At 71.0% G+C, this 56,155-nt stretch carries 56 protein-coding genes, 1 tRNA gene and 1 riboswitch (2 of these 58 running past the window's edge); of the genes, 39 read left to right on the plus strand and 18 right to left on the minus strand.

The features are described from left to right. The 5 genes from pstC to mshD all read right to left on the minus strand — a co-directional run. A protein-coding gene (pstC, locus tag NR112_RS20545; protein WP_256796147.1) for a phosphate ABC transporter permease subunit PstC crosses the window boundary here: on the minus strand, positions 1-547 show its 5' portion. 461 nt of this gene lie to the left of the window's left edge; 547 of the gene's 1,008 nt are visible here — the first part of the coding sequence; its start codon is at positions 545-547; its stop codon lies off the left edge, out of view. 112 nt (positions 548-659) lie between these two features. After that, on the minus strand, positions 660-1,796 hold the full coding sequence (pstS, locus tag NR112_RS20550; RefSeq protein WP_256796148.1) for a phosphate ABC transporter substrate-binding protein PstS: 1,137 nt from the start codon (positions 1,794-1,796) through the stop codon (positions 660-662). 270 nt (positions 1,797-2,066) lie between these two features. Beyond that, positions 2,067-3,014, minus strand: a complete 948-nt coding sequence (locus NR112_RS20555; protein WP_256796149.1) for an NUDIX hydrolase — start codon at positions 3,012-3,014, stop codon at positions 2,067-2,069. 74 nt (positions 3,015-3,088) lie between these two features. Then, on the minus strand, positions 3,089-5,425 hold the full coding sequence (locus NR112_RS20560; RefSeq protein WP_256796150.1) for an RNA degradosome polyphosphate kinase: 2,337 nt from the start codon (positions 5,423-5,425) through the stop codon (positions 3,089-3,091). A gap of 44 nt (positions 5,426-5,469) precedes the next feature. Continuing rightward, the gene (gene mshD, locus NR112_RS20565; protein WP_256796151.1) at positions 5,470-6,441 is read right to left on the minus strand and encodes a mycothiol synthase; all 972 of its coding nucleotides are present in this window, start codon (positions 6,439-6,441) and stop codon (positions 5,470-5,472) included. Between the two features lie 252 nt (positions 6,442-6,693). Here mshD and NR112_RS20570 point away from each other — a divergent pair, with 252 nt between their 5' ends. Next, positions 6,694-8,490 carry a bifunctional UDP-sugar hydrolase/5'-nucleotidase gene (locus tag NR112_RS20570; RefSeq protein WP_256796152.1) on the plus strand — a complete coding sequence of 599 codons (1,797 nt, stop codon included), beginning with the start codon at positions 6,694-6,696 and terminating at the stop codon, positions 8,488-8,490. Between the two features lie 150 nt (positions 8,491-8,640). Here NR112_RS20570 and NR112_RS20575 read toward each other — a convergent pair whose 3' ends face one another. Next, positions 8,641-9,342 (minus strand): response regulator transcription factor, encoded by a 702-nt coding sequence (locus NR112_RS20575; RefSeq protein ID WP_256796153.1) that lies wholly within the window; start codon positions 9,340-9,342, stop codon positions 8,641-8,643. 66 nt (positions 9,343-9,408) lie between these two features. On the opposite strand from NR112_RS20575, the gene NR112_RS20580 reads away from it, so the two are divergent. Both NR112_RS20580 and NR112_RS20585 read left to right on the plus strand, forming a co-directional pair. Continuing rightward, positions 9,409-9,699, plus strand: coding sequence for a MoaD/ThiS family protein (locus NR112_RS20580; protein WP_256796154.1), 291 nt, complete (start codon positions 9,409-9,411; stop codon positions 9,697-9,699). Between the two features lie 6 nt (positions 9,700-9,705). After that, positions 9,706-10,542, plus strand: a complete 837-nt coding sequence (locus NR112_RS20585) for a hypothetical protein (protein ID WP_256796155.1) — start codon at positions 9,706-9,708, stop codon at positions 10,540-10,542. A gap of 136 nt (positions 10,543-10,678) precedes the next feature. Here NR112_RS20585 and NR112_RS20590 read toward each other — a convergent pair whose 3' ends face one another. Next, entirely contained in the window at positions 10,679-11,050 is a 372-nt protein-coding gene (locus NR112_RS20590) for a DsrE family protein (protein WP_256796156.1), read from the minus strand. A 23-nt stretch (positions 11,051-11,073) separates the two neighbouring features. Here NR112_RS20590 and NR112_RS20595 point away from each other — a divergent pair, with 23 nt between their 5' ends. The 9 genes from NR112_RS20595 (at position 11,074) to NR112_RS20635 (ending at position 17,712) form a co-directional block, all read left to right on the plus strand. Then, positions 11,074-11,571 (plus strand): FABP family protein, encoded by a 498-nt coding sequence (locus NR112_RS20595; RefSeq protein WP_030199640.1) that lies wholly within the window; start codon positions 11,074-11,076, stop codon positions 11,569-11,571. A 28-nt stretch (positions 11,572-11,599) separates the two neighbouring features. After that, positions 11,600-12,643, plus strand: a complete 1,044-nt coding sequence (locus NR112_RS20600; RefSeq protein ID WP_256796157.1) for a folate-binding protein YgfZ — start codon at positions 11,600-11,602, stop codon at positions 12,641-12,643. A gap of 35 nt (positions 12,644-12,678) precedes the next feature. Beyond that, on the plus strand, positions 12,679-13,533 hold the full coding sequence (locus NR112_RS20605; protein ID WP_256796158.1) for a 3-keto-5-aminohexanoate cleavage protein: 855 nt from the start codon (positions 12,679-12,681) through the stop codon (positions 13,531-13,533). Between the two features lie 192 nt (positions 13,534-13,725). After that, on the plus strand, positions 13,726-14,205 hold the full coding sequence (locus NR112_RS20610; RefSeq protein WP_256796159.1) for a helix-turn-helix domain-containing protein: 480 nt from the start codon (positions 13,726-13,728) through the stop codon (positions 14,203-14,205). 1 nt (position 14,206) lies between these two features. Then, on the plus strand, positions 14,207-15,220 hold the full coding sequence (locus NR112_RS20615; protein WP_256796160.1) for a hypothetical protein: 1,014 nt from the start codon (positions 14,207-14,209) through the stop codon (positions 15,218-15,220). A 107-nt stretch (positions 15,221-15,327) separates the two neighbouring features. Then, positions 15,328-16,320, plus strand: coding sequence for an asparaginase (locus NR112_RS20620; RefSeq protein WP_256796161.1), 993 nt, complete (start codon positions 15,328-15,330; stop codon positions 16,318-16,320). A gap of 30 nt (positions 16,321-16,350) precedes the next feature. Continuing rightward, the gene (gene dtd, locus NR112_RS20625) at positions 16,351-16,776 is read left to right on the plus strand and encodes a D-aminoacyl-tRNA deacylase (protein WP_256796162.1); all 426 of its coding nucleotides are present in this window, start codon (positions 16,351-16,353) and stop codon (positions 16,774-16,776) included. Between the two features lie 87 nt (positions 16,777-16,863). Then, on the plus strand, positions 16,864-17,178 hold the full coding sequence (locus NR112_RS20630; RefSeq protein ID WP_256796163.1) for a DUF2516 family protein: 315 nt from the start codon (positions 16,864-16,866) through the stop codon (positions 17,176-17,178). Between the two features lie 75 nt (positions 17,179-17,253). Then, a complete protein-coding gene (locus NR112_RS20635; protein WP_256796164.1) occupies positions 17,254-17,712 on the plus strand; it encodes a phosphomannose isomerase type II C-terminal cupin domain in 459 nt (152 codons plus the stop codon). Positions 17,713-17,821: 109 nt separating this feature from the next. Here the strand turns inward: NR112_RS20635 and NR112_RS20640 are convergent, their stop codons facing one another. Both NR112_RS20640 and NR112_RS20645 read right to left on the minus strand, forming a co-directional pair. Further along, a complete protein-coding gene (locus NR112_RS20640; RefSeq protein WP_256796165.1) occupies positions 17,822-18,754 on the minus strand; it encodes an MEDS domain-containing protein in 933 nt (310 codons plus the stop codon). 143 nt (positions 18,755-18,897) lie between these two features. Then, on the minus strand, positions 18,898-19,698 hold the full coding sequence (locus tag NR112_RS20645; RefSeq protein WP_256796166.1) for a class I SAM-dependent methyltransferase: 801 nt from the start codon (positions 19,696-19,698) through the stop codon (positions 18,898-18,900). Positions 19,699-19,851: 153 nt separating this feature from the next. Between NR112_RS20645 and mshA the strand changes: the two genes are divergently transcribed. From mshA to NR112_RS20660, 3 genes are read left to right on the plus strand one after another with little or no spacing between them, the layout of a single operon-like run. Beyond that, on the plus strand, positions 19,852-21,165 hold the full coding sequence (gene mshA / locus NR112_RS20650; RefSeq protein WP_374513433.1) for a D-inositol-3-phosphate glycosyltransferase: 1,314 nt from the start codon (positions 19,852-19,854) through the stop codon (positions 21,163-21,165). Continuing rightward, a complete protein-coding gene (locus NR112_RS20655; protein WP_256796167.1) occupies positions 21,162-21,704 on the plus strand; it encodes a YbjN domain-containing protein in 543 nt (180 codons plus the stop codon). The genes mshA and NR112_RS20655 overlap by 4 nt, the downstream gene beginning before the upstream one ends. A 23-nt stretch (positions 21,705-21,727) precedes the next feature. Next, the gene (locus NR112_RS20660) at positions 21,728-22,471 is read left to right on the plus strand and encodes a phosphoglyceromutase (protein WP_256796168.1); all 744 of its coding nucleotides are present in this window, start codon (positions 21,728-21,730) and stop codon (positions 22,469-22,471) included. Between the two features lie 134 nt (positions 22,472-22,605). Here NR112_RS20660 and phoU read toward each other — a convergent pair whose 3' ends face one another. Then, a complete protein-coding gene (phoU, locus tag NR112_RS20665; protein ID WP_256796169.1) occupies positions 22,606-23,316 on the minus strand; it encodes a phosphate signaling complex protein PhoU in 711 nt (236 codons plus the stop codon). A gap of 266 nt (positions 23,317-23,582) precedes the next feature. On the opposite strand from phoU, the gene NR112_RS20670 reads away from it, so the two are divergent. Both NR112_RS20670 and NR112_RS20675 read left to right on the plus strand, forming a co-directional pair. After that, positions 23,583-24,908 carry an ATP-binding protein gene (locus NR112_RS20670; RefSeq protein ID WP_256796170.1) on the plus strand — a complete coding sequence of 442 codons (1,326 nt, stop codon included), beginning with the start codon at positions 23,583-23,585 and terminating at the stop codon, positions 24,906-24,908. 62 nt (positions 24,909-24,970) lie between these two features. After that, on the plus strand, positions 24,971-25,654 hold the full coding sequence (locus tag NR112_RS20675) for a response regulator transcription factor (RefSeq protein ID WP_256796171.1): 684 nt from the start codon (positions 24,971-24,973) through the stop codon (positions 25,652-25,654). A 150-nt stretch (positions 25,655-25,804) separates the two neighbouring features. On the opposite strand, the gene NR112_RS20680 is transcribed toward NR112_RS20675, so the two are convergent. Further along, positions 25,805-26,326 carry a hypothetical protein gene (locus NR112_RS20680; RefSeq protein WP_256796172.1) on the minus strand — a complete coding sequence of 174 codons (522 nt, stop codon included), beginning with the start codon at positions 26,324-26,326 and terminating at the stop codon, positions 25,805-25,807. 352 nt (positions 26,327-26,678) lie between these two features. Between NR112_RS20680 and NR112_RS20685 the strand changes: the two genes are divergently transcribed. The 7 genes from NR112_RS20685 to NR112_RS20715 all read left to right on the plus strand — a co-directional run bounded on the left by NR112_RS20685 (position 26,679) and on the right by NR112_RS20715 (position 31,963). After that, the gene (locus NR112_RS20685; RefSeq protein ID WP_020145708.1) at positions 26,679-27,161 is read left to right on the plus strand and encodes a CarD family transcriptional regulator; all 483 of its coding nucleotides are present in this window, start codon (positions 26,679-26,681) and stop codon (positions 27,159-27,161) included. A 91-nt stretch (positions 27,162-27,252) separates the two neighbouring features. Continuing rightward, positions 27,253-27,882, plus strand: coding sequence for a 2-C-methyl-D-erythritol 4-phosphate cytidylyltransferase (ispD, locus tag NR112_RS20690; protein WP_256796200.1), 630 nt, complete (start codon positions 27,253-27,255; stop codon positions 27,880-27,882). A gap of 148 nt (positions 27,883-28,030) precedes the next feature. Then, positions 28,031-28,828, plus strand: a complete 798-nt coding sequence (locus tag NR112_RS20695; RefSeq protein ID WP_256796173.1) for an SDR family oxidoreductase — start codon at positions 28,031-28,033, stop codon at positions 28,826-28,828. Then, positions 28,828-29,334 carry a 2-C-methyl-D-erythritol 2,4-cyclodiphosphate synthase gene (gene ispF, locus NR112_RS20700; protein ID WP_256796174.1) on the plus strand — a complete coding sequence of 169 codons (507 nt, stop codon included), beginning with the start codon at positions 28,828-28,830 and terminating at the stop codon, positions 29,332-29,334. The genes NR112_RS20695 and ispF overlap by 1 nt, the downstream gene beginning before the upstream one ends. A gap of 99 nt (positions 29,335-29,433) precedes the next feature. After that, on the plus strand, positions 29,434-30,039 hold the full coding sequence (locus NR112_RS20705) for a hypothetical protein (protein WP_256796175.1): 606 nt from the start codon (positions 29,434-29,436) through the stop codon (positions 30,037-30,039). 170 nt (positions 30,040-30,209) lie between these two features. Then, on the plus strand, positions 30,210-31,292 hold the full coding sequence (locus tag NR112_RS20710; protein WP_256796176.1) for an S-(hydroxymethyl)mycothiol dehydrogenase: 1,083 nt from the start codon (positions 30,210-30,212) through the stop codon (positions 31,290-31,292). Beyond that, a complete protein-coding gene (locus NR112_RS20715; RefSeq protein WP_256796177.1) occupies positions 31,289-31,963 on the plus strand; it encodes an MBL fold metallo-hydrolase in 675 nt (224 codons plus the stop codon). The genes NR112_RS20710 and NR112_RS20715 overlap by 4 nt, the downstream gene beginning before the upstream one ends. A gap of 74 nt (positions 31,964-32,037) precedes the next feature. Here the strand turns inward: NR112_RS20715 and NR112_RS20720 are convergent, their stop codons facing one another. Beyond that, positions 32,038-32,787: a hypothetical protein gene (locus NR112_RS20720; RefSeq protein WP_256796178.1), complete on the minus strand. Its 750-nt coding sequence runs from the start codon at positions 32,785-32,787 to the stop codon at positions 32,038-32,040. A gap of 116 nt (positions 32,788-32,903) precedes the next feature. On the opposite strand from NR112_RS20720, the gene cysS reads away from it, so the two are divergent. The 4 genes from cysS (at position 32,904) to NR112_RS20740 (ending at position 37,065) form a co-directional block, all read left to right on the plus strand. Continuing rightward, the gene (cysS, locus tag NR112_RS20725; protein ID WP_256796179.1) at positions 32,904-34,412 is read left to right on the plus strand and encodes a cysteine--tRNA ligase; all 1,509 of its coding nucleotides are present in this window, start codon (positions 32,904-32,906) and stop codon (positions 34,410-34,412) included. 1 nt (position 34,413) lies between these two features. Beyond that, entirely contained in the window at positions 34,414-35,385 is a 972-nt protein-coding gene (gene rlmB / locus NR112_RS20730; protein ID WP_256796180.1) for a 23S rRNA (guanosine(2251)-2'-O)-methyltransferase RlmB, read from the plus strand. Positions 35,386-35,666: 281 nt separating this feature from the next. After that, on the plus strand, positions 35,667-36,518 hold the full coding sequence (locus NR112_RS20735; RefSeq protein ID WP_256796181.1) for a DUF929 family protein: 852 nt from the start codon (positions 35,667-35,669) through the stop codon (positions 36,516-36,518). Positions 36,519-36,546: 28 nt separating this feature from the next. Next, positions 36,547-37,065 carry a vitamin K epoxide reductase family protein gene (locus tag NR112_RS20740; protein ID WP_256796182.1) on the plus strand — a complete coding sequence of 173 codons (519 nt, stop codon included), beginning with the start codon at positions 36,547-36,549 and terminating at the stop codon, positions 37,063-37,065. Positions 37,066-37,121: 56 nt separating this feature from the next. Here NR112_RS20740 and NR112_RS20745 read toward each other — a convergent pair whose 3' ends face one another. The 3 genes from NR112_RS20745 to NR112_RS20755 form a co-directional block, all read right to left on the minus strand. After that, positions 37,122-38,366: a DUF4032 domain-containing protein gene (locus NR112_RS20745; RefSeq protein ID WP_256796183.1), complete on the minus strand. Its 1,245-nt coding sequence runs from the start codon at positions 38,364-38,366 to the stop codon at positions 37,122-37,124. After that, positions 38,363-39,022 (minus strand): Pr6Pr family membrane protein, encoded by a 660-nt coding sequence (locus NR112_RS20750; RefSeq protein WP_256796184.1) that lies wholly within the window; start codon positions 39,020-39,022, stop codon positions 38,363-38,365. Before NR112_RS20750 ends, NR112_RS20745 begins: the two co-directional genes overlap by 4 nt. A gap of 127 nt (positions 39,023-39,149) precedes the next feature. Beyond that, positions 39,150-40,253, minus strand: coding sequence for an ABC transporter ATP-binding protein (locus NR112_RS20755; protein WP_028785824.1), 1,104 nt, complete (start codon positions 40,251-40,253; stop codon positions 39,150-39,152). Between the two features lie 269 nt (positions 40,254-40,522). Between NR112_RS20755 and NR112_RS20760 the strand changes: the two genes are divergently transcribed. The 5 genes from NR112_RS20760 to NR112_RS20780 all read left to right on the plus strand — a co-directional run bounded on the left by NR112_RS20760 (position 40,523) and on the right by NR112_RS20780 (position 47,384). Continuing rightward, entirely contained in the window at positions 40,523-41,845 is a 1,323-nt protein-coding gene (locus NR112_RS20760) for a maltose ABC transporter substrate-binding protein (protein WP_256796185.1), read from the plus strand. A 149-nt stretch (positions 41,846-41,994) separates the two neighbouring features. Continuing rightward, the gene (locus tag NR112_RS20765; protein ID WP_256796186.1) at positions 41,995-43,539 is read left to right on the plus strand and encodes an ABC transporter permease subunit; all 1,545 of its coding nucleotides are present in this window, start codon (positions 41,995-41,997) and stop codon (positions 43,537-43,539) included. Further along, the gene (locus NR112_RS20770) at positions 43,539-44,486 is read left to right on the plus strand and encodes a sugar ABC transporter permease (RefSeq protein WP_256796187.1); all 948 of its coding nucleotides are present in this window, start codon (positions 43,539-43,541) and stop codon (positions 44,484-44,486) included. The genes NR112_RS20765 and NR112_RS20770 overlap by 1 nt, the downstream gene beginning before the upstream one ends. Continuing rightward, entirely contained in the window at positions 44,483-46,369 is a 1,887-nt protein-coding gene (locus NR112_RS20775; RefSeq protein ID WP_256796188.1) for a glycoside hydrolase family 13 protein, read from the plus strand. The genes NR112_RS20770 and NR112_RS20775 overlap by 4 nt, the downstream gene beginning before the upstream one ends. A 1-nt stretch (position 46,370) precedes the next feature. Then, positions 46,371-47,384, plus strand: a complete 1,014-nt coding sequence (locus NR112_RS20780) for a LacI family DNA-binding transcriptional regulator (RefSeq protein ID WP_020145689.1) — start codon at positions 46,371-46,373, stop codon at positions 47,382-47,384. A 105-nt stretch (positions 47,385-47,489) separates the two neighbouring features. On the opposite strand, the gene otsB is transcribed toward NR112_RS20780, so the two are convergent. Beyond that, positions 47,490-48,293: a trehalose-phosphatase gene (gene otsB, locus NR112_RS20785; RefSeq protein WP_256796189.1), complete on the minus strand. Its 804-nt coding sequence runs from the start codon at positions 48,291-48,293 to the stop codon at positions 47,490-47,492. Beyond that, on the minus strand, positions 48,290-49,864 hold the full coding sequence (locus NR112_RS20790) for a trehalose-6-phosphate synthase (protein WP_256796190.1): 1,575 nt from the start codon (positions 49,862-49,864) through the stop codon (positions 48,290-48,292). The genes otsB and NR112_RS20790 overlap by 4 nt, the downstream gene beginning before the upstream one ends. Positions 49,865-50,067: 203 nt before the next feature. Here NR112_RS20790 and NR112_RS20795 point away from each other — a divergent pair, with 203 nt between their 5' ends. The 4 genes from NR112_RS20795 (at position 50,068) to NR112_RS20810 (ending at position 53,859) form a co-directional block, all read left to right on the plus strand. Continuing rightward, on the plus strand, positions 50,068-50,499 hold the full coding sequence (locus NR112_RS20795; RefSeq protein WP_256796191.1) for a CBS domain-containing protein: 432 nt from the start codon (positions 50,068-50,070) through the stop codon (positions 50,497-50,499). A gap of 99 nt (positions 50,500-50,598) precedes the next feature. After that, on the plus strand, positions 50,599-52,464 hold the full coding sequence (locus tag NR112_RS20800) for a serine/threonine-protein kinase (protein WP_256796192.1): 1,866 nt from the start codon (positions 50,599-50,601) through the stop codon (positions 52,462-52,464). Between the two features lie 293 nt (positions 52,465-52,757). Beyond that, a riboswitch (cyclic di-AMP (ydaO/yuaA leader) is annotated at positions 52,758-52,971 on the plus strand. 3 nt (positions 52,972-52,974) lie between these two features. Next, positions 52,975-53,625, plus strand: coding sequence for a transglycosylase family protein (locus NR112_RS20805; protein ID WP_256796193.1), 651 nt, complete (start codon positions 52,975-52,977; stop codon positions 53,623-53,625). 161 nt (positions 53,626-53,786) lie between these two features. After that, positions 53,787-53,859 (plus strand) — tRNA-Thr (locus NR112_RS20810). A 268-nt stretch (positions 53,860-54,127) separates the two neighbouring features. On the opposite strand, the gene NR112_RS20815 is transcribed toward NR112_RS20810, so the two are convergent. Beyond that, the gene (locus tag NR112_RS20815; RefSeq protein WP_256796194.1) at positions 54,128-54,517 is read right to left on the minus strand and encodes a hypothetical protein; all 390 of its coding nucleotides are present in this window, start codon (positions 54,515-54,517) and stop codon (positions 54,128-54,130) included. A gap of 3 nt (positions 54,518-54,520) precedes the next feature. Between NR112_RS20815 and NR112_RS20820 the strand changes: the two genes are divergently transcribed. Then, positions 54,521-54,994, plus strand: a complete 474-nt coding sequence (locus NR112_RS20820; protein WP_256796195.1) for a pyridoxamine 5'-phosphate oxidase family protein — start codon at positions 54,521-54,523, stop codon at positions 54,992-54,994. 470 nt (positions 54,995-55,464) lie between these two features. Further along, on the plus strand, positions 55,465-56,155 hold the 5' portion of the coding sequence (locus NR112_RS20825; RefSeq protein ID WP_256796196.1) for a ParA family protein. Its footprint extends 53 nt past the window's final position; 691 of the gene's 744 nt are visible here — the first part of the coding sequence; its start codon is at positions 55,465-55,467; its stop codon lies beyond the right edge, outside the window.

A 56,155-nucleotide genomic window follows, 5' to 3' on the forward strand; every position in this document is an offset into this window, starting at 1 on the left:
CGCTGATGCCGGTCGGCGCGAAGAGCGGGAACCAGCCGAGCTTGTCCTGGATGAACGACTGCACCGGCTTGAACACGGGAGCGAAGGCGATGAGACCCCAGAGGCCGTAGACGATCGAGGGCACGGCGGCCAGCAGGTCGACGAGGCCCGCTGCGGGCCGACGCATCCACGACGGCGCGTACTGCGTCAGGAAGAGGGCGACCGCGACGCCGACCGGGACCGAGAGCACCATCGCGATCGTCGATGCGGTCACCGTCGTCCAGAGGAACTCGAGGATGCCGAAGGCGGGCTGCTCACCACCCGGCGCCCAGACGCGGCTCGTGAAGAAGTTCGCCGAGTTGTCCATCAGCGCCGGCACGGCCTGGACGATGAGGAAGATCGCGATGAGGGTCACGAGCACGATGACGAGGACGCCGGAGACGGTGGCGGCTCCGCCGAAGAGCCGGTCACCCATGCGACCCGTGGAGGCCGTGTCGGCCTGCAGGGGTCGGCGCCCGTCGGGCCCGGGAGTCTGGTCCGCGGCGGACACACCCGTCACTGTCGACACGTGGGGGCCTCTTCCTTCGGTTGCGTGGTACTGGCACAGGGGCGGGCGCCGAGTGTGGCGCCCACCCCTGCGTGGACGACCCTGCCGGATCGCTCCGGCAGGGTCAGGCGGTTCAGGAGATCGCGTCGACCGCGGCCTGGACCTTGGTCGCCACCTCGGTCGGCAGCGGCGCGTAGCCCTTGGCCTCGAGGCCCTTCTGGACCTCGTCCGAGGCGAAGGTCTTGAGGAAGCTCTTGACCTTCTTGCCCGTCTCGGCGTCGGCGTACTTCGAGCAGACGATCTCGTAGGTCACGAGGACGATCGGGTAGGCCCCGGCCTCCTTCGTGGCGTAGTCGATCTTGAGTGCGAGGTTGTTGCCCATGCCGGTCTGCTTGGCCGTGGCGATCGTCTTGCCGGCCGACTCGGCGGTCAGCTCGACCGGCCCGGAGCCCGTGTCGATCTGGGCCATGGGGAGCTGGTTCTGCTGGGCGTAGGAGAGCTCGACGTACGTGATGCCGCCGTCCTGGCCCTTCGTCGCCGTGGCGACACCGGCCGACTTCTCCTTGCCCTCGCCCTTGCCGGTCCACTTCTTGCCGGTCTCGTAGGACCAGGCGTCGGGAGCGGCGGCCTTGAGGTACTTCGTGAAGTTCTCGGTCGTGCCCGACTCGTCGGAGCGGAAGAAGACCTTGATCGGCGTCGCGGGAAGCGTGACGCCCTTGTTGAGCGCGGCGATGGCCGGGTCGTTCCAGGTCGTGATCTTGCCGTCGAAGATCTTCGCGGCCACCTCGGCGTTGAGCACGAGCTTGTCGACGCCCTTGACGTTGTAGGCGATCGCGATGGGGCCGGTGACCATGGGCAGGTTCCATGCCTCGGTGCCACAGGCGGCCTTGGCGTCGTCGGCCTCGATCTTGCCGTCCTTGGGCTCGGTCTTGAGCGCCGAGTCGGACCCGGCGAAGTCGACCTGCTTGGCGATGAACTGCTTGATGCCGGCACCGGAGCCGGTGGGCTGGTAGTCGATGTTGGCGTCGGCGCAGGCCGTCTGGTAGGCCTTGATGGCCTCGTCGATGGCGTTCTTCTGGGCCGAGGAGCCCTCGGCCTTGAGGTCGCCGCTGAAGCAGTCGCCGGCGGCGGTCGAGCCGGCTGCGGTCGAGCCGGCGGCGGTCGAGCCGGCACCGGGAGTGGCGCCGGTGTTCTCGGACGCGCAGGCCGAGAGCGCAAGAGCGCCGGACAGGGCGATGGCGCCGAGAGCGCTGATACGCGAAACAGACACGAGTGTGATCCCTCTCGATGGGGTGTACCTGGTGGTCGTTCGGTCAGATCCGAGCGACGGTGCTGGACATTGATCCACGGCGAACATAGGTGGCCTGGATGACGAGTCGTCCACGTGCGGTTAACGCAGGGTGAACGCGGGGCGACGTCTTGGGGTGGGGTGCCGGCTCGAGATGCGGGGCGGCCCGAGCCGACCGACGATGAAGGATTCGGCAGGCCCGAAAGGGCCGAAAGGGGGGCGGAGGGGGGCCCGGAGCGTCTGCCCCACGCGTCAGGTGTCGATGCGCTCGACGTCGACGACGCGAGCGTCCTCTCCTCGTCCGACGAGGTGGCAGACGAGCACCTCGCCCTTGTGCATGGCCTCGTCCGCCGCGCCGTGCAGCAGCTCCGCGACGCCCACGCGCTCCGGGGAGTGCGCGACCCGGGTGTGCAGCAGGCGAAGGAGGGTCGGCAGCACGGGCCCGTGGCTGCAGAGGGCGGCCGGGTCACCGCGCTCGAGCAGGCGCTGGACCTGGGCGACGGCCCCGACAGGACTCTCCTCGAAGCCCTCCTCCGACAGGACGTCCCGGGTGCGGAGGCGGAGTCCTCGCTCGGCGGCATACGGCTCGACGGTCGAGACGCAGCGCGCGGACGACGACGAGACGACACGGGTGACGCCATAGGCCCCGAGCACGGCGGCGACGGTGTCCGCCTGGGCGCGCCCCACGGCGTCGAGCGGTCGTCGCCGGTCGTCGCCCTGCCACTTGCTCCTCGGCGTGGCCTTGGCGTGCCGGACGAACACGAGGGGCCACGTGCGCAGCTCGTCGGCCCGCTCGGCGCGCACGAGGGCGAGCAGCTGCTCACGGTCGCGGGCGTAGTCGAGCCGGTCGTGTGCCGTGCGCACGTCGACCCAGGCGACCTCGTCGATCTCGTGCTCGAGCACGCCGGTCCCGCCGGTGACGCGGGCCGACCAGTAGTGCACCTGCTTCGTGGCCGGGCCACCGGTCGGGTCGAGGACGGGGTACTCGGCCGAGGGCAGCGGGACCCCGAGGCGCACGACGAGTCCGGTCTCCTCGAGGGTCTCGCGGGCCGCGGCGACGCAGGGATGCTCGCCGGGGTCGAGCTTGCCCTTGGCCCAGGACCAGTCGTCGTACTTCGGGCGATGCACGAGGGCGACCTCGAGGCGTCCGTCGCGACGCCGCCAGGGCAGCGTGCCGGCGGCGGGGATCACTGAGGCCACGCGCGACAGTCTGCCTGATGCCGGGGCGCTGGGCGCCCCGAGCGCCCAACCCGCCCGTGAACCGGTCGTGCGGGTCAGCGCCGGCGGGCCTTGCGCCGGCGCTTGTCGTGGCGCTCGATGAGCCTCTCCTGGAGGTCGTCGAGCGGCTCGCCGGCCTCAGACAGGTGGTGGCGCACCCAGCGGCCGTCGGAGCCGAGGTCCCAGCGCGAGGTGGTCTCGGCGAAGGCGAGGTCGATGAGGTCGGCGAGCTCGACGACGTGACTCGGCTCGATGATGCGCACGAGCGCCTCGACGCGGCGGTCGAGGTTGCGGTGCATCATGTCGGCGCTGCCGATGTAGACCTGAGGGTCGCCCCCGTGGTCGAACCAGAAGACCCGCGAGTGCTCGAGGAAGCGGCCGAGGATGGAGCGCACCCGGATGTTCTCGGACAGGCCCTCGACGCCGGGACGCAGCGCGCAGATGCCGCGCACCCAGATGTCGACGCGGACCCCGGCGATGCTCGCCCGGTAGAGCGCGTCGATGAGTGCCTCGTCGACGATCGAGTTGGCCTTGATGACGATCCGGCCGTCCGGCGCGCCGTCGCGGCGCGACTGGTGCAGCTCGATCTCCTCGTCGACGAGGTCGATGAGGCCCGAGCGCACCGACCTGGGCGCGACGAGGAGTCGCTTGAACTTGCTCCGGGGCGCGAAGCCCGAGAGGAGGTTGAAGAGGCGCGACATGTCCTCGCCGACCTGCGGGTCGGTGGTGAAGAGGCCGAAGTCCTCGTAGACGCGGGCCGTCTTCGGGTTGTAGTTGCCGGTGCCGATGTGGCAGTAGCGCACGAGCCCCTCGGACTCCTGGCGCACGACGAGGCACAGCTTCGCGTGGGTCTTGAGGCCGACGACGCCGTAGACGACGTGGACACCGGCCTGCTCGAGCTGACGGGCCCACGAGATGTTGTTGACCTCGTCGAAGCGGGCCTTGATCTCGACGACCGCGAGGACCTGCTTGCCGGCCTCGGCGGCGTCGATGAGGGCGTCGATGATCGGGGAGTCACCTGAGGTGCGGTAGAGCGTCTGCTTGATCGCGAGGACCTTCGGGTCGTTCGCGGCCTGCTCGATGAAGGCCTGGACCGACGTCGAGAACGAGTTGTAGGGGTGCTGGACGAGCACGTCCTTCTGGCGCACGGCGGTGAGCAGGTCGATCGCCTTGGCGCTCTCGGTCGGCGCGAAGTCCGGGTGGGTGCGCGGGAAGAACTTGGGGAACTCGAGGTCGCTGCGGTCGACGTCGGCGACGGTGAAGAGGCCGCGCAGGTCGAGCGGCGTCGGCAGGCGGTAGATCTCACGGTCGCTGATCTGCAGCTCGCGGGCGAGCATGTCGAGGACCTTGGGGTCGATGTCGTCCTCGACCTCGAGCCGGATGGGCGGACCGAAGCGACGCCGGGTCAGCTCCTTCTCGAGGGCGGTGAGGAGGTTCTCGGCGTCGTCCTCCTCGACCTCGAGGTCCTCGTTGCGCGTGACGCGGAAGCTGAAGTGCTCCTGCACGAGCATCCCGGGGAACAGCTGGTCGAGGTGGCTCGCGATGACGTCCTCGAGCGGCACGAAGCGCTTGCGCGCCACCTCGGCGTCGAGGTCCTCCTCGACGAGGATGAAGCGCGGCAGGCTCGGCGGCACCTTGACGCGGGCGAAGTGCTCGCTGCCCGTCTTGGGGTTCTGGAGCAGCACCGCGAGGTTGAGCGACAAGCCGGAGATGTAGGGGAACGGGTGCGCCGGGTCGACGGCGAGCGGCGTGAGGACGGGGAAGACGCGCTCGGCGAAGAAGTAGTGGAGGGGCTCACGGTCGTCCTCGTCGAGGTCGTCCCAGCGCACGACGAAAATGCCCTGCTCCTCGAGGGACGGACGCACGTCGTGCTGGAAGACGCCGGCGTGCTGCTGCATCAGCTCGTGCGCGAGCCGGGCGATGCGCTCGATGAGCTCGCGCGGTTCGAGCCCGGCGGCGGTGCGCACGGCCAGCCCGGTGGCGATGCGGCGCTTGAGGCCCGCGACGCGGACCATGAAGTACTCGTCGAGGTTGTTGGCGAAGATCGCGAGGAAGCGGGTGCGCTCGAGAAGGGGCACCGCGGGGTCCATGGCGAGCTGGAGCACCCGCTCGTTGAACTGCAGCCAGGACAGCTCGCGCTCGAGGTAGCGATCTGCCGGCAGGTCGTCCTCGTCGTCGCCCTGCGCTCCCGCGCCGACGAACCGGCCGTTGGGGGCGCGGGCCGGGATGCGGCGGTTGGGGACGGTGCTCGTGAACGAGCTGACCTCGGCCGACTCGCTCGCCGACTCGCTCGCGCTGTCGGTGGCGGCGTCGGCCGATCTCGCGACGCGGGCTTCCGCCGAGGCGACGTCCTGCTCGTCCAGGTCGGTGGAGGTGAGGCTGCCGGTGCTCATGCGACCATCGTGGCACCGAAAGGCGACGTGGGGGTGAACTCGTCTCAGCCGACGGCGGGCGAGGAGACCCCACCCACCCGGTCCGCCGCGTCGCCCGCCTCGGCCGCCCGGGCGAACTGGCGGTGCACCTCGACGTCCTCGAAGCCGAGGGCGGCGTAGGTGCGCACGGCCGCGACGTTGTCCTCGTCGACGTAGAGCACCACGCGCGCCAGGCCGAGCGAGCGCAGGTGGTCCAGGCCCAGCACCGTGACCGCGCGCCCCAGCCCCTGGCCCTGCCGGTCGGGTGAGACGGCCACGACGTAGACCTCGCCGACGTCACCGTCCGGGGGGTCGACCTTCGTCCAGTGCGAGGCGACGAGCACGTCCGGGTGGGCGGCCTCGACGACGAGGACGAGCCCGACCGGGTCCCACCACGGTTCGGCCATCCGCTGGTCGAGGTCGGCCCGGCGCAGCGAGCCCTGTTCCGGGTGGTGGGCGAACGCCGCCGCGTTGAGAGCCAGCCAGGCGTCCTCGTCACGTCCCGGCTCGAAGGAGCGGACGGCATACCTCGGGTCGAGCGACGCGGCCGGCCACGGGGGCCCGTCGCGAAGTGAGCGGCCCATGACGTGGAGCGATCGCACCGGCACGAGCCCGGTGGCCCGGGCGAACGCCGTGGCGGCGTCGGCCGCGGCTCCCGTCGCATGGCTCCACAGGCGTATGCCGTCCGGCAGGCTCGCGAGCAGCGCCGTGCCCACCCCGGACCGGCGCGACCCCGGCGCCACGACGAGCTCGCCCGACGGTGCCCCCTCGCCCGATCGCGACTGGGCGTAGCCGACGAGCGCCCCGTCGGGCCCGAGCGCGAGGAGGTGGCCGACCCCGTCGTGCTCGCGGGACCGTGCGGACAGGCGGAACTGCTCCGAGAGCGGCTCCGACCCGTCGGCGGCGGCCGCTTCCGCGGCCAGCGCGAGGACGGCGGCGGACTCGTCCGGGGTGAGCGGGTTCGTCGTGTCGCGCAGGGCGACGGTGAGGCGCGGCATACGGCGATTCCACCACAACGACCCGGCGGGGGACTCCCGCCGGTCGCCCGCTCCGGCTAGGGTCCGGTCAGGGCTCGGGGGCCCTGCACAACTCACGGCACCGGTCCGGCACTCGAGTCGGCTCCGGGGTCGGCGTGGTGCCAGCAGTTCACAACTCCGTCACGCGCCAAGCCCCTCCCGGCACCCTCCGGGCACTAGCGTCCCGTGGGTGCCGATGGGCACGCGATCCACACCGCTGATCAAGGGGAAGACATGTCCCGTACCACCCGCCGCATCACGGGCGTCGCCGTCGCAGGGATCTGCGCCGCCGCCCTCGCGGCACCGGCCCTCGCCGCACCCACCGCGGGGCCAGACACGAGCAAGGCCCCGGGAAAGACGCAGTTCCCGATCCAGATCCTGTCGTTCAACGACTTCCACGGGAACCTCGAGCCCCCGTCGGGTTCGAGCGGCAAGATCCAGACCGGTCCCGCGAGCACCAACACGACTGACGTCGGTGGCGTTGAGTACCTCGCGACCCACCTCAAGCAGGCCCGCGTAGGGCACGCCAACACCGTCACCGTCGCCGCCGGCGACATGGTCGGTGCCTCCCCCCTGCTGTCGGCAGCCTTCCACGACGAGCCCACGGTCGAGGCCCTCAACAGCCTCGGCCTCGAGGCCACGTCCGTCGGCAACCACGAGTTCGACGAGGGCTACAAGGAGCTGCAGCGCCTCCAGAGCGGCGGCTGCATCGACGACGGAGACGGCGCGAACAACCAGAACTCCTGCCCGGCCGGCACATTCACGGGTGCGAAGTTCCAGTACCTCGCCGCCAACGTCATCGAGAAGGCCACGGGCAAGACGATCCTGCCGCCCTACTGGGTCAAGAACTTCAACGGCGCCAAGATCGGCTTCATCGGCATGACGCTCAAGGACACCCCGTCCATCGTCACGGCCTCCGGCGTCGCCGGCCTCGAGTTCACCGACGAGGTGCAGACCGCCAACGCGCTCGTGCCCGTCCTCAAGAAGCAGGGCGTCAACGCCATCGTCGTCCTCGTGCACCAGGGCGGCACCCCGCCGGCCAACACGCCGTACGACTACACGTGCAAGGGCGGCGGCAGCCTGTCGGCCGACTCGCCGATCATCCCGATCGTCAAGAACCTCGACCCAGCCATCGACATGGTCATCTCGGGCCACACGCACCAGCCGTACGTCTGCGCCATCCCCGACGCCAACGGCGTCCCCCGCCTGGTCACGTCGGCGTCCTCGTTCGGTCGCCTCTACAACGACACCGAGGTGACCTACGACCGTCGCACCTCCGACATCGTCCGCCCGACCGAGGCCGACTCCGTGAACCACCTCGTGACCCGCACCGTCACGCCGGACTCCACCGAGACGAAGCTCATCGCGAAGTACAAGGACCTCGTCGCGGCGATCGCGAGCAAGATCATCGGCACGATCTCGGCCGACATCGTGCGGACCCAGAGCCCCGCGGGCGAGTCACCGCTCGGTGACCTCATCGCCGACGCCCAGCTGGCCGACCCCTCTGTCGTCACGGGCGGCCAGACGCCGGTCGCCGCCTTCATGAACCCCGGTGGCATCCGTGCCGACCTCACCTACACCAGCTCGAAGTACGGCGAGGCCCCGGGCGCCATCACGTACGAGGAGGCGTTCAACGTCCAGCCGTTCAACAACTACCTCGTGTCGATGAACCTCACGGGCCAGCAGATCTACGACGTCCTCAACCAGCAGCGCACCGGCAAGAACGCCGGGTCGCAGGCCAAGACGCTCCAGGTCAACAAGGGCTTCACGTACACGTGGAGCACCGCGACCCAGCAGGTCGTCGACGGCACCGTCGCGATCAACGGCACGCCGGTCAGCAAGACCGCCTCGTACCGCATCGTCACCAACAACTTCCTGTCCGACGGTGGCGACAACTTCCCCGCCTTCCAGGGAGGCACGGCCAAGTACTTCGGTGGGCTCGACATCGACGCCTTCGCGAACTACCTGTCCAAGCCGGAGAACGCGGGCTACTCACCCGCGCCGGCGACGCGCATCACCGTGGTGCCCTGACGCCAGGTCGCTGCACGACGCTGGCCCGGACTCCCCAGTGGGGTCCGGGCCACGCCCGTTGGGGCCGGAGACCGGGCGTGGCGGGACGTCGCGTGCCACCGCCGGACGCGTTGGGACGCGTCGGGACGCGTTGGGACGCGTCGGGATGCGTCAGGCCGGGGCCTCGGCGGCCTGGGCCTCGGCGCGGTCGGGGACGAGGCGGTAGCCGACGTTGCGGACCGTCCCGATGAGCGTCTCGTGGTCGGGCCCGAGCTTGGCGCGGAGGCGCCGCACGTGCACGTCGACGGTGCGGGTGCCGCCGTAGTAGTCGTAGCCCCAGACCTCCTGGAGCAGCTGGGCGCGGGTGAAGACGCGTCCCGGGTGCTGCGCGAGGTACTTGATGAGCTCGAACTCCTTGTACGTCAGGTCGAGCGGGCTGCCGCGGAACTTCGCGGAGTAGGAGGCCTCGTCGATGACGAGCTCGCCCGAGGTGATGGGCAGGTCGAGATCGGCGTCGTCGTCCTGGCCCTTCGTCATGGCGAGGCGCAACCGGGCGTCGACCTCGGCGGGTCCGGCGGTGTCGAGCAGCACGTCGTCGAGGCCCCACTCGGCCGTCAGACCAGCGAGGCCGCCCTCGGTGAGGACGGCCAGCAGGGGAGTGCCGATCCCCGTCGTGCGCAGCACCCGGCACAGGGAGCGTGCGCTCGCCAGCTCCCGTCGCGCATCGATGATGACGATGTCGCAGTCCGGCGAGTCGACGAGGGCGGTGGCCTCGGCGGGCAGGATCCGCACCGTGTGGCTCAGCAGGCCGAGGGCAGGCAGCACCTCGGCGCTGGGGGCCAGCGCGTTGGTGAGCAGCAGCAGTCGGGCCATCTCAGGCAGGATAGGCGAGACTGGTCACCAGCGGATGGGACCGCACCAACGATGAGACGGAGTGAGATGGCCCCGAGTGGACCCGAGTCGCGCACGGTCGGGACGACCGGGCCGGCCCTCGCGACCGTCACCGTGCGCTACTGGGCCGCGGCCCGTGCGGCGGCCGGCGTCGACAGCGAGGCGCGCACCGGTGCGACGGTGGGCGATGTCGTCGACGCGGCCGTGGCCGACCACCCCGACCTCGCGCGGGTGGCGCGTGTCGCGAGCTTCCTGCTCGACGGGCGCAAGGTCGGTCGCGAGGCGCGGGTGACCGACGGCGGCACCGTCGAGGTGCTGCCGCCCTTCGCCGGCGGGTGATGCACAATGGCCCCCGTGCCTGAGGACAACGCGGCCCTCCGCGAGCCCGGTCCCGACGCTTCCGACTCCTCGGTGGCCGCCGGGTCGCTCCGCCTCCCGCTGTCGCCCGCCGGCGCGGACCGCATCCGCTGGGCCAGCGTCGCGGCCACGCTCGTGGCCGCCGTCGCCCTCCTCGTCGCCCAGGGCACGGGGTATGCCGCCACGCTCGGTGTGACGCTCGCGCTCGCCCTCGCGGTTGCCTGGGGCTGGCCGCTCATCACGGGGTCGTGGACGCCGACGGCGACGACGGTCGTGCTCGCTGCGGCCTCCGTCGCGATCGTGCTCAGCGCGCTGCGCCAGGACCTGCTCTGGGTCCCGGCCGCGGTCGCGTTCGGGATCCTGCTCGCCTTCTCCGCCCAGCTCGTCCGTCGCACGGGCCGTGAGGGGCTCGTCCTGACGCTGCTCTCGTCGTTCGGCGGCCTCGTCGTCGTCGCGTCCGGCACCACGGCGGTCGTCGCCGCCAACAGCGACCGGGGCCAGACGGTCGCGGTCGTGGCCATGGCGGCCGTCGGTGCGGCGGTCGTCACCGACCTGCTCGTCGGGGTGCGCGGCGCGACGCCGTTCCTCGGGTTCGTGGCGCTCGCGGCAGCGGTGCTGGCGGCGGTCGTCGCCTCGCGCGGCTCCGAGGTCGGCACCCTCGAGGCGCTGGGGATCGGTGCCGCCGTCGGCACCGTGTCGTGGTCGCTCCGCCGGGTGCTCGCGCTGCAACCGGCGATGCTGACGGTCCGGGGTCAGGTCGGCGCCGGAGCCGGGTCGGTGCTCGCCGTGGGCGCCGTCGTCCACCTCTTCTCCGTCCTCACCTGACCCACGCCACCTCCACCGTCGAGGGGCCACGTTCGGCCGCCCCCATACCGTCGAGAGGCCACGTTCGGCCCTCTCAGCCGAGTCGAGTGGCCACGTTCGGCCCTCTCAGCCGAGTCGAGTGGCCACAGTCCTCGTGTCAGTACACGAGCGCCTGGGCGCCGGGGGCCATGACCTCCTCGACGAAGACCGCGGCTCCCTTGATGACCACGCCGTCGACGAGCTGGTCCTCCGTCAGCTCGCGCCGGGCAGCGCACTGCGTGCAGACGGTGAGCCGGCCACCTGCGAGCACGGCGTCGCGCAGGTCGACGAGCGGGGCGGCATACGGTAGCTCGAAGTCCTCGGCACGCCCCGGCACGGCCATCCACGTCGACTCCCCGGTCAGCCAGAGCGACACGTCGACGCCGCTCGCGACGGCCGTCGCGGCGACGGTGAAGGCCTGCGAGAGGCGCTCGGGAGCCTCGGTGCCGGCGGTGACCTTGACGACGAGCGAGCGCGCGGGAGTGTCCATGGGATCAGGCTACGATCGGGCGCATGTTCAACCTCGACCAGGACATCCCGGAGCCGCTGCGACCCCTCGCGTGGCTCATCGGACGCTGGGAGGGCGCGGGCGTCGTCGGCTACCCGACGATCGAGTCCGCGCACTTCGGCCAGGAGGTCGAGGTGACGCACGACGGGCGTGGCTTCCTCAAGTGGGAGAGCCGGGCCTGGATCCTCGACTCCGAGAACGGAGCCAAGGTGCGCCCGGCGGCGGTGGAGTCCGGCTTCTGGCGGCCGCTCGAGAACGGCGAGGTCGAGCTGCTCCTCGCGCACCCCACCGGCATCCTCGAGCTCTACTACGGCAAGATCGAACCGGCCAAGATCCAGCTCAAGACCGACGGCGTCCTGCGGGCGCCGGGAGCCAAGGAGTACAACGCCGCGACCCGGATGTACGGCCTCGTCGAGTCCAACCTCCTCTGGGTCATGGACATGGCCGCCGTCGGCCAGGAGCTCCAGAGCCACGTGTCGGCAACCCTCAAGCGCGTGGAATGAGGTGGACGCCGCGAGCGTTCCACCGGGCATGAGCGACGTTGAGCTGCCGACCCGACCGACGACGAGGAGCCCGCTCCTGTCGCGACCGGGTGCCGTGGCCGGCGAGGGCCTCGAAGCGGGCGTCGCCCTGCACCACGGTGATCCCATGCGTGAGCAGCGCCTCCTCGAGGAGGGCCTCGCGGTCGTCGACCTCTCGCACCGTGACGTCGTCACCGTCACCGGACCCGACCGGCTCAGCTGGCTCCACTCCCTGACGACCCAGCACCTCCTCGGCCTCGAGCCGCGCCAGTCGCGCGAGGCCCTCATCCTCAGCCCCAAGGGCCACGTCGAGCACTCGCTGCACCTCGTCGACGACGGCACGACGACGTGGATCACGACCGAGCCCGGCGCCGGTCCGGCCCTCGTCGAGTGGCTCGACAAGATGCGTTTCATGCTGCGGGTCGAGGTCGCCCTCGTCACCGACGACTGGGCCGTGCTAGGTGAGCCGCACTCCAGCGAGTCCGTCGACGGCGAGCCTCTCGCCTGGCGCGACCCGTGGCCCGACCTCGTCGGCGACACGACGGCATACGGTCCCGTCGACGGGCACCCGGGCACCGACCGCGCGTGGCGTGAGGTGCTCATCCCGCGCGCCGAACTCGTTGCGGCCGTGGGAGATCGGCCGCTGGCCGGCATCTGGGCTGCCGAAGCGCTCCGCATCGCTGCCTGGCGTCCCCGGCTCGGCCTCGAGACCGACCATCGCACCATCGTCCACGAGCTCGACTGGCTGCGCACCGCGGTGCACCTGCAGAAGGGCTGCTATCGCGGCCAGGAGACCGTGGCGCGCGTGCACAACCTCGGTCGACCGCCGCGCCGCATCGTCTTCCTCCACCTCGACGGCTCCGGCCACGTCCTTCCGGCGCAGGGGAGCGAGGTCCGGGCGGGCGACCGCGTCGTCGGACGGGTCACCTCCGTCGGGCGCCACCACGTCGACGGACCCATCGCCCTGGCCGTCATCAAGCGGAACACCGACCCCACCCTCGAGCTGCTCGTCGACGACCTCTCGGCCGCGCAGACGACGATCGTCGCCCCCTGACCGACGGCGCTCCGGGCGCTGGCAGGATGTGCGGCATGAGCACCGCACGCACCGCCGCGAGCACCCTGATCACCGTCGCGCCCACGGGCGCCGAGACCGCCAAGTCGGACGTCGCAGCGCTGCCGACGACACCGGAGGAGCTCGTCGAGACCGCCGTCGCTTGCGAGCGCGCGGGCGCGGCCCTCATCCACATCCACGTGCGCGACCGGGAGCACCAACCGACCCTCGAGCCGGCCTTCCTCAAGGAGGCCGTCGACGGCGTCCGTGAGGCCACCGACCTCATCGTCCAGCTCTCGACCGGCGGCTCCATCACCGACCCGCTCGACAAGCGCCTCACCGTCCTCGACGCCGACCCCGACTCGTGCTCACTCACCTGCGGCACGACGAACTTCGGCGACGGCGTCTTCCTCAACCCGTGGGGCTTCATGGTCGACCTCTACCGCCGGGCCCAGGAGCGTGAGGTCGTGCCGGAGTTCGAGCTCTTCGAGCTCGGCCACGTGCACGCGCTGCGCCGCCTCATCGACGAGTGCGGCCTGCCCTACGGCGGCAAGGTCCACGTCGACTTCGTCACCGGCGTGCCCGGGTCGATGCCGGGCACCCCGCAGGCGCTCCTCGCGGGCGTCGCGATGCTCCCGCCCGAGGTGACGAGCTGGTCGGCCACCGGCATCGGGCGCGCGCACCTGCCGATCGTCGCGGCCGCGTTGTCGGCCGGTGGTCACCTCCGCGTCGGCATGGAGGACAACCTCATGTATGCCAAGGGCCGGCCGGTCGCGCACAACAGCGAGCTCGTGGCCCGGGCCGCCGAGATCGCCACCGTCATGCAGCGCCCCGCGATGACGACCATCGAGGCCCGGGAGGCCCTGTCGATCAAGGATCGTCGCCCCCGCTGACGCCGCGACGCGCGGGCGGCCGCGTTCGGCGCGCCCCTGATCCGAGCGCGCGACATGTCCCTCCAGCGCGCACTCCTTCCCGAGCCCGGTCCTCTGGTCTCGCGCTTCTGGTCGGAGCGCGCGAACCGGTGTGGGACGTCTCACGCTGTCCAGAGTTTGCATTATGCTTGCTGTAGTTAGCACAATGGAGGCATGAGCAAGCTTCCGCTTCCCGACCTCGGGGCCTACTTGCGCGAGCAGCGCGAGAGCGCCCAGCTGTCGCTGCGGCAGCTCGCCGAGATGGCCGGCGTCTCCAACCCCTACCTGTCGCAGATCGAGCGAGGGCTCAAGCGCCCGAGCGCCGAGATCCTGCAGCAGATCGCCAAGGGGCTGCAGGTCTCGGCCGAGTCGCTCTACGTCCGGGCCGGCATCCTCGACGAGCGGGTCGCCGACGACCCTGCCGCCGTGCCCCACGTCCTCTCCGCCATCGCGGTCGACCCGGTTCTGACCGACCGGCAGCGCGCGGTGCTCGTCGACATCTACCTGTCGTTCGTCGGCGAGGACGAGACGACACCCGAGACCACCCCGCCTCCACCACGCCCAGCGCGTACGCCGGCTGCAGCACCTCGCCGGCGTCCGTCGCGCAGCACGACCGCTGCCGCGACCCCCGAGCTCAACGAGAAGGAGAACTGAGATGGCACTCAGCAAGAAGATCACCAAGGCCGTCAAGGACGCCCAGAAGCAGGCCGAGGCCGCCGTCGCCGACGTGCGCGGCCAGCTCGTCCAGGTCGAGGACCGGATGCCCGAGGTCCAGGTCGACCCGACGCCGTTCTACGCCGTCGTCGGTGCCGCGAACATCGCGATCGACACCGTCCGCACGGCGGGCGAGCAGCTCGAGGTCGCGCGCAAGCAGGCCAAGGGCGTCGACCTGCGCAAGGGTGCCAAGAAGGAGGCCGACCAGATGCAGAAGGACCTCCAGAAGCGCATCATCGACCTCCAGGGCCGCACCACCGAGCTGCAGAAGCTCGCGACGACGTATGCCGAGCGCTTCGTCACGCGGGCCCAGGACCTCCCGGCCCGCGTCCTCAACGAGGGCCTCGTCATCGCGAGCAACGCCAAGGACCAGTACGACGCCGCAGCGGCGCGTGGCGAGAAGGTCGTCACCGACCTGCGCGCCCAGGGTGAGCGCACGGCCTTCGGCATCGCCGAGCGCGGTACCGCCACGGTGACCCGTGGTCGCCGCGTCGCCGAGACCGCCGTGACCGAGGGTGAGAAGGTCGCCAGGACCCTCAAGGGCGCCGTCGTCAAGGACGCCTCGAAGGTCGGCTCGCAGGTCTCGGCCTCGGTCGACGCCGTCGAGTCGGCCGCCGCCCCGGTCCCGGCCAAGCGCACTGCCGCGCACCAGACGGCGATCCGCAAGTCGGCAGCCCAGAAGGCCGCGGCCACGCGCAAGGCCAACGCGGTCGAGGCCACGACGACCCGCAAGGTCGCCGCCCGCAGCTCGGCCACGACCGACGACCCGCAGGCCACGGTGGCCCGCAAGGCCGCCCCGGCCAAGAAGGCGGCGAGGAAGACGGCCACCAAGTCGGCCGCGGCGACCAAGAGCGCGGCGAAGACTGCCGCCAAGAAGGCCACGCCGGCCAAGAAGACGGCCCAGAAGGCTTCGGCCGCCACGAGCACGACGTCGACCACGGCTCCGAACGCCTGAGCGGTCGCGCACTCGGGCCGGGTCGCCCGGCGCCACAGGCACGACAGGGCCGCCACCCCGCACCCGGGGTGGCGGCCCTGTCGCGTCGCTCCGGCATACTGCGGGACGTGTCCCATCTCCTCGCCCCGTCCTCCACCCACGTCAGCGCCGCCCTCGCCGTCGCCCCGGTCGTCGCGCACGTCGTGCGGACCGGTGTCGTCGAGTCGGTGCACCACGGCACAGCCGTCGTCACGGCTCCCGACGGCACGGTCGAGCTCGAGGTCGGCGACTCGAGCGGTGCGGTCTTCCCGCGCAGCTCGAGCAAGCCCCTGCAGGCGCTCGCGATGGTCCGCAACGGGCTCGGCAACGACGGCCGCCTCCTTGCCCTCGCGTGCGCCAGCCACTCCGGCGAGGACTTCCACGTCGCGGCGGCCCGCGAGATCCTCGCCGGCGCCGGCCTGACCGAGGCCGACCTGCAGAACACCCCCGACTACCCCTACGACGAGTCCGCGCGCATTGCCTGGATCTCCAGCGGCCGTCCGCGCCAGTCGATCGCGCAGAACTGCTCGGGCAAGCACGCCTCGATGCTCGCGACGTGCGTCGTCAACGGGTGGGAGCTCGCGACCTACCGCGATCCCGAGCACCCCCTCCAGGTGGCCGTCGCCGAGACGGTGCGTGAGCTGACGGGCGCCGAGCCGAGCGCCGTCGCCGTCGACGGGTGCGGGGCGCCGATCCATGCCGTCCCGCTCCGCGCCCTCGCGCTGTCGTTCGGCCGCCTCGCCGCGGCGACCGAGGGGCCGGAGGCCAGGATCGGCGCGGCCATCCGGGACTTCCCGGAGTACCTCGGCGGCACGCACCGCGACGTCACCGCCCTGATCCGCGGCGTCGACGGCCTCATCGCCAAGGACGGCGCCGAGGCCGTCTACGCCGTGGGCCTGCCCGACGGCCGAGGCATCGCCGTCAAGGTCGCAGACGGTTCGTCGCGTGCCCGGAGCGTGCTGCTCGCTGCAGTGATGCGGCGCATCGGCGTCGGCAGCGACGACGTCCTCGCCGTGCTCGAGAACCAGCCGGTGCTCGGCCACGGACAGCCCGTGGGGTCCGTCGTCGCCGTCGGCGTCTGAGCCGGCTCGGGTCGTCCCCGTGAGGTCGAGATGAGGGCGGTGCTCCAGCGCGTCACGAGCGCGCGGGTCGAGGTCGACGGCGAGGTCGTCGGCGCCATCGACCGGCCCGGTCTGCTGGCCCTCGTCGGCGTCACCCACGACGACGGGCCCGCGCAGGTCGAGCGGATGGCCCGCAAGATCGCAGAGCTGCGCATCCTGCGCGACGAAGCCAGCCTCACCGACGCCGGGGCGCCCGTCCTCGTCGTCAGCCAGTTCACGCTGCACGCAGACACCCGCAAGGGTCGCCGTCCCTCGTGGAGCGCGGCCGCGCCGGGGACGGTGGCCGAGCCGCTCGTGGCCGACCTCGTGACGGCGCTCCGGGGGAGGGGGATCGAGGTCGAGACGGGTCGGTTCGGCGCGATGATGCAGGTGTCACTCGTCAACGACGGCCCGTTCACCCTCGTCGTCGACGCCTGATCAGCGCGCCGGAGCAGCCGACGACTCGAGAGTCTGGGAGTCGGCTGGGAGGGATCGCGCGAACGTTCGCCGGGTTACGCTTTCCCCATGCAGCTGTACTCGGGGTTCCAGAACGTCGTCCTCCTCGTGCTCGGAGTCGTCGCGCTCGGGTGCGAGGTCTTCGCATTCGTGGACGCGCTGCGCCACCCCGAGAAGGCCTACGTCGCGGCGGGCAAGCGCACGCGGACCTTCTGGCTCGTGCTGCTCGGGGTCGCCCTCGCGATCGGCTTCGTCACGCTCTTCAACCCGCTCAGCCTCTTCGGCCTGCTCGCGTTCGTGGGTGCCGCCGTCTACCTCGCCGACGTGCGCCCCGCGCTGCGGCAGGTCAGGGGCATCGGGGGGCGCTCGAACTCCGGGTGGTGACCCTCACGCGCCTGCTCGGGACACCGGGCCCTTCGCGTACGGCACACTGGTGCACTCACAACCGATAGGAGAACCATGTCCGACCAGCAGCCTGCTGCTGCCGTCGTCGACCACGAGCTGGATGCCCACCAGCATGTCTCGTCGCCGCGTCACACCGCGGACGAGTACGACCTGGGCAACCGCAACCCGACCGAGGACATCTTCGTCGCCGAGCGGCCGTGGGGCGAGTTCCAGCAGTTCGTCTCCAACGAGCAGGTCACCGTCAAGATCATCACGGTGCAGCCCGGTCACCGGCTCTCCCTCCAGCGGCACGACCACCGCGGTGAGATGTGGCAGATCCTCGACGTGCCGATCGATGTCACCGTCGGTGACCGGACGTGGAGCGCCAAGCCGGGCGAGACGGTCTGGGTCCCGCGCAACTCGATCCACCGCATGGGCAACTCCGGCGAGCACCCGGGCCGCCTCCTCGAGGTCGGCTTCGGCCACTTCGACGAGTCGGACATCGAGCGCCTCGAGGACGACTACGTCCGCTGAGGACGCGCGCAGCACGACACACGGACGAACGTATGCCGCCGGCCCGGGCCCGGCGGCATACCTCTGTCCGGGGACGGTCGGCAGGCCCGGACCACGCGTCGGGGCGGGCTCAGCCCGCGCGTGACCGGCTCGGGTCGAGCAGCTCGGCCCACACGACCTTGCCGCCGGGGACGGGGGTGTAGCCCCACCGCTCGGACAGCGCCGCGACGATGTCGACGCCGCGACCGCTGACGTCGTCGGCCTGGGCGGCGCGTCGTTCGAACGGGGAGCGGGCCGCGTCCTCGACACCGATGCGCAGGCTGCCGCGGCGCCGGTCGACGACCGCGCGGAACGGGGATCCGGCGTGGGTGATGGCGTTGGTCGCGAGCTCGGAGACGATGAGGGCGGCGTCGGCCGTGAGGTCGTCGTGGCCCCACGCCCTGAGGACGTCGACGACGAAGTGGCGGGCCGCGGGCACCGACTCGGCCGTCGGCAGGTACACGGGCGAGCACGCGTGGCCGTCCGCGAGGCGGGCTCCCTCGGTCGAGGAGAGCCCGGCGACGGGCATGACGTCGGTGTGCAGGTCGCAGACCCGGCGGACGTCGACGAGCTCGGCGTGGTCGAAGACGCCCGTGGGGTAGGCGCAGAGCAGGGAGAAGTCGTACTCGCGCAGGACCTGGTTCCAGAGCATCTCGAGCTCGATCGCCACCTCGATCTGCCCGCGCTGCCAGAGCAGGGCGACCATCTCGCCGAAGGCACGGACCGGCCGTCCCGCCGCGGAGGCCTCGGTGACCACGTCGCCGACCCGTCGCAGGAAGAGGTCCACGTCCAGCCCACCGTCGACGACCAGCTCCGCGAGGGTCTCCTCGGCGTCCAGCGTGAGGTAGCGACCGGCGCGCGACCGCGCCGCGGGGTCGTGCCCGAGCTCCACGAGAAGGGACTCCAGGGCTGCGCGGTGCGGGCCGGTGGCCACGACGACGACGCACTCGTCGTGGTCCCACCCGTCCGCGACGAATCGCGCGACGGCGCCGAAACCCTCACTGTCGAGCGTGTAGAAACTCACTGCATGACCTCGCCCCCACACGGCCATGCCGCCGTGCGACATGGTGCCGATGCTACGCCGACGTCGACCCCTCGAGCGGTTGCGCGACCTGTGAGTCACCCGGGCGAAAGACGCGCTGGCACCGCAAACCTCCCAGACACCCCTCAGCGGTCGAGCGGCGCCACCGCCCTCCACTCGACGGTGAGCTCGCCGAGCCGCCAGCGCGAGGGACCGTCGAGCAGCGGCCAGCGCTCGCGGACCTCCGTCGCGGCGGCGAGGAAGCGCTGACGCGCACCCCAGGACGACTGCGGGGCGCTGCGGGCCCAGGCCCGGTCGAGGTCGGCGAGGAAGTCGTGGACGGGCTCGCCCGGCACGTTGCGGTGGATGAGCGACTTGGGCAGCCGCTCGGCGACGTCGGACGGACGCTCGAGCCCGCCCATGCGCAGCGAGATCGTCAGGCTGACGGGACCGGCCCGCTCGACCGCGACCCAGGCCGCGCGGCGGCCGATCTCGTCGCACGTGCCGTCGACGAGGAGGCCGTCCGGCGCCAGACGCTCCTGGACGAGGGCCCAGGCAGCCGGCACCTCGTCCTCGGCGTACTGCCGCAGCACGTTGAAGGCGCGTACGACCGTGGGGCGCTCGCCGTCGTGGAGCGGCACCTCGAAGCCGCCGAGCCGGAAGGTCAGGCCGTCCCGCTCGAGCGGCGTGCCGGCGGCGACCCGGGCCGGATCGATCTCGATGCCGACGACCCGGACGTCAGGGCGCACCTGCCGCAGCCGGTCGTACAGCTCGACCGCCGTGATGGGCGAGGCGCCGTAGCCGAGGTCGACGACGACGGGGGGTGTCGGGCTGCGCCGGAGGCGCCACGCCTGTGGTCCGGCGATCCATCGGTCGCACCGCCTCAGCCGGTTCGGGTTGGTCGTCCCACGGGTCACGGTGCCGACGGGGCGCTGGCGTGGGGGCACCTCCGCAGCCTAGCCAGCGCCGTCGACCACGGTCGGATGCCGGTCGGAGGTGGTTCCGCGGTCACCGGCCACCGCGGAATACATCGAATCGCGTGTGTGGTTGAGTCGAGGAAGAGCGTGAAGAGCAGCAGCGCGCAGGACGAAGGGATGCCGATGGCGGCCGATCCGAGACGGGTGGCGATGATCAGCGTCCACACCTCGCCCCTCGAGCAGCCCGGCACCGGCGACGCCGGCGGGCTCAACGTCTACGTCGCCGAGACCGCGAAGGAGCTCGCCGCGCGCGGGATCGAGGTCGACATCTTCACCCGCCGCACCACCGGCGCGACGCCGATCGAGTCCGACCTCGTCCCTGGCGTGCGCGTGCGCCACGTGACCGCCGGCCCCTACGAGGGCCTCGCCAAGGAGGACCTGCCCGGCCAGCTCTGCGCCTTCTCCGCCGGCATCATGCAGGCGGGGCTCTCGGTCCCCGAGGACCACTACGACCTCGTCCACTCGCACTACTGGCTCTCGGGTCAGGTCGGCTGGCTCGCAGCCGACCGTTGGCGTGTCGCGCTCGTCCACACGATGCACACGATGGCGCGCGTCAAGAACCTCCACCTCGCCGAGGGGGACCCACCGGAGCCCCGCGGCCGCGAGACCGGTGAGGTCCAGGTCGTCGAAGCGGCCGACCGACTCATCGCCAACACCGAGGACGAGGCCCGCGAGCTCATCGAGCTGTATGCCGCCCCGCCGGCCAAGGTGTCCGTCGTCCCTCCCGGGGTCGACCTGTCGACCTTCACGCCGGGTGACCGGTCCGAGGCGCGTCGGTCCCTCGGTCTGCCCGTCGAGGGCGAGCTGCTCCTCTTCGTCGGTCGGATCCAGCCGCTCAAGGCACCGGACCTCCTGCTCCGGGTCGCCGGTGAGCTGCTGCAGCGTGACCCGGGACGACGCCGGCGCCTGACGGTCGCCGTCCTCGGCGGCCCGAGCGGCAGCGGGCTCAGCCGGCCCCACGAGCTCGAAGAGCTGGCGCGCTTCCTCGGCATCGACGACGTCGTCCGCTTCGTGCGACCCGTCCCGCGTCCGGTCCTCGCGCAGTGGTACCGCGCAGCCGACCTCGTGCTCGTGCCCAGCCACTCGGAATCCTTCGGTCTCGTCGCCATCGAGGCGCAGGCCTGCGGCACGCCCGTCGTGGCCGCCCACGTCGGTGGCCTGCCCACGGCGGTCGGTGACGCCGGCGTCCTCGTCGACGGGCACGCCACCCCCGACTGGACGGACGCCGTGGAGTCCCTGCTGCGCGACGACTCGCGCCGACTCGCGCTGGGCTCGGCCGCCGTCGCGCACGCGGCGCAGTTCGGCTGGGGCGCGACCACCGACCGGCTCCTCGAGGTCTACCGGCAGGCGATCCGTGAGCGGGCCGGTGGCGGCAACGAGACGCCCATCGACGAGGGCCAGAGCCTCGTCGGCGTCCCGACGGCGGTGATCCCGTGAGCGCCGAGCCGCAGGAGGCCGCCCCGGCCGGCGACTCACCGGGCGCGGCCGCCGAGGCCCGCCTCACGGCATACCTCGACTCGGTCGGGCTCGAGTGGGAGCTCGGCGGGCGCCCGGGGGAGCACGTCGTCACGCTGCCCGGCGAGAAGAAGCTCAAGACCGTCGTGTCGGTGCTCGTGCGAGACCGGACGACGAGCGTCAGCGCCTTCGTCATCCGCAACCCGGACGAGAACCACGAGGCGTTCTACCGCACGCTGCTGCGCAGGAACCTGCGGTTGCAGGGCGTCGCCTACGCCGTCGACACCGACGGCGACGTCTACCTGCGCGGCGAGGTGCCGACGGTCGCGGTGGAGCCCGAGCACCTCGACCAGCTCTTCGGGATCGTCCTGTCGGCGAGCGACGACGTCTTCAACGAGCTGCTCGCGCTCGGTTTCCTCGGATCGATGCGCAAGGAGTGGGCCTGGCGGGTCTCGCGCGGCGAGTCGACGCGCAACCTCGACGCCTTCCGTCACCTGCTGGACGACGGCTCGGACGCGTGATCGGCCGTCGCTAGGCTGGCGCCATGACCTACACGCTCGTCCTCGTCCGCCACGGCGAAAGCGACTGGAACGCCAAGAACCTCTTCACCGGCTGGGTCGACGTCGACCTCACCGACCAGGGCCGCGCCGAGGGCGTGCGCGCCGGTGAGCAGCTCAAGGAGGCCGGGATCCTGCCCGACATCGTGCACACGTCGCTGCTGCGCCGGGCCATCACGACCGCGAACCTCTCGCTCGACGCCGCGGACCGCCACTGGATCCCCGTCAAGCGCGACTGGCGCCTCAACGAGCGCCACTACGGCGCGCTCCAGGGCAAGGACAAGAAGCAGACCCTCGAGCAGTTCGGCGAGGAGCAGTTCATGCTGTGGCGCCGCTCCTACGACGTGCCGCCGCCGCCCATCGAGCAGAACGACGAGTTCTCGCAGCACGGTGACGTCCGCTACGCCGGCCTCGGTGCGGCGATGCCCGCGACGGAGTGCCTCAAGGACGTCGTGACTCGCCTGATGCCCTACTGGCAGACCGAGATCCAGACCGACCTCGCCGACGGCCTGACCGTCATGGTCGCCGCCCACGGCAACTCGTTGCGCGCCCTCGTCAAGACGCTCGACGAGATCTCCGACGACGACATCGCCGGCCTCAACATCCCGACCGGCATGCCGCTCGTCTACGAGCTCGACGAGTCGTTCCGCCCTGTCACGCGGGGTGGGCGCTACCTCGACCCCGAGGCGGCTCGCGCCGCGGCGGAGGCCGTCGCCAACCAGGGCCGCTGACCCCCTCACCCGTCGAAAGGCCGTGTCCGGCCCCCCGACGGCAGTCGAAAGGCCACCTCCCGCGACGAGAGGTGGCCTTTCGACACACGCGAGGCGGCCGAACGCGGCCTCTCGACGGTGGGGTGTGGGGTCGGTCAGGCGTCGTGCTCGATGGCCTCGAGCACGTCGGCGTCCTCGGCGTCCTCGTGGTCGTAGCTGACCTCGGAGTCGTACTCACCAGTGACGAGGTAGATGACGCGGCGAGCGACCGACACGGCGTGGTCGGCGAAGCGCTCGTAGTACCGGCCGACGAGCGTCAGGTCGAGGATCGAGCTGCGCGACCACGACGTGTTCTCGTCGAGCAGGGCGGCGAAGAGCTCGCGGTGGAGGTCGTCCATCACGTCGTCGTCCTTCTCGAGCGCGATGGCCGCGGCGACGTCCTTGCTCGCGATGATCGACCCGCACTTGGCGACGATCGACTCGGCGACCCGGCCCATCTGCAGGATGTGCGAGCGCAGCTCCGGCGGGACCGCCGAGTCGGGCGTGCGCAGGCGGGCGACCTTGGCCACGTGACGCGCGAGGTCGCCCATCCGCTCGAGGTCCGAGCTCATGTGCATCGCCGTGACGACGATGCGCAGGTCGGTGGCCACGGGCTGCTGGCGGGCCAGCAGGTCGATCGACAGCTCGTCGAGCTCGATGCGGATGTCGTCGAGCTTGCGGTCGGCCTCGATGACCGACTCCGCCAGGTGGACGTCGGCGTCGAGGAGCGCGGTCGTGGCGCGGGAGATGGCCGACCCCGCGAGCCGGGTCAGCTCGACGAGCTGGTCCGAGATCGTGTCGAGGTCCTCGTGGAACTGGTCGCGCATGGTCTTCCTGTCAGTTGCCGGTCGTGCGTGGTCGTGCGTTGCCGCCTGCACCGTGTGACGCGCGGCGGTGCCGTGTCGGGAGCCAGCCTGCCACTCGCGACGCGCGCGGGACGGCATACGTTCGTGGTGGCACGTCCCCCGCTGGTGCAGAGGTTGGCAGGGCTTCGTGAATGGGTGGGGACGCCAAGGTGAACAGTGGGTTCGCGCTCCGCACACCGTGTCCCGCGTGGTCCGAGTCTGTCGCGGTGATGCGTACGCTGAGTGTCGTGGACCCGACGACAGCGGCAACGCTCGGTGGAATCGCCGGCCTCGCCCTGGGCGGCGTGGCGATGGTCGCCGTGCGCCTGTCGGACCGCTCGACGGCGGCCGAGATGCCGCCGCCGCCCGACCCGCCGCTGCCGCCCGGCGTCGGTGAGGTCATCGCCGTGCTCCGCTCGAGCGGCATCCTCGTCGACTCCTCCGACCGGGTCGTCAACAACTCACCGGCCGCCGTCGCCCAGGGCCTGGTGCGCGGCCAGGAGCTCGTCCACCCGGAGCTGCTCCACCTCGCCCGCGCCGTGCGCCGCGACGGTGTCATCCGAGAGGCCGAGCTGACCCTGCAGAAGGGCATCGGCGACGGCCGCCTCGTGGTCGCGGCCCGGGTCGCCCCCCTCGGCGCCGACCACGTGCTCCTCCTCGTCGAGGACCGCTCCAAGGCAGCGCGGGTCGAGGAGATCCGCCGAGACTTCCTCGCCAACGTCAGCCACGAGCTCAAGACCCCGGTCGGCGGGATCTCGCTGCTCGCCGAGGCTGTGCTCGACGCGCACGACGACCCCGAGGCGGTCGCCCGTTTCGCGAAGCGGATCAGCGTCGAGTCCGAGCGGCTGACGCGCCTCGTCAAGGAGATCGTCGAGCTCTCGCGGCTCCAGGGCGCCGACGTCATCAAGGACCCGACGGTCATCGACGTCGGCGCGTGCGCGCGCGACGCCGCCGACCGGAGTCGCCTCATCGCCGACGAGCACCGCATCGAGCTCGTGACCGCCATCGACGAGGGCTGTGAGGTGTGGGGTGACGCCGAGCTCGTGACCACCGCGATCAGCAACCTCGTCGGCAACGCGATCGCCTACTCCGACCCTGGCACCCGTGTCGGCGTCATGGTGCGTCGAGGTCGCTCGGGTGTCATCGACGTCTCCGTCACCGACCAGGGCCTCGGCATCGCGCCCGACGAGCAGCAGCGCATCTTCGAGCGCTTCTACCGCGTCGACACGGCCCGGTCGAGGGCCACCGGCGGCACCGGGCTCGGTCTGGCCATCGTCAAGCACGTCGCAGACAACCACGGCGCCAACGTGTCGGTGTGGTCCGAGCCGGGCCGCGGGTCGACGTTCACCATCGAGCTGCCCGCCGCCAACGCCTCCGCTGCGATCGCGCCGTCCGATCCGACGACGTATGCCGCCCTCCCGCCGTCCGAGCCCGACGTCCCGTCCGAGACCACGTCCGAGACCAGGACCGACACCAACACCGAGACCCGGGTGACGGTCGAGTCCGAGCGGGGCGCCGTGCCCGAGGCCGAGCCGTCCCGCGGCGCCGGCCCGACCCCGACCGTCAACGCCTAGTCACGTCCCCACTGCCCGAGCAGCCCACCACCCCCACGCTGCCCGACCCCGAGAGGCCCGTAGTGAGTCGCATTCTCATCGTCGAGGACGAGGTGTCGTTCTCCGATCCGTTGTCCTACCTGTTGAAGAAGGAGGGCTACGACGTCGCCGTGGCCGAGACCGGGCCCGACGGCCTGGCCGAGTTCGACAAGAACGGCGCCGACCTCGTCCTGCTCGACCTCATGCTGCCGGGCCTCTCGGGTGTCGACGTGTGCCGCGCGCTGCGCCAGCGCTCCTCGGTACCGGTCATCATGCTGACGGCCAAGGACAGTGAGATCGACAAGGTCGTCGGCCTCGAGATCGGTGCCGACGACTACGTCACGAAGCCCTACTCGAGCCGTGAGCTGCTCGCGCGCGTCAAGGCCGTGCTGCGTCGTCTCGCCGAGCCTGAGGACCTGCTGCCCTCGACCCTGGAGTCAGGACCGGTCCGGATGGACGTCGAGCGCCACACCGTGAGCGTCCAGGGGCGGTCTGCGTCGCTGCCGCTCAAGGAGTTCGAGCTGCTCGAGATGCTGCTGCGGAACTCCGGTCGCGTCCTGACCCGCATGCAGCTCATCGACCGCGTCTGGGGCAGCGACTACGTCGGCGACACGAAGACGCTCGACGTCCACGTGAAGCGCTTGCGGGCGAAGGTCGAGCCCGACCCGGCCAACCCGGTGCACATCGTCACCGTGCGCGGGCTCGGCTACAAGTTCGAGGCGGGCTGAGCCGACAGGAGCGCGGGCGCTGAGCATCTCGCGCGGTCGAGAGGCCACCCGCGGCCGCCCCGTGCAGCCCCGAGGCCACGTCTCGCGATGAGACGTGGCCTCGGGGCTGTGCGGGTCGAGGACCGGGAGCGGATCTCCCGGCGGTGCGGCTCAGCTGCCGGTGGGCGCGGGCGTCACCGTGGCGTAGTAACCGCTCGCCGTGAGCACGGGCACCTTGACGACGGTGGTGCCGCCGATGCTCGACGTGATGGTCACGGGGACGAGACCGCCGGGCTTGGTCTTGACGTCGGTCAGCTGCAGGCCCTTGGTCGCGAGGTTGACGTGCTCGCGCGGACCGAGCCGCACCTCCGAGCCGCTCGGCGCACTCGTCGCGTTGGGATCGGCCTGCGGGGCGATCTGGACGGTCATGTCCTGCTCGCCGAGATTGATGGCGGCGCCGGAGATCACGACCGTCCCGGTGCCGTCACCGACGAGCGCGAGGTCGCGCACGGCGAGCTGGCCCACGTCGGCGGGGACGCCGTCGGCCGGGACGTAGGGGGTGTTGGTCTGGACGGGCGAGTTGACCTGGCAACCGGTCGTCACGACGGCGAGGGCGACACCGGCGAGCACCGCCGACACCCGGCGGGTGGACGGGCGACGCGCGGGGGCCAGGGCGGGGTATCGACGCTTCACGGGCGACAGCCTACCGGCGCGCGCCCCGTCGGACCCGTGCACCCGCCGTCATGGCTCGTCGGGGCCGCCGGGCCGACGCCGGCCGCGGCCCCGACGCGATGTCGACAGGTCGCCGGCAGGCTGCCGGCAGGCCCCCGACCGGCCCCCGACCGACTGCCGACGGACGTCTCGGGCGCGCTGAACGGTCCCCGAGAGACTCCCGCGAAGCATGCCGAACGGCGTTCTGTCAAGACGTCAGTTATCTCGTCCCGGGCCTCGACTGTGGCTCTGACCTGCACAGATGCCGGATCCTGAGATCGCGATGTCTACAGCTTCGTGATAATCTGGAGGTCGCGAAAGGGGAAAACAGCAGATGGTTTTCAAGGTCGGCGAGACGGTCGTGTACCCCCACCACGGGGCTGCACTCATCGAAGAGATCAACACACGCACGATCAAGGGAGAGGACAAGCTCTACCTCAAGCTCAAGGTCGCCCAGGGTGACCTGACGATCGAGGTCCCCGCCGAGAACTGCGACCTCGTGGGTGTCCGCGACGTCGTCGGCAAGGAAGGCCTCGACCGCGTTTTCGAGGTGCTCCGCACGCCGCACACCGAGGAGCCGACCAACTGGTCGCGTCGCTACAAGGCGAACCTCGAGAAGCTCGCGTCGGGTGACGTCATCAAGGTCGCCGAGGTCGTGCGTGACCTGTGGCGTCGTGACCAGGACCGTGGTCTGTCGGCCGGCGAGAAGCGCATGCTCGCCAAGGCCCGCCAGATCCTCGTCTCCGAGCTCGCGCTCGCGGAGAAGACGAACGAGGAGAAGGCCGAGACCATCCTCGACGAGGTCCTCGCTTCCTGATCAGGGCAGCACACTGAACAACGAGACCGGAGCCGGTCGCGTCGGCGTCATCGTCGTCGCGGCCGGCTCCGGCTCGCGTCTGGGGGCGGGTCTGCCCAAGGCGTTCGTGCCCCTCGCCGGGGTGCCCCTGCTCGGGCACGCCCTGCAGGGGGTCCTGTCGTGCGCCGCGGTGGCCGAGGTCGTCCTCGTCGTCCCCGACGCCCACCGAGCCCAGGCCGCAGAGCTCACCGCTGGCGTATGCCGTGAGCTCGGGTCCGGGGCGACGGTGACCGTCGTGCCGGGCGGGGCCGAGCGGGGCGACTCCGTCGCTGCCGGTCTGCGGGTGCTCCGCCGCGACGTCGACATCGTCCTCGTCCACGACGCCGCCCGGTGCCTGACGCCGGTCGAGGTCTTCGACCGCGTGGTCGCCGCCGTCGCGGCAGGCGCCGTGGCCGTCGTGCCCGGCACCGCGGTCGTCGACACGATCAAGCAGGTCGACAGCGACGGCTACGTCGTCGGCACCCCGGATCGCTCGGGCCTTCGGGCCGTGCAGACGCCTCAGGGCTTCCGTCGTGACGTCCTCGAGCGGGCCCACGCCGTGACGAGCGACGCCACCGACGACGCCGGGCTCGTCGAGCGGCTGGGCGAGCGGGTCCTCGTCGTCGAGGGCGACCCCCGGGCGCTCAAGGTCACGACGCCGGGCGACCTCGAGGCCGCGGCCCGCCTGCTCGGCGCCTCCTGATCCCCGCAATGCCACCCGGCGCCGGAGCGGGACCGGACGCCACTCGAGCGGACGGGGGCGATCACTCCAGGGGGGTGCCCCGAGGTGATCCGCGGCAGCCGGTGACCGCCGCACACATCGACCCGGCGAGTTGCCTATCCTCGGCAGCGTGACGACCGAACCCAGCACCGCTCTGTCCCGACCGACGGCTCTCATCACCGGTGGCGGCACCGGCATCGGCGCGGCCATCGCGCGGCGGCTGTCGCGCGACGGCTTCGACGTCGTCGTCGCCGGCCGTCGCCCCGAGAAGCTCGCCGACGTCGTGGCCGACATCGAGGGCGCCGGCGGCCGCGCGCAGGCGCTCGTCATGGACGTCACCGACCCGGCGTCGGTGGACGAGGGCGTCGCGTCGCTCAGCCGGTGCGACGTCCTCGTCAACAACGCCGGCGGCGCGCTCGGGGTGACCCGCGTCGAGGACGGTGACCCGACGGAGTGGGAGCGGATGTTCGCCACGAACGTCGTGGGAACCCTGCGCGTCACCCAGGCCGTGCTGCCGCTCCTGCGGCGCTCCCCGCGGGCCACGATCGTCGACATCAGCTCGATCGCCGGTGAGCGCGTCTACGAGGGCGGCGGGGGCTACGTCGCGGCCAAGCACGGCACGTCCGTCGTCTCCGAGACCCTGCGGCTCGAGCTCAACGGTGAGAACATCCGCGTCGTCGACATCCGGCCCGGCATGGTGCACACCGAGGAGTTCTCGCTCACCCGGCTCCACGGCGACCGGGCCGCGGCGGACAAGGTCTACGACGGGGTCGACCGTCCGCTCGTCGCCGACGACGTCGCGGAGTGCGTCGGTTTCGTCGTCGGGCTGCCGCAGCACGTCAACATCGACACGATGGTGATCAAGCCGGTGGCGCAGGCCGCCCCGCACAAGATCCACCGCGGCCCGATCGACTGGAAGGACGCCTGATGACGTCGCTCCCGCGCGTCGGGGTGGGCGTCGACGTCCACGCGTACGCCCCCGAGGGGTCCGACCGCGCGCTGTGGGTCGCCGGGCTGCACTGGCCGGCGGAGCGCGGTCTCGACGGCCACTCCGACGCGGACGTCGCGGCCCACGCAGCGTGCGACGCGATCTTCTCGGCGGCCGGGATCGGTGACCTCGGCGCGCACTTCGGCACCTCGCGCCCCGAGCTCGCCGGAGCGTCCGGCGTCACGCTGCTCACCGAGGCCGCACGACTCGTCCGCGAGGCCGGCTACGACATCGGCAACATCGCCGTCCAGGTGGTCGGCAACCGACCCAAGATCGGCACCCGCCGTGCGGAGGCCGAGTCGGCCCTGTCGGCAGCAGCCGGGGCGCCGGTGTCGGTGAGCGGCACCACCACCGACGGTCTGGGCCTGACCGGGCGGGACGAGGGGGTGGCTGCCATAGCCACGGCTCTGGTCGCCAGGACGGCCGGCGACACCCCGAGCTCGTAGGGGCCTGCCGGCTGCGACCGGCGCTTGCCCGGTCCGGGGGACGGGTATGCCTCCTGTGGGGCGACGTGCGCCGCCCCGACGCCTGACCAGGAGGACGGCATGTCAACGAGCACCATCGTCTGGATCATCGTGGCCGTGATCGTCATCGCCGTCATCGTCGTCGCGCTGACTCGAGGCAGGAGTCGACGCGAAGCGATGCAGCGGGACAAGGCAGCCGAGATCCGGCAGCAGGCAACCGAGCACGACCGCGACCTGCGCGCCCGGGAGGCCGAGGCGACCGAGGCCCAGGCACGGTCGGACCTGGCCCGTGCCGACGCACAGAAGCGCCAGCTCGAGGCGGAGCGCCTCGAGAGGGAGGCCAGGGAGCACTCGACCGGCGCCGAGAGCGTACGCCGCGAACGGGACGAGCAGCTGCGGCAGGCCGACCTGCACGACCCCGACGTGCGCACCGACAAGGAGGGCCACCGGATCGATGAGACCGGCGAGGGCCGACTCGACGACCGCGGTGACGACCGGTTCGACCAGCCCGGCGCTGTCCGTGGCGAGGAAGACCTGACCCACCGCGGCCCGGGCCGCAGTGGCACGGCGGACGACCTCGACCGCTTCGAGGACGGCGGCGAGGACGGGTCCCGCGACGACGGCGTGCCCGGTGAGCCGCGGGACGCCGCCAACGGTGCCGACCGGCCGCGGGAGCGCGACGTCTGAGACCCGCAGCAGACGCGGTCCGAGGCCCTCGCGCGTGGCGCAGAGGGCCTCGACCTGTTCGGGAGCAGGGCGCACCTCGTTCGGCCGGCGGCGACGCGTACGGTCGATACCGGACAGCCGAGCCGGGCGTCGCACCGGGACCGGCCACGACAGCACGACAGGAGTAGCACATGCCGCAGACCGTCAAGGGTGTCATCAGCCGCAGCAAGGGAGCGGACGTCGAGGTCGTCGACGTCGTCGTGCCCGACCCGGGCCCGGGCGAGGCGGTCGTCAAGATCGAGACGTGCGGGGTGTGCCACACCGACCTGCACTACCGCGAGGGCGGCATCAACGACGACTACCCCTTCCTGCTCGGCCACGAGGCCGCCGGCTACGTCGAGGCCGTCGGCGAGGGCGTCACCGAGGTCGAGCCCGGCGACTTCGTCATCCTCAACTGGCGCGCCGTGTGCGGCCAGTGCCGGGCCTGCGCCAAGGGCAAGCCCTGGTACTGCTTCAACACGCACAACGCGACGCAGAAGATGACGCTGACCGACGGGACCGAGCTGACGCCCGCCCTCGGCATCGGAGCCTTCATCGAGAAGACGCTCGTCGCCGCCGGCCAGTGCACCAAGGTGCCCGAGGCGGACGCCGCCGCCGTCGGCCTGCTCGGCTGCGGCGTCATGGCCGGTTTCGGAGCGGCCGTCAACACCGGCGGCGTGGGGCGTGGCGACTCGATCGCCGTCATCGGCTGCGGCGGCGTCGGCAACGCCGCGATCGCCGGTGCCAAGGTGGCCGGCGCGACGACGATCATCGCCGTCGACGTCAGCGACGCGAAGCTCGAGCAGGCCAAGCACTTCGGCGCGACGCACACCGTCAACAGCACGCACACCGACGCGGTCGAGGCGATCCGCAGCCTCACCGACGGCAACGGCGCCGACGTCGTCGTCGAGGCGGTCGGGAGACCCGAGACCTACGAGCAGGCCTTCTACGCCCGCGACCTCGCCGGCACCGTCGTCCTCGTCGGCGTCCCCACGCCCGACCAGCAGGTCACCCTGCCGATGATCGAGATCTTCGGCCGTGGTGGCAGCCTCAAGTCGAGCTGGTACGGCGACTGCCTCCCGAGCCGGGACTTCCCGATGCTCGTCGACCTCTACAAGCAGGGCCGGTTCGACCTCGACGCGTTCGTCTCCGAGCGGATCGGCCTCGGAGACGTCGAGGCGGCGTTCGACAAGATGCACGCCGGTGAGGTCCTGCGCTCGGTGGTCGAGCTGTGAGCGCCGACGCGGCGGGCGACCGGGTCACGCCTTCGCAGGGCGGCGTCCGCATCGACCACACGACGACCGAGGGCACCTTCAGCCTCGACGGCGGCACGTGGGAGGTCGAGAACAACGTCTGGGTGATCGGCGACGACACCCAGTGCGTCGTCATCGACGCCCCGCACGACGCCGGCCCGATCCTCGAGCTCGTCGGTGACCGCCGCCTGACCCACGTCCTGCTGACGCACGCGCACGACGACCACGTCACGGTCGTGCCCGAGCTGCTCGCCGCCCACCCGGGGGCGAAGGTCGCGCTCCACCCCGACGACCGCGTGCTGTGGGACCAGAGCCGCCCCGACCTCGCGCCGTCGCTGGACCTCGCCGACGGCGACGTCGTGCAGGTCGGCGACGTCGAGCTCTTCGTGCTGCACACCCCGGGCCACGCACCGGGAGCCTGCTGCTTCCACGCCCGCGACCTCGGCGTCGTCTTCACGGGTGACACGCTCTTCCAGGGCGGCCCCGGCGCGACGGGCCGGTCCTACTCGGACTTCCCGACCATCGTCGAGTCGATCAGGGACCAGCTGCTCCCGCTCCCACCCGAGACGGTCGTCCTCACCGGCCACGGCCGCGCGACGACCATCGGGGACGAGAAGCCGGACGTCGAGGAGTGGATCCGCAGGGGCCACTGACCCACCTGCCGAGCCACCCGGCATACGCACGCGGGGCGTATGCCGGGTGGCTCGGGGTCGGCGTCCCCGCTCGCTCAGGCGCGGGGAGCGTCGCGCAGCAGGCTGATCTTCTGCCAGATCTTGCGGCCCATGCCCGTCGTGAGGTTCTCGATCTCGCTCACGGTGTCGAGGACGAGGGCGTCGGTCGACTCCTCGGCGCACAGGGCGGCGGCCTTGGACGTCAGCGACAGCAGCTCGGAGCAGTACTCGAGGTAGAGGGCGTAGCCGCGCACCGACATCGTGCGTGGGCTGACGACCTCGTCGCCCGCCACGGTGCCGAGCGGGGTGTCGGGCAGCAGTGCCGCCGGGTCCTTGCTCATCTGGTGCATGTCGATGATGTGGGCGAGCGAGCGGAGGCGGTGCAGCCGGGCTATGAGGTCGTTGCGCACGACCCGGTCGGCGAGCGACAGGAGGAACCAGATCGCGATGCCGGCGAAGACGAGGTCGTTGATGAGGCTCTCGACGACGGGCAGCCACTCGAAGGCGGCCACGGACCCGGCCCGGGCGACGGCGTCACGCACCGCGATCCCGACCGCGACGAGCGACACGGCCAGGACCACGACGATGAGGGCCCGCGAGGTCCACACCAGGGCGGCTCGCTGAGCAGGGGCACGCCGGCGCCGGTCGAGGAGGGCGTCGACGACCTTGCCGAGCTCCTCGGTGGCCGCGCGGAGGCCCGGGTGGCGGGGCAGATACGTGTCGATGCGTTCGCTAAGATAGCCGATGACGGCGCGCACCTCGGAACCGTCGAGCCGCTCGTAGCTCGTGAGCCGCGGTTGCGCCATGGCCCGAGCGTAGCCGTGGGGCACCGGAGAGGTCGCGATCAAGGGGCGGGCGGACGGCATACGCGCTCGTGCGTGCATGGTCGGGCTCGCGGCGACGCGCCGATAGACTTCGGCGGGTGAGCCTACGACTGTTCGACACCGCGACCCGAGAGCTGCGCGACTTCACGCCGCGCGAGGCGGGCAAGGTCGGCATGTACATCTGTGGCCTCACGACGCAGGGTGCACCGCACATCGGGCACATCCGTTTCGCCGTCGCCTTCGACGTGCTGCGCCGCTGGCTCGAGGTCGGTCACGGCTACGACGTCACACTCGTGCGCAACGTCACCGACATCGACGACAAGGTGCTGCGCAAGGCGGCCGAGGCCGGTGAGGACTGGTTCGCCCTGACCTACCGCAACGAGCGCCTCACCTCGCAGGCGCTCGACGCGCTCGGCGTCGAGCCGGCCACCTACGAGCCACGGGCGACCGGTCACGTCCCCGACATGGTGACCCTGATGGAGACGCTCATCGAGAAGGGCCACGCGTATGCCGCCCCCGACGGCAGCGGCGACGTGTACTTCGACGTGCGCTCGTGGCCCGAGTACGGCTCGCTGACGGGCCAGTCGCTCGATGACATGGTGGGCGCCGACGACGCCGACCCCCGCGGCAAGCGCGACCCGCGCGACTTCGCGCTGTGGAAGGGCCACAAGTCCGACGAGCCGGAGAGCGCCTCGTGGCCGACCCCCTTCGGCCCCGGCCGCCCGGGCTGGCACCTCGAGTGCTCGGCCATGGCCCGACGCTGGCTCGGCGACGAGTTCGACATCCACGGCGGCGGCATCGACCTGCGCTTCCCGCACCACGAGAACGAGCAGGCGCAGTCCCGCGCGGCCGGGCTCGGTTTCGCCCGCTACTGGCTCCACAATGCGTGGGTCACGGTCAAGGGCCAGAAGATGGGCAAGTCCCTCGGCAACGCCCTCGAGGTGCGTCACCTGCTCGAGCAGACGCGGCCCATCGTGCTGCGCTACTACCTCACCGCCGCGCACTACCGCTCGATGATCGAGTACCACCCCGGCTCCCTCGAGGAGGCCGCGGCCGCCGTCGAGCGCATCGAGGGCTTCCTCGAACGCGCGGCGCGGCGCGGCGCGATCGTGCCCCTGGGGGCCGTCGCGCTCCCGGCCGCCTTCGTCGCCTCGATGGACGACGACCTCGGCGTCAGCGGGGCGCTCGCCGTCGTGCACGACACGGTGCGCGCCGGCAACAGTGCCCTCGACGAGGACGACGACGAGGCGGCCCTCGAGGCGGCGGCCGCCGTCGTCGCCATGACCGAGGTGCTCGGCATCAACCCGCTCGCCGCGCACTGGGGCTCCGGTGGCAGTGGCGAGGACGCCGCCGCCGAGCTGGCCCTCGAGGCACTCGTCCGGGCCCAGCTCGACGCCCGCCAGGTGGCCCGCCAGGAGCGCGACTTCGAGCGGGCCGACGAGATCCGCGACACGCTCACGGCGGTCGGCATCGAGATCACCGACACCCCGTCGGGCGCCCAGTGGTCGCTGGCCCGACCGGCGCGCGGCGAGGCCGACACGACCGCCACCGACACGACCACCGACCACCCCACCGCGGCCGTCCGGGCCGAGAAGGCACAGGGCTGACATGCCAGGCAACTCCCAGCGGCGCGGCGCCATCCGCAAGAACAGCAAGGGCGCGACCGTGGGCTCCGGTGGCCAGCGCCGCCGCGGACTCGAGGGCAAGGGCCCCACGCCCAAGGCCTCCGAGCGCGAGTACCACCCCGCCCACAAGCGCGCCAAGGCCGCCGCGAAGCGGTCCGGCTCCGGTGCCTCCGGACCGGGCGGACGCGGCCAGGCCCGCTCGAAGAGCCGCAGCAAGGCCTCGAGCGAGATGGTCTACGGCCGCAACTCCGTCGTCGAGGCGCTGCGAGCCGACGTGCCGGTGGCGACGATGTACCTCGCCACCCGCATCGACACCGACGACCGGGTGCGCGAGGCGCTCAAGATCGCGACCGAGCGTGGCCTCGCCATCCTCGAGACGCCCCGTGGCGAGCTCGACCGCCTCACCGACGGCGGCGTGCACCAGGGCATGGCGCTGCAGGTGCCGCCCTACGAGTACGCCCACCCGAACGACCTCATCGACCCCGAGATGCCCGGCATCCCGCTCGTCGTGGCGCTCGACGGCATCACCGACCCGCGCAACCTCGGCGCCATCGTGCGCTCCGTGGCGGCCTTCGGCGGCCACGGCGTCGTCGTGCCCGAGCGCCGCTCGGTCGGGATGACCGCGTCGGCGTGGAAGACGTCGGCCGGTGCTGCGGCCCGCATCCCGGTGGCGCGCGCGAGCAACCTGACCCGCGCCCTCGAGGAGTTCAAGAAGGCCGGCTTCTTCATCCTCGGTCTCGACATGGACGGCGACGTCGAGCTGCCCGAGCTCTCCCTTGCGACGGAGCCGCTCGTCATCGTCACCGGGTCGGAGGGCAAGGGGCTCTCGCGCCTCGTTCGCGAGACGTGCGACCAGATCGTGTCGATCCCGATGAGCTCTGCCGTCGAGTCGCTCAACGCCGGGCTGGCCACGGGCGTCACCCTCTACGAGATCGCCCGCCAGCGCCGCCGCTGATGGCGGCCGGCCGCGGGGTCGGTCGGTCGGTCGGCCGGTCGGTCGGTCGGCCGTTGGCCGCCCGGCCGTTGGGCGCCCGTCGGCCGAGGTCACGATCCGGCCACTGGTGACCGTCCGGCATACGCTCCGGGAACTCCGACGGGCCGCCCGACGCTGGTCAAGTGGTGCTCGATACAGTGCTGTCGACCTCCACTACGCCCTGTAGTACGCCGTGACTGCCGGTGAGGGCGCGCAACTGAGCGCTGCGGCTCCGCAGCGGGACCGACCGAAGGACAAGATTCGTGGCGAAGAGCAACCGTGCCGAGACGGCCGCCAGGGCAGCGCAGCTGCGCGCCGAGGCCGCCCGCAAGGACCGTCAGCGCACGCAGGTCATCGCCGCGTCGGTCGCCGTCGTCGTCGTCGTGATCGCGGTCGTCCTGGGGATCGTCATCTCCAACCGACCCAAGGATGCTCCCGCGGCCAGCGGCGGCGCGGCCGCCCTCGCCACGCTCGAGAAGCTGCCGGCGTCCCTCTTCGACCAGGCTCCCGCGCCGACCCCGGAGCAGGCGCCCGCCAAGCTCCAGGGCGGCACGGCACTGACCCAGGACGGCAAGCCGAAGGTGCTCTACGTCGGCGCCGAGTACTGCCCGTTCTGCGCGATGGAGCGCTGGGCGCTCATCGGCGCGCTGTCCCGTTTCGGCACGTTCATCGGTGTCACCGAGACGACGAGCTCGAGCGACGACGTCCACCCGAACACCCCGACGTTCTCCTTCAAGGACGCGAAGTACACCAGCGACGCCGTCGCGTTCGAGGCCGTCGAGACCCAGGACCGCAACAAGCAGCCGCTGCAGACCCTGGACGGCGAGAACCTCGCGCTCTTCCAGAAGTTCAACCCCGGCGGCGGCATCCCGTGGATCACCTACGGCGGCACCCACGCCACCGACGGCGCGACGGTCGACGCCAACGCCTTCGAGGGCAAGACCTACGACCAGATCATCGCCGGCATCCAGGACCCGACGTCCGACATCGGCAAAACGGTGACGCCGGCCATCAACATGATCACCGCCCAGATCTGCGACCAGACCAAGGGCCAGCCCGCCAACGTCTGCACGAGCCAGGGCGTGTCCTCCGCGTCCGTGCTGCTCAAGCGGTGACGGCGGCGTGAGCCCGCAGCGTGACGACGTGACGACGGCCGACGGTGCCCCGGTCGGTGCCGGGCGAGTCCGGCCCGGGTGGCTCGCCCCGGTGTCCGTCGGCCTCGCTGTCGTCGGGCTGATCGTCTCGGTCTACCTGACGTTCGAGCACTTCACGGCCAACGCGACCCTCGCCTGCAGCATCGGCGGCGTCATCGACTGCGCGAAGGTGACGACGAGCGCGTGGAGCACCTTCATGGGTGTGCCCGTGGCGCTGCTCGGCCTCTTTTTCTTCGTGGTGACCCTGGGCCTGTGCCTGCCGTCGGTCTGGCGGCGTCCCGAGCCGTGGCTCGACGCCGTCCGCCTCGCCTGGCTCACGATCGGTCTCGGCATGGCGCTCTACCTCGTGTGGGCCGAGCTCTACCGGATCCATGCGATCTGCCTGTGGTGCACGGCCGTCCACGTCGTGACGTTCCTGCTCTGGATCGTCGTCCTCTTCGGCCAGATCCTCTCGGGCCCGGCCGACGACCTCGCGACCAGCACCGACGACGACGCCTTGGCAGGTTGAGGTGTGCCGTCGCGCCGGGCCGCGACGAAGCACCTCGACCCGACGGGGCCGCGTCCTCAGTCGAAACGGCCGATGACCGGCATCTCCTCGGTGTCGACGCCGACCACGGACTTCTCCTCGGGCTTCGTCGGCAGCACCGTCGCGACGTAGTCGCGCAGCGCTTCCTCGATGGGAGTGTCGTGCCCGGCGCGCTCGCTCATGTACCAGCGGTGCTCCAGGACCTCGTGGAAGATCTCGGCCGGCTCGAGGCGCCCGGTCAGCTCGCGGGGCACGGCACGCGTCACCGGCTCGTAGATCTTGGCGAGCCAGTCGTGCGCGACGATCTCCTCGTCGTCACCCTGACGGTCGGTCGCGGCGGTGTACGCGTCGAGGTCGTTGAGCAGGCGGCGGGCCTGGTTCTCGCCGACGTCGAGGCCGGTCAGGCGCAGCAGGCGGCGGGAGTGGTGGCCCGCATCGACGACCTTCGGGGTGATGACGATCTCGGTGCCGCCGATGTCGGTCGTCATCGACAGCTCGTCGACGTCGAAGCCGAGCTCGTTGAGGCGCCGGATGCGCTCATCGACCCGCCAGCGGTCACCGAGCTCGAAGCGCTCCGTGCCGGTGAGGGCGTTCCAGAGCGTGTGGTAGCGCTCGATGACCGACGCAGACACCTCGAAGGGGTCGGCGTGCTCCTCGAGGAAGCCCCCGGCCGCGAGGTCCATGAGCTCCCCGGCGATGTTGACCCGCGCGATGTCGAGGTCGTGCTCGCGCTGGCCGTCGGACAGCCGTGCGTGCAGCTCACCCGTCTCGGCGTCGACGAGGTAGGCGGCGAAGGCGCCCGCGTCACGCCGGAAGAGCGTGTTGGAGAGGGACACGTCGCCCCACCAGAAGCCCTCGAGGTGCAGGCGCACGAGGAGGACCGCGAGGGCGTCCATGAGACGCACTGCGGTGTCGGGCCTGAGGTTCTGGCTGTAGAGGGCGCGGTAGGGCAGGGAGAACTGCAGGTGGCGCGTGATGAGGCAGGCGTCGAGCGGCTCCCCGTCGGGCGCCGTGCGACCGTGGACCACACCGAACGGCTCGACCGACGGCACGTCGAGGCGACGCAGGTTGCGCAGCATGGCGTACTCGCGGTCGGCGATGTCGTCCTTGATCTCCTTGACGGCGAGGACACGCGGCCCGAGCTTGACGAAGCGCACGACGTGACGCGAGATGCCACGGGGGAGCGCGGCGAGGTAGCTCTCGGGCCACTCCTCGAGCGGTGTCGACCACGGCAGGTCGAGCAGGGCGGACTCGGGCCTGGCGGTGGTGATCTCGAGCGTCACGCGTTCATCGTGGCACGGTCGCGCGACAGGCGTCGATCAGCCCAGAGCGCAAGGGCGGCCAACGCCAGGAAGAGGAGGGCGATGACGGCGCAGTTGAGCAGGGTGCGGCCCAGGCCGATGGCGCCGACGTCGAGGAAGGGGTAGGGGTACCAGTCAACGAGCGGTCCGAGGGCGAGGGTGGCCACGAGCCAGAGGGCCGGCCAGATGAGCGCGGGCAGCAGGTCCTCGCGGGTGACCTTGCCTCGCGGTCCGAAGACGGCCCAGCCGACGAAGGTGAGGACCGGTACGACGATGTGGAGGAGGCGGTCGCAGATGAGCGAGCCGGTCGTGTAGCTCGGCGACGGGGGCAGTGCGATGGCTGCGACGATTCCGGTCACCGTGATCCCGACCAGGGACGCGAGTCGGACGACACGGAAGACCTGCGACTCGATGCGTCCGCGCACGATGAGGAACGTCGAGACCGCGACGAGGACGTTCGACTGGATCGTGAAGTAGGAGAAGAAGCGCCGCACCTGCTCGGGCCGGGCGGTCGTCACCGCGCTCGAGTCGAGGATGTTGTCGCCCGTCGCCACGAGGTAGAGCTGGAAGACGAGCGCGAAGACCGCGACGACGAGCGTCGCGACGTGCCAGTACCGCCCGATCGTCCATGTGGTCACACACGGAGCCTAGGGCGTGCCGATGTCACGGTGCCGGATGTTGTCCAGCGTTGCGCCACGACGATGCCGGGCCGGCACCCGGGACGGGTGCCGGCCCAGCGGCGTGATGCGGAGGTATGCGGGTGGCTCAGTCGCCGACGCGCAGCCCCGACTCGGCGTTGAAGACGTGCACGTGGCCCGACTTCGGCTTGAGGTAGATCTTGTCGCCCTTCTCCGGGGGACGACGACCGTCGACGCGGGCGATGAACGGCACGGCGCCGGCGTTCTCGCCGGTGGCCTCGAGCAGCTTCTGCTCGGTGGAGCCGTAGATGTAGGCGTCGGCGCCGAGCTCCTCGACGACGTCGACCGTGACGGGGATGCCCGACTGGTCGGACGACAGCTCCAGGTCCTCGGGACGAACACCGAGCGTGACGTTCTTGCCGACGTTGGCGAGGTCCTCACGCGCCACGGGGACCGTGTGGCCGTGCAGGTCGACGCCACCGTCGGTGACCGGCACCTCCATGAGGTTCATGGCCGGCGAACCGATGAACCCGGCCACGAAGACGTTGGCGGGGTGGTCGTACATGCGGCGCGGGCTGTCGCACTGCTGGAGGATGCCGTCCTTGAGCACCGCGACGCGGTCACCCATCGTCATGGCCTCGACCTGGTCGTGCGTGACGTAGACCGTCGTGACGCCCAGGCGGCGCTGGAGCGAGGCGATCTGCGTGCGGGTCTGCACGCGGAGCTTGGCGTCGAGGTTGGACAGCGGCTCGTCCATGAGGAAGACCTGGGGGGAGCGCACGATCGCGCGACCCATCGCGACGCGCTGGCGCTGACCACCGGAGAGGGCCTTCGGCTTGCGGTCGAGGTACGGCGTCAGGTCGAGGATCTTGGCGGCCTCTTCGACGCGCTTGCGGATCTCCGCCTTGTCGACTCCGGCGATCTTGAGCGCGAAGCCCATGTTGTCGGCGACCGTCATGTGCGGGTAGAGCGCGTAGTTCTGGAAGACCATCGCGACGTCGCGGTCCTTGGGGGACAGGTTCGTCACGTCGCGGTCACCGATGAGGATGCGTCCGCCGTTGACCTCCTCGAGGCCGGCGAGCATGCGCAGAGAGGTGGACTTGCCACACCCGGAGGGGCCGACGAGGACGAGGAACTCCCCGTCCGCGATCTCGATGTTGAGCTTGTCGACGGAGGGAATCGGGTTCCCGGGGTACTGCCTCGTCGCGTTGTCGAACGTCACTGTTGCCATGGCTTCATTGCCTTCCTTCACCGGCAGGAACGTGCCGGACGATCCGTTGTAAAGGTGTGCCTGCCCGAGTGAGCAGGCATCGACATCATGACCCATGGCCGGCCCGAAGACCACCCCCGTCCCAGCCACGCGCCGCTGACCTGCGGTTTCACGTCGTGTCCAGAACGTTGCAAAAAATTGCAGCAAGCGGGTTCCCGGTGTCTGCAACTTCTTGCTAGATTCCGGGGCACCGGTGGCGGCGTGTGCCACCTGGCTTCAAAGGAGAATCCATGCACAAGCGTGCGCTCGGCGCTGCTGCCGTCACGGGTGTTGCCGCCCTGGCCCTCAGCGCCTGCGGTGGGTCCAGCCCCACCACCCCGTCCGACACCGGCGCCGCCGGCACGAGCAAGGCGGCGACGACGACCGGCACCCCGGAGACGCCGAGCGGCACCGCTGCTCCCGTCCGTGACGCCAACGTCGACCTCGTCATCTGGACCGACGCCGACCGCTCCGCGGCCGTGCAGAAGTACGCCGACCAGTTCGCCGCCGAGAACGGTGTGACCGTCAAGGTCCAGATCTCGACCGACACCCGCGCCCAGTTCAAGGACGCGACCAAGGTCGGCAAGGGCCCCGACGTCATCGTCGGTGCCCACGACTGGCTCGGCGAGCTCGTCCAGAACTCGACGGTCGCGCCGGTGAACCTCAGCTCCGACGTCGCGGCGAAGTTCCTGCCGAAGGCGATCGAGGCCACGAAGTTCAACGGCCAGTCCTACGGCGTTCCCTACGCCGTCGAGAACATCGGCCTCATGTACAACAAGGACCTCGTTCCGAACCCGCCCAAGACCATGGACGAGCTCGTCGCCACCGGCGAGAAGCTCGTCAAGGAGGGCAAGGCCAAGCAGGTCCTCAGCCAGTTCGTCTCCAAGGTCGGCAACGCGTACTTCGCCTACCCGTACCTCTCGGCGTTCCCCGAGGGCGGCATCTTCGCCATCAAGCCCAACGGCGACTACGACCCGAACAAGGTCATCGTCAACACCCCCGACTCGATCAAGGGTGGCGACGTCCTCGCCGAGCTCGGCAAGAAGAAGGTCCTCTCGACCAACGTCGACGACACGAACCAGGACGCGCTCTTCGACACGAAGGCCACCCCGTTCATGATCTCCGGCCCGTGGAGCGTCGCCAAGGCGAAGGAAGCCGGCGTCAACTACGGCATCGCCCCGCTGCCGAGCCTCACCGGTGGTGGCGCCATGCGTCCGTTCCTCGGTGTCCAGATGTTCTACGTCTCGAGCAAGGCCAAGAACGCCGCCCTCGCGCAGGAGTTCGTCACGAACTACATCCCCCGCAAGGACGTCCAGCTGGCGCTCTTCGAGGTCGGCAAGCGTCCGCCGGCTCTCAAGGAGGCCTACGCCGAGGTCGCCGCGAGCGACCCCGACGTCAAGGCCTGGTACGAGGCCGGCATCGACGGCTCGCCCATGCCGAACATCCCCGCGATGAACTCGGTGTGGGGCCCCTTCGGCCAGGCGACGGCCGACATCATCGCCGGCAAGGCCGGCGCGAAGGAGCGTCTCGACGCTGCTGCCAAGGAGATCACGGCGAACATCGCCAAGGGCTGAGCTCCTCAGTCTGACAAGGGTTCCGGGGTCCGTCCTGAGGGCGGACCCCGGAGACCCGGCCCGCGCACGGGCCACCGGGGAGCTCCGCGAGGGCTCCCCTTCGTGCACCTACGGCAACGGCGCCGGGTCGGCGCAAAAGGACGTGTCACATGACCAAGCCCATCGCTCTCGCGATCAAGTGGGTTCTCATCGTCGCGACGCTGGCCGGCATCCTGTGGATCGCCACCAGGCTCGCGCAGGCAGGCAACACGATGGCCGTCGTCATCGCGGGACTCGTCGGGATGGGCATCCTGGCCGTCTACGCCACGCGGCGCTCGGTGCCCCTCAAGTACCTCGTCCCGGGTCTGCTGTTCATGATCCTGTTCCAGCTGTGGCCGGTGCTCTACACCGCGAGCCTCTCGACGACGAACTACGGCGACGGGCACCTCTACAGCAAGCAGGAGTCGGTCACCGACATCATCGCCCAGTCGGTGCGTGAGGTTCCTGACACCCCGCGCTACAAGATGTCGGTCGCGATCGCCGAGGGCGGCGACCCCGTCACCGCAGACCTCGTGCTGCTGCTCACCAAGCCCGACGGAAGCACGTACGTCGGCGAGACGACCGGACTCAAGCCGCTACCCCCGGCCGGTGTCGAGAAGACCTCCATCGGCAAGATCACCAAGGCGCCCGGCTACACCGTCCTCACCGCCAAGCAGGCGAACGCCCGGAGCAAGGACCTGTCGGCCATCGCCGTACCGACGAGCGACGGGGGCGGCATCAAACCGGTCGGTCTCTCCGAGGCCTTCGAGGGCAAGGCGACGGTCACCTACGACGCTGCCGCCGACAAGCTGACCGACGCGGGCACGACACCGCCGACGGTCTACGCGCCGAAGGACGCGAAGTGGGTCAACGTCGCCGACGCGACCCAGTCCTTCCCGCAGGGCTGGAAGGAGAACATCGGGCTCGCGAACTACTCCCGCATCTTCACCGACAGCACGATCCGCAGCGGCTTCCTCAGCATCTTCATCTGGAACATCGCCTTCGCCATCCTGTCCGTGCTCACGACGTTCCTGCTGGGGATGCTCATCGCGCTGCTCTTCAACGACCCGAGGCTGCGCGGCAAGGCGATCTACCGGTCGCTGCTGATCCTGCCGTACGCCCTGCCGGGCTTCGTGACGGCGCTGGTGTGGAAGGGCATGTTCAACCAGGACTACGGCATCATCAACCAGACGCTGAACATCTCGGTCGACTGGCTGGGCACCCCCGCCGGGGCCAAGGCCGCGATCCTCATCACGAACCTCTGGCTGGGCTTCCCGTACATGTTCATCGTCTGTACGGGCGCGCTCCAGTCGATCCCGCAGGACGTGCGTGAGGCCGCGACCATCGACGGAGCCAACGCCTTCCGGACGCTTCGCTCGATCATCATGCCGTTGCTGCTCGTGGCCGTCGGGCCGCTGCTCCTCGCGTCGTTCGCGTTCAACTTCAACAACTTCGGGCTCATCTACCTGCTCACCAAGGGTGGCCCGTTCAACGGTGCCGACACGAGCATCGGCTCGAGCGACCTGCTCATCACGTATGCGTTCCGCCTGGCCTTCTCGGGCAGCGCGCCCAACTACGGCTTCGCTGCGGCGGTGTCCGTGATCATCTTCCTGCTCGTGGCGCTGATGAGCATCCCGGGCTTCCGTCGCACCAAGGCTCTCGAGGAGGTCAACTGATGTCGACCGTCAACGCCCCTGTCCCTGCCGACCCGCGCATGGACGCCCGCGTCTCGGAGGAGACCGGCACCACCACGACCCCGGCCTCACCCAAGCGCGGCGGCTTCGGTGGCTCGGTGTGGTGGCGTCATGCCCTGGGCATCCTCGCCCTGATGTGGGCGCTCTTCCCGATCCTCTTCATCTACTCCGCCGCGACGAACCCCAGCGGCACGCTGAACACGGCGAGCCTGTGGCCCTCGGGCTTCTCGACGAAGAACTTCACCGACCTCTTCAACGACAGCTCTCGTCCGTTCTGGACCTGGTACAAGAACTCGATGATCATCTCGTTCGTCGGGGCGCTCGGGGCGGTCTTCCTCGGGGCGTGTGCGGCGTTCGCCTTCTCGCGCCTGCGGTTCAAGGGCCGTCGCGGCGGCATGATGTTCCTGCTGCTGACGACGTTCTTCCCGGCGCTGCTCGCCATCGTCGCGACGTACATCATCTTCGCGGCCATCGGTGACGTGCTGCCGGCGCTCGGCCTCAACACCGTCACCGGTCTGATCCTCGCGTACCTCGGTGGCGCGCTCGGTGCCAACGTCTGGCTCCTCAAGGGCTACTTCGACACCGTGCCGCGCGAGCTCGACGAGGCGGCGATCGTCGACGGCGCGAGCCACGCGCGGATCTTCTTCACGATGACGCTGCGACTGGTCATGCCGATCCTCGTGACGGTCTTCATGCTCGTCTTCGTCGGCCTCTACGGCGAGTTCATGCTGGCGAGCGTCTTCCTCACCGACGTCGACAACCAGACGCTCGGTGTCGGCCTCTACGGCATGACGCTCGGCAACGACGCGAACACCCTCTTCGGGCGCTTCACGGCCGGGGCCCTGCTCGGCTCGATCCCCGTCATGCTGCTCTACCTCGCCTTCCAGCGTCAGCTGGTCGGTGGCCTGACCACGGGATCCGTGAAGTGACGGGTGCCCCGACCCGCCAGCAGACGTGGCTGAGCCAGCCGCACCACGACGGATCGGGGCGGTACGTCTCCGACCAGGCGCCCCGCCTCGGTGACCGCGTCGACGTGCTCGTTCGGGTCCCGCTCGACGCCGGGGTCGAGGCCGTCCACGTGCGCACCTCGCCCGACGGTGAGGTGACCTTCACCGTGGCGCGCAAGGTCCGTACGACGGGCGTCGACGACTGGTGGCGTGCCTCCCTGACCTGCCACAACCCGGTGACGAACTACCGCTTCCTGCTCACGGGCGGCCCGACGAAGTACGTGTGGCTCAACGGGACCGGCGTCCACGAGCGGGACGTCCCTGACGCGAGCGACTTCCGTCTCGTGGCCCACGCGAGCCCGCCGCCCGAGTGGGCGCTCGGGGCCGTCGTCTACCAGATCTTTCCCGACCGGTTCGCGCGCTCGAAGGGCGCCGACCGGCACTCGACGCCCGAGTGGGCCGTGGCCGCCGCGTGGTCCGACCCGGTCGACCTCAGCCCGAAGGGCGTCGCCCACCAGCTCTACGGCGGCGACCTCGACGGCATCACCGAGCACCTCGACCACCTCGAGTCGCTCGGCGTCGACGTCGTCTACATGACGCCGTTCTTCCCGGCGCGCTCCAACCACCGCTACGACGCGTCGTCGTTCGAGCAGATCGACCCGCTCCTCGGCGGGGCCCCGGCCCTGCGCCGGCTCACCAAGGCCGCCCACGAGCGCGGGATGAAGGTGATGGGCGACTTCACGACGAACCACACGGGCAACGCCCACGAGTGGTTCCTCAAGGCGGCCGGTCCCGGCGGGAAGAACACCCCGGAGCGGGACTACTACATCTGGGAGGACGGCACCTACGTCGCCTGGCTCGGCGTCCCGTCCCTGCCGAAGCTCAACCACCTCAACACCGCTCTGCGCCACCGCATCTTCGAGGACCCCCAGGGGGTCGTACGCAAGTGGCTGGGTCGCTCGGGCGGGCTCGACGGATGGCGTGTCGACGTCGCGAACATGACCGGTCGCTGGCGTGCCACCGACGTCAACCACGACGTCGCCCGGCAGATGCGTGACGTCATGGGTCGCGTTGCGCCGGACGCCCTGCTCGTCGGGGAGCACTTCCACGACTACACGCCCGACATGCCCGGTGACGGCTGGCACGGTGTCATGAACTACGCCGGCTTCTGCAAGCCGGCGTGGACGTGGCTGCGTGAGGAGCCGAAGGACCCGCGCTTCCTCGGCGCCCCGGTGCCGCTGCCCCTGCTCGATGCGGGTGCGGTCGTCGAGACGATGCGCGACTTCACGTCACGGATCGCCTGGCAGTCGCTCGTCCACTCCTTCAACCTCGTCGGGTCCCACGACGTCCCGCGGATCCGGACGCTCGTCGGCCGCGACTCAGTCGAGACGGCGGTCGGCCTGCTCATGACCTTCCCGTCGATGCCGATGATGACCTACGGCGACGAGGTCGGCATGGAGGGCACCTTCGGCGAGGACGGGCGTCGTCCGATGCCGTGGGACGAGAACGCTTGGGACGCAGACACGCTCGCCGTCTATCGCGGCCTCATCCACGCGCGTCAGCGCTCGGTCGCGCTGCGGCGCGGAGGGCTGCGCTGGGTGCATGCCGAAGGCGACGCCATGGTCTACCTGCGGGAGACGCTCGACGAGGTGGCGCTGGTGCACGTCGCGCGCGCGGCGCACGAGCCGGTCGTGCTCGACCCGCGGCACCTCGCCGGGATCGAGTCCGGCGCACCGGCATACGGACCCGCTCCGAAGGTCGGCAAGCGTGCTGTCACACTGAGCGCCTCGGGTCCGAGCGTCAGCATCTGGACGTGGCGCCCGACCGACGATGGTCCACGCCACGTGCGACGAAGGGGGAGGTGAGATGAAGGCGCGACTGCGCGACATCGCCGACCAGGCGAGCGTGTCGGAGGCCACCGTGTCCCGCGTCCTCAACGGCAAGCCCGGGGTCGCCGAGTCGACCCGTCAGGCCGTGCTGACGGCACTCGACGTCCTGGGCTACGACCGGCCGAGTCGCTTGCGGCGCAAGAGCGCCGGGCTGGTGGGGCTCATCGTCCCCGAGCTGACCAATCCGATCTTCCCCGCGTTCGCGCAGATCATCGAGAACTCCCTCGCGCAGAACGGCTACACCCCGGTGCTGTGCACCCAGGTCGCCGGGGGAGTCCACGAGGACGACTACGTCCAGATGCTCCTCGAGCGCGGGGTCGCCGGCATCATCTTCATCTCCGGCCTGCACGCCGACACGACGACCGACTCGGCCCGCTACGTCGCGCTGCGTGACCGCAACCTGCCGCTCGTCCTCGTCAACGGCTACATCGAGGGTGTCGACGCGCCCTTCATCAGCAACGACGACGTGGCCTCGATGGGGCTCGCGCTCGAGCACCTCGTGAGCCTCGGGCACCGCGAGATCGGCCTCGCGGTCGGTCCAGACCGCTACGTGCCGGTCATCCGCAAGATCGCCGGGTTCCGCCACTCGATGCAGGAGCTGACGGGTCGCTCGGACGTCGACGACCTCATCGAGCGCTCCCTGTTCAGCGTCGAGGGCGGTGCGACCGCGGCCGGACGCCTCCTCGACCGCGGCGCCACAGCCGTCGTGTGCGGCTCGGACCTCATGGCGCTCGGCGCGATCCGCGAGGCCCGCAAGCGCGGCCTCAACGTGCCGCGCGACTTCTCGGTCGTCGGCTACGACGACTCGACGCTCATCGCCTTCACCGACCCACCCCTGACGACGGTGCGCCAGAGCGTCAACGCGATGAGTGCTGCGACCGTGCGCGCCCTGCTCGACGAGATCGCCGGGCAGCCTTCTCCCCGGGCGGAGTACGTCTTCCGCCCCGAGCTCGTGGTCCGCGGGTCGACCGGCGCCGTCCGACGCCACTGACCGCGCTCGCTCAGGCGACGACACGGCATACCGGATCGCCGACGGTTCGGGGGCCGTGGCGCCTGAGCGTGCGGGTACGTATGCCGGCTCGCCCGGTCGCGTCCGTCAGCTCGGGCTGTGGGCGGCGGAGCAGAGCTGCTCGAGGCGCGTCAGCAGGGCGGCCACCGCGTGCTCGTCGTCGACGCGGTAGCGGGCGGCCGTCGAGCCGGTGCCGACCTTGACCGTGACGTCCTCGGGTCGACGCATCCGCATGAACGCGTCCTCGTCGGTGACGTCGTCTCCGAGGTAGACGCGTGCCACCGCGCCCACGTGGCGGCCGAGGGCGGTGACCGCGGATCCCTTGTCCGCGTGGGAGACCGACAGCTCGAGCACCGACTTGCCCTTGAGCACCTTGACGCCGGGGTGGTCGAGGGCGACCCGCCGGGCGTCGGCGATCGCGGCGTCGCCGGTGTCGCGGGGGATGCCTCGGACGTGGACGACGACGGCGGCCGACTTGTACTCGATGCCGGCCTCGGGGTGGTGCTCCTTGACGAGGGCCTCGATGTCGGTGCGCAGCTCGGCGAGCGTCACCTCGTCATCGGGCGTGACGGCGGCGGCCTCCATGGCCTCGCGCACGGCGGGACTCGAGGACTCGGCCCCGTGGCTGCCGATGAGGACGATCGGCTCGTCCTCGGTGATGCCAGTGAGCTCACGCAGCGTGCCGAGGTCTCGCCCGGAGACGACGGCGACGTGCACGCCGGGCAGGCTCGCGAGCGACCGGAGCGTCTCGACGGTGCCCTCGACGGGGGTGGCCTGCATCGGGTCGGCGTCGAACGGCGCGAGCACTCCGTCGAAGTCCGTCGCCACGAGCAGGACGTCCGCGGAGGCCACGGCCTCGAGCGTCTCGGTGGTCGGCGCGCCGGTGCTCATGACAACCTCCCGTCCGTCGCGCTGGCGGATCCGTGGGTCGAGCCGCTGGTCGACCCGTCGGACGACTCGTCGCCCGACCCGTTGGACGACTCGCTGGGGGCCGGCATGAGTGGTGCCCCCTCCGCGAGCGGGGTGGGCCGCGGGCGCGACTCGGCGCTCGGCAACTCCGGCGCCGCGGCGAGCGCGGCGAGGTAGCGAGCCGCCCAGCGCTGGACGTCGTGGTCGGACACGCGGCGACGCAGCGCCTTCATGATCCGCTGCTTGTCCTTGGCCGGGGTGTTGATGGCGCGCAGGATCGTCTGCTTGAGCCCCTCGATGTCGTGCGGGTTGCAGGCGAAGGCCTGGTGCAGCTCGTGCCACGCGCCCGTGAACTCGGACAGCACGAGGGCGCCCCCGAGGTCATGGCGGCACGTGACGTACTCCTTGGCAACGAGGTTCATGCCGTCGCGGAGCGGGGTGACGAGCATGACGTCTGCGGCCTGGAAGAGGGCCGCCATCTCCTCGCGCGGGTAGGAGTGGTGCAGGTAGTGGACGGCCGGGGCGCCGATCTTGCCGAGCTCGCCGTTGATGCGGCCGACGGTCTGCTCGATCTCGTTCTTGAGGTTGCGGTAGGCGTCGACGCGCTCGCGGCTCGGGGTCGCGACCTGCACGAGCGTGACGTCGGGCGGCCCGATGCGGCGCTCGCTCAGCAGCTCCTCGTAGGCCTTGAGCCGGTGCCGGATGCCCTTGGTGTAGTCGAGCCGGTCGACGCCGAGCATGAGGACCTTGGGGTTGCCGAGGCTCTCGCGGATCTCGCGGGCGCGCTCCATGACGTCTGGGCGCTTCGCCAGCTCCTCGAGTCCCTGGAAGTCGACGGAGATCGGGATGGCCGCCGCCCGGACCTGGCGGTGGGCACCCTCGACGGTGACGCGGTCGCGCTTGGTCGCGGCGCCGAGCAGCTGGCGGCAGGCGCGCACGAAGTTGCGGGCGTCGGCCTGGCGCTGGAAGCCGAGGAAGTCGGCTCCGAGCAGGCCGTCGAGCAGCTGGGCCCGCCACGGCAGCTGCGCGAACAGCTCGACGGGCGGGAAGGGGATGTGGTTGAACCAGCCGATGCGCACGTCGGGCCGCAGGGCGCGCACGAGGGCCGGGACGAGCTGGAGCTGGTAGTCCTGCACCCACACGGTGGCGCCCTCGGCCGCGACCTCGGCGACGGCCTCGGCGAAGCGCCGGTTGACCGTCTGGTAGCTCGACCACCACTCGCGGTGGAAGGTCGCCGGCACGATGACGTCGTGGTAGATCGGCCACAGGGTGTCGTTGGAGAAGCCCTCGTAGTAGTCCCGGACCTCATCGGTCGACAGCGGCACGGGGTGCAGGTGGATGCCGTCCTCGTCGAACGGCTCGGGTGCCTCGCCGGCGTCTCCGGCCCAGCCGACCCAGGCGCCGGGCTGCGTGCGCATCACCGACTCCATGGCCGTGACGAGGCCGCCGGGACTGCGACGCCACTCGACCTCGCCGTCGTCCGTGACGACCTTGTCGACGGGCAGGCGGTTCGCGGCGATGACGAGGTCGTAGGTCGGCCGAGGGGTCGGCACGCAATCAGCTCCTGCTGCTCGAGGGGAGGGTACGGCCCTCGACGTACCCAGACCCGGGGGAGGGGCGCCGCGGGGCGCGATCGGTCCCACTCTAACGAGCGAACGGTGGCGCCCGGTGCGGTCCCGCTCTAGGGTCGATACAGGGCATCTCTGGTGGAGCGGGTGGCCGCCTGAGGGCATCGCGCCGAGGTGAAGGAGTCGCCGTGAAGATTTCTGACGTGCTGCGCAAGAAGGGCAGCGAGGTCATCACCATCCAGCCCGACGAGACGGTCGCCGGCCTGCTCGGCCTGCTGGCCGAGCACCGCATCGGCGCGGTCGTGGTCAGCACGGACGGCACGAGCGTGGACGGGATCGTCAGCGAGCGCGACATCGTCCGGCACCTCCACAGCACCGGCACGAGCGTGCTCGAGGCGCCGGTGTCGCAGATCATGACGAGCGAGGTCACCACCGGTTCGGCTGACGACAACATCGCCGACCTCGCCGGGACGATGACCGAGATGCGCGTGCGGCACGTGCCGATCGTCGACGCCGACGGCAAGCTCGCCGCCATCGTCAGCATCGGCGACATCGTCAAGCACCGGCTCTCCGAGCTCCAGTCCGAGCGCGACCAGCTGCGCGACTACATCAGCAGCTGACCGCTCGGGAGAACCGGACAGAACCGACGAGACAGGACACTCCGCGGCTTCCTGTCGCAGGGTTGATGTAGGGGCGCCCCGGTCGCATACCGTAGGGGCATGACTGCGTACGACCGGACCGAGCGGGTGCCCACCCCGCGGCCCGGCGCGCGCACCGGTGGTGTGCCCGTGGTCCCACGGCCTGGCGGGCCGGGGTCCCAGCAGCGGATCGGCCCCTACCGCCTCATCGAGGAGATCGGTGAGGGCGGCATGGGAGTCGTCCACCTCGCCCTCGACCCGCGCGGGCGTGCCGTCGCGATCAAGGTCCTCCGCGCCCACGTCGCGCACGACGCCGACGCCCGGCAGCGCCTCTCGCGCGAGGTCGACACCCTCTCGCGCATCCGCGACGCGCGGGTCGCGAGCGTCATCGACGCCGACGTCATGGCGCCCCGCCCCTACATCGTGACCCGCTACGTGCCCGGCCCCGCCCTCGACGAGGTCGTCGAGGACCACGGCCCGCTGGCCCCGGCGGACCTGCTTCGCCTCGCCCGAGGCATCGCCGAGGCGATCCGCGCCATCCACGCGTGCGGGGTCGTCCACCGCGACATCAAGCCGGGCAACGTCCTCATCGAGGACGGCGACCCGGTCCTCATCGACTTCGGCATCGCGCACCTGCAGGACGACGTGCGCCACACCGTCGGCGGGCTCGTCATGGGCACGCCCGGCTACCTCTCGCCCGAGCTCGTCGAGGGTGCCGCCATCACCGACGCCACCGACTGGTGGGGCTGGGCCGCCACGATCACGTATGCCGCGTCGGGCCGTCCGCCGTTCGGCCGCGCCCGCATGGATGCTGTGCTCACCCGCGTCCGCGCAGGTGACGTCGACCTGGAGGGCGTCGACCCGCGCCTCGTGCCGCTGCTGCGCGCGTCCCTCTCTCCCGACCCGCGGCTGCGCCCCCATGCCGACGAGGTCATCGCGGCGCTCGAGCTCTACGCCGCCGGCCGCGCGGCGACCGTGCCGACTCCCAGCGGCAACCCGTGGGACGACGGCCGCGTCAGCGCGACCCCCGGAGACACCCAGGTCGTCCAGCACGGCAGCACCGCCGTCATGCCGCCCGTCGGCGCAGCCGGCGCCGTGGGTGCGGTGGCGGCCGTGGCGAACCCGGTGCGATGGGCCCCGCCCCCGACTGGTCCGCGGTCGCCCGACCCCGACCCGGCGGCATACGACCACGGCTGGGACGACGAGCCCGCGTCGCCGGACGACTGGGGCGGTGCCCAGGCCTACGACGCGCGGCACGGGCGGGGCGGCCAGGCCGTCGAGCCGGCTCCGCAGGACGGCTACTGGCCCGACGACGAGTGGGACGAGGACGACGAGCCCGCGCAGCGCGAGGGCGACCCGCGCATCGGGCTGCCGATGCGCACCGGCCTGCTCGCCGCCGTGGCGATCGCCTGGGTCGGTGCCCTCATGGCGTGGCCGGGCATCGCCCTCGTCGTGCTCGTGGTCCTGTCAATCCTCGCCCGCGCCACCGACCGCTCGGTCACCGCGCTCGTCCTGCGCCGCTACGACTTCGGCCGCAGGCGCAGCGACGTGCCCTTCGCCGTCGTGTCGAGCCCGTGGCACCTCGTCGTCGGCATCATCGCGACCGGGGTCGGGCTGCTCCTACCCGTTGCGGTGGCGCTCGCCGGCGTCTTCGCGGCCGCGCTGCTCCTCGCCGGCACGCAGGGGACCGACCTCGGTCCCGGCGCGCCGATCACGCTCGCGATCGGCGGCACCCTCGGCCTGCTCATGCTGTGGTGGGGTCCCGGGGGTGCCTCGCTACGGCGCGGGTCACGCTCGATGGCGCGGCGGCTCGTGCCCGCCGGGCTGGCCGCGCAGATCGTGTCCGGGCTGCTCGCCGTCTTCGGCGTCGTGGCCGCGCTCGTGGCCCTGCGGCACGGGTCGAGCCTCACGTGGGACCCGTTCACGACGAACCCGTTCGGGAAGTGACGGCTCGGCGCACGAGTCGCTGAGCGAGCGGGTCCGGGCCGGTGGGGCCTCCGGGCGGCCACTGTCGGCGCCTGGTGCGTGTAGCGCATCGACCTGAATCCCAGGCCCGAAAAAAGATCACGGAAGTGTCTCGACGCGCCTTGTGCGCTGCGGAAACGTCCCGTACCGTCAATGCTCGGCGGCCTCGACTTCGGGTCGAACGGGAGCAGCACCATTCGGCTCCCGGGTCGCTTCGTCGCGTCCGGCTCCACACGAACGCTCCCACAACTTCACATGGACACCCATTAATCCGTTCCCTGAGCGCGCCGAGCCTCGCCAGCCAGGGATGTAGCCCACACCCGTGGGCCGGGCGAGGACGGGGGACCCAGTGTGGCCAGTGAGTGCATGTGTGTCGAAGCGCATGTCAAGAGGACGAGATCTGGTCTCGGGGTGAAGTCGCATCCGCGACGGGGCACCTGACGCCCCAACCCGACAGCTAACCCCGCAGGCGCGCGTCAGGAAGGATCACCCATGCAGTACATGTCCAAGCATGCTGCGGCCAAGAAGATCTCGGTCAAGCAGCGCGTCGCGGGAGTCGGAATCGCTGGAGCCGCCACCATCGTCGGTGGCATCGCCACGGGCGGGTCGGCCAAGGCCGCCTCGGTCTGGGACCGCGTCGCCCAATGCGAGTCCAGCGGCGACTGGCACATCAACAACGGCAACGGCTACTACGGCGGCCTCCAGTTCGTGCAGAGCACGTGGCGCGGCTACGGCGGCACGGCTTTCGCGCCGCGTGCCGACCTCGCCACGAGGGCTCAGCAGATCGCCATCGCGCAGCACGTGCTCGCCTCGCAGGGCCCCGGCGCCTGGCCGGTGTGCTCGAAGCGCGCTGGCCTGACGCGGGCCAACGGCGGTGCGACGACGGCCCCGGTCTCGCGGTCGACCGTCCGCAAGCCGGTGACGACGAAGAAGGTCGTCAAGAAGAAGACGTACGCGACGAAGCCGACGGTCAAGAACACCGCCAAGGGCGCCAAGGTCACCGTGCACGGTGGCGACACCCTCGGCAAGATCGCCGCGCGCTACCACGTGGCGGGCGGCTGGAAGGCGCTCTGGAAGGCCAACGGCGCCCGGGTGACCAACCCGAACCTCATCTTCGTGGGTCAGACTCTGCGACTCCCGTGAGTTCCTGATACAACTGAGCCGGACGGCCTCGCGCGACCAACCCCTGGGTTTGCGCGGGGCCGTCCTTCTCATGTCCGGTGTCGGCTCGCGTCCGGTGTTTGGGCGTATGCCGTCCGGCTCGGTTACGCTTTCGCCCGTCCGCGGCGCTCGCGCCGAGACGTGCTGGCGTGGCGCAATTGGTAGCGCACCTGTCTTGTAAACAGGCGGTTAGGGGTTCGAGTCCCCTCGCCAGCTCCCCGCTCATGTGGTCGATAGTGACCCTGACCTGCGGTCTCGCGGTCGTGGAGCGAGCTGGATGCTGTGGGCACGAGCGGACTCGCGCGGACGCGATTTCACTCCGGGATGGCACGTGGATCGCACGACGTGCCCGATCGTCTCCGCTGCCGAGCCAGTCTGGTTCGGGGGCTCGCCGTGCTCGGTAAGGCGAACCACCAGGGATTCGGTCACGGCTCGAGGCGCCAACTCGGCCCCTGTTCCCCGCTGTCGACGGACACAGCCATCTTCAACCGACGGTCTTCAACGATGCTTTCCGCAAGGCGCGCCGTGCCGCCGGACGAGATGACCTACGCGTCATGACGTGAGGCACACGGGAGCGACGCTGGCTGCCATGACCGGGGCCACCCTCGCGGAGCGGCAGCAGCGTCTCGGTCACTCGACCGTAGTTGCAGCCTTGCGTCACCAGCACGCTGCCCAGGGTCGGGATGCCGAGATCGCTGAGGCTCTCAGCCGACGTGCCGACGGTCGGTGGCGTTGACCCCGAGGACATGCCCCTCACGCGGAAGCGGAGCATCAGGCAGGAAATCGCCACGCCGCAGATGGCTCCGGCTGGACTCTGCAGCCCGCGGGCCTGGAAATCGGTGTGAGGAGGGCGCCGATCGCGTGTGACGATCATCGGGTGAACGATATTGCCGTGCGGGCTCAGCAGTTGCTCGAGGAGAACCAGTACCTCACGCTTGCGACCGCAGACGCGAGCGGCAGGCCGTGGTCCTCGACCGTCTGGTACGCGGCTTGGCAGCGGTCGCGGTCAGAGCAGTGGCTGGCGGTCGAGTTCATCTGGTTGTCGAGGCCGGAGGCACTGCACTCGAGGAACATTCTGCATCGACCCGAGGTAGGCATCAGCATCTTCAACAGCGCCCAGCCTGCTGGGACCGGTGACGGGCTCCAATTCGCTGCTCGTGCAGAGCTTGTCCCGTCAGCGCTGTTGGACGAAGCGGCTGAAGCGTTCTCGAGGGCTTCCTTGGCAGCTGGTGGCGGGGCATGGACGCGCGCCCAAGTCGAAGAGCCGGCACTGCCACGCCTCTATCGCGCGCGGACAGAGTCGGCGTACCTTCTCGGGAACGGCAACAGGGTCGAGCTTCCTCTCGCCTGAGGCCCGTGCAAGGCAGACCTGTCGACACGTCGGTAGCCGACGGGACTCACCCAACCTGGTCGTCCGGCGGACAACGTGACGAGCGCTCACCAAGCAGAAGCGTGAAAGCAGTCGTGGTCGACAGCCGGCGGATAGACGCAGGGGTCCGGCGCTCCGGTTCCGGGCTGCGTCAACCGCTGGATTAGCCGCGGGGGCAGGTTCATCCGTTCCGGTGCACCTCAGCTCGCTAGTGGTCTGGCTGCGAGGGCCAGATGGGGGGGCTTCCTCACTGGTGCGTAGATCCACGCCGCCGGCGAGGGATCTCAGCAGGAGCGACCCCGCATGGGCGCGGCGGGCGCCGACGCCGGGGCGCGACGGCGCGGTCTCGGTGTCGACTAGTACGTCACCGAATGGAGCGCCGCGGGCGACGTCCCCCACGACGGACCTCGTGCGTCTCTTCCGTGGCACGAAGGCCGTGACAGGATGGCCCCGTGGCGGCAACGGTGATCGCGATATACAGCACCAAGGGTGGTGTCGGAAAGACGACGACCGCTGTCAACCTCGCCTGGCAGGCGGCATCCGAAGGGCGAGACGTCCTCCTGTGGGACCTTGACCCGCAGGCCGCGGCGACCTGGCTCCTGCAGGTGAAGCCGCATCTGCGAGGAGGCGCCGAGGCGCTCGTGCGGGGCAGGAAGCCCGCGAACAAGGCGGTGCGCGAATCGAAGCTCGAGCGGATCGACGTGCTCCCCGCCGATGAGAGCTACCGTGACCTCGACATTGCCCTCGACGCGGCAAAGAAGTCGTCGTCCCGCGTGACGGAGGCACTGCGGCCCCTCCGCAGGCATTACGACGTCATCATCCTCGACACCCCGCCGGGTGCGTCGCTGGTCGCCGAGAACGCGCTGCGCGCTGCGGACGTCGTCGTTCTGCCGCTCATCCCGTCGGCGCTGGGGCTGCGCTCGCTGGAGCAGGTTCGCGGTGTGATCAAGGATGCCGGCGGCCACGTGAAACTCGTCGCGTTCCTCTCTCAGGTGGACCGACGAAAGCGCGCCCATGTGGAGGCGCTGGAGCAGCTTCCTGCGGCGCACAAGGAGGTCGGGGACGGCTACGTCGGCGCGAGCGTCGTCGTTGAGCGCATGGGCGAGCACCGCGCGCCCATAGGCGTCTACGCCCCGACCTCGG

Source organism: Terrabacter sp. Ter38 (assembly GCF_024519435.1).
Classification (GTDB): domain Bacteria; phylum Actinomycetota; class Actinomycetes; order Actinomycetales; family Dermatophilaceae; genus Terrabacter.

Coding starts and splice junctions, on each gene's coding strand:
- NR112_RS20560 (WP_256796150.1), bottom strand. CDS start 5,425: ATGAGCACCGGCAGCCTCACCTCCACCGACCTGGACGAGCAGGACGTC.
- mshD (WP_256796151.1), bottom strand. CDS start 6,441: ATGCCGCGCCTCACCGTCGCCCTGCGCGACACGACGAACCCGCTCACC.
- NR112_RS20570 (WP_256796152.1), top strand. CDS start 6,694: ATGTCCCGTACCACCCGCCGCATCACGGGCGTCGCCGTCGCAGGGATC.
- NR112_RS20575 (WP_256796153.1), bottom strand. CDS start 9,342: ATGGCCCGACTGCTGCTGCTCACCAACGCGCTGGCCCCCAGCGCCGAG.
- NR112_RS20580 (WP_256796154.1), top strand. CDS start 9,409: ATGGCCCCGAGTGGACCCGAGTCGCGCACGGTCGGGACGACCGGGCCG.
- NR112_RS20585 (WP_256796155.1), top strand. CDS start 9,706: ATGGCCCCCGTGCCTGAGGACAACGCGGCCCTCCGCGAGCCCGGTCCC.
- NR112_RS20590 (WP_256796156.1), bottom strand. CDS start 11,050: ATGGACACTCCCGCGCGCTCGCTCGTCGTCAAGGTCACCGCCGGCACC.
- NR112_RS20595 (WP_030199640.1), top strand. CDS start 11,074: ATGTTCAACCTCGACCAGGACATCCCGGAGCCGCTGCGACCCCTCGCG.
- NR112_RS20600 (WP_256796157.1), top strand. CDS start 11,600: ATGAGCGACGTTGAGCTGCCGACCCGACCGACGACGAGGAGCCCGCTC.
- NR112_RS20605 (WP_256796158.1), top strand. CDS start 12,679: ATGAGCACCGCACGCACCGCCGCGAGCACCCTGATCACCGTCGCGCCC.
- NR112_RS20610 (WP_256796159.1), top strand. CDS start 13,726: ATGAGCAAGCTTCCGCTTCCCGACCTCGGGGCCTACTTGCGCGAGCAG.
- NR112_RS20615 (WP_256796160.1), top strand. CDS start 14,207: ATGGCACTCAGCAAGAAGATCACCAAGGCCGTCAAGGACGCCCAGAAG.
- dtd (WP_256796162.1), top strand. CDS start 16,351: ATGAGGGCGGTGCTCCAGCGCGTCACGAGCGCGCGGGTCGAGGTCGAC.
- NR112_RS20630 (WP_256796163.1), top strand. CDS start 16,864: ATGCAGCTGTACTCGGGGTTCCAGAACGTCGTCCTCCTCGTGCTCGGA.
- NR112_RS20635 (WP_256796164.1), top strand. CDS start 17,254: ATGTCCGACCAGCAGCCTGCTGCTGCCGTCGTCGACCACGAGCTGGAT.
- mshA (WP_374513433.1), top strand. CDS start 19,852: ATGGCGGCCGATCCGAGACGGGTGGCGATGATCAGCGTCCACACCTCG.
- NR112_RS20660 (WP_256796168.1), top strand. CDS start 21,728: ATGACCTACACGCTCGTCCTCGTCCGCCACGGCGAAAGCGACTGGAAC.
- phoU (WP_256796169.1), bottom strand. CDS start 23,316: ATGCGCGACCAGTTCCACGAGGACCTCGACACGATCTCGGACCAGCTC.
- NR112_RS20685 (WP_020145708.1), top strand. CDS start 26,679: ATGGTTTTCAAGGTCGGCGAGACGGTCGTGTACCCCCACCACGGGGCT.
- ispF (WP_256796174.1), top strand. CDS start 28,828: ATGACGTCGCTCCCGCGCGTCGGGGTGGGCGTCGACGTCCACGCGTAC.
- NR112_RS20705 (WP_256796175.1), top strand. CDS start 29,434: ATGTCAACGAGCACCATCGTCTGGATCATCGTGGCCGTGATCGTCATC.
- NR112_RS20710 (WP_256796176.1), top strand. CDS start 30,210: ATGCCGCAGACCGTCAAGGGTGTCATCAGCCGCAGCAAGGGAGCGGAC.
- NR112_RS20720 (WP_256796178.1), bottom strand. CDS start 32,787: ATGGCGCAACCGCGGCTCACGAGCTACGAGCGGCTCGACGGTTCCGAG.
- rlmB (WP_256796180.1), top strand. CDS start 34,414: ATGCCAGGCAACTCCCAGCGGCGCGGCGCCATCCGCAAGAACAGCAAG.
- NR112_RS20755 (WP_028785824.1), bottom strand. CDS start 40,253: ATGGCAACAGTGACGTTCGACAACGCGACGAGGCAGTACCCCGGGAAC.
- NR112_RS20760 (WP_256796185.1), top strand. CDS start 40,523: ATGCACAAGCGTGCGCTCGGCGCTGCTGCCGTCACGGGTGTTGCCGCC.
- NR112_RS20765 (WP_256796186.1), top strand. CDS start 41,995: ATGACCAAGCCCATCGCTCTCGCGATCAAGTGGGTTCTCATCGTCGCG.
- NR112_RS20770 (WP_256796187.1), top strand. CDS start 43,539: ATGTCGACCGTCAACGCCCCTGTCCCTGCCGACCCGCGCATGGACGCC.
- NR112_RS20780 (WP_020145689.1), top strand. CDS start 46,371: ATGAAGGCGCGACTGCGCGACATCGCCGACCAGGCGAGCGTGTCGGAG.
- otsB (WP_256796189.1), bottom strand. CDS start 48,293: ATGAGCACCGGCGCGCCGACCACCGAGACGCTCGAGGCCGTGGCCTCC.
- NR112_RS20800 (WP_256796192.1), top strand. CDS start 50,599: ATGACTGCGTACGACCGGACCGAGCGGGTGCCCACCCCGCGGCCCGGC.
- NR112_RS20805 (WP_256796193.1), top strand. CDS start 52,975: ATGCAGTACATGTCCAAGCATGCTGCGGCCAAGAAGATCTCGGTCAAG.
- NR112_RS20815 (WP_256796194.1), bottom strand. CDS start 54,517: ATGATCGTCACACGCGATCGGCGCCCTCCTCACACCGATTTCCAGGCC.